General features: G+C 58.6%; 52 protein-coding genes, 1 tRNA gene and 1 pseudogene (1 of these 54 cut by a window edge). 40 read left to right on the top strand and 14 right to left on the bottom strand.

Going from position 1 to position 57,671, the window contains the following annotated elements; all coding sequences use genetic code 11:
* From ptsP to BCS37_RS00975, 11 genes are all read left to right on the top strand, one after another.
* On the top strand, positions 1–1,106 hold the 3' portion of the coding sequence (gene ptsP, locus BCS37_RS01025; protein ID WP_069179736.1) for a phosphoenolpyruvate--protein phosphotransferase. Its footprint begins 628 nt before the window's first position; 1,106 of the gene's 1,734 nt are visible here — the last part of the coding sequence; its start codon lies off the left edge, out of view; it ends in the stop codon at positions 1,104–1,106.
* Between the two features lie 119 nt (positions 1,107–1,225).
* The gene (locus BCS37_RS01020; RefSeq protein WP_069179735.1) at positions 1,226–1,432 is read left to right on the top strand and encodes a ferredoxin; all 207 of its coding nucleotides are present in this window, start codon (positions 1,226–1,228) and stop codon (positions 1,430–1,432) included.
* Between the two features lie 76 nt (positions 1,433–1,508).
* Positions 1,509–2,582, top strand: coding sequence for an aldose epimerase family protein (locus BCS37_RS01015; protein ID WP_069179734.1), 1,074 nt, complete (start codon positions 1,509–1,511; stop codon positions 2,580–2,582).
* Positions 2,583–2,732: 150 nt separating this feature from the next.
* The gene (gene sucC / locus BCS37_RS01010; protein ID WP_069179733.1) at positions 2,733–3,923 is read left to right on the top strand and encodes an ADP-forming succinate--CoA ligase subunit beta; all 1,191 of its coding nucleotides are present in this window, start codon (positions 2,733–2,735) and stop codon (positions 3,921–3,923) included.
* Between the two features lie 19 nt (positions 3,924–3,942).
* The gene (gene sucD / locus BCS37_RS01005) at positions 3,943–4,848 is read left to right on the top strand and encodes a succinate--CoA ligase subunit alpha (RefSeq protein WP_069179732.1); all 906 of its coding nucleotides are present in this window, start codon (positions 3,943–3,945) and stop codon (positions 4,846–4,848) included.
* Positions 4,849–5,039: 191 nt separating this feature from the next.
* The gene (locus tag BCS37_RS01000; protein WP_069179731.1) at positions 5,040–6,368 is read left to right on the top strand and encodes a TPM domain-containing protein; all 1,329 of its coding nucleotides are present in this window, start codon (positions 5,040–5,042) and stop codon (positions 6,366–6,368) included.
* 37 nt (positions 6,369–6,405) lie between these two features.
* A complete protein-coding gene (locus BCS37_RS00995) occupies positions 6,406–6,975 on the top strand; it encodes a LemA family protein (protein WP_069179730.1) in 570 nt (189 codons plus the stop codon).
* 50 nt (positions 6,976–7,025) lie between these two features.
* Entirely contained in the window at positions 7,026–7,901 is an 876-nt protein-coding gene (locus tag BCS37_RS00990; protein WP_069179729.1) for a hypothetical protein, read from the top strand.
* Between the two features lie 25 nt (positions 7,902–7,926).
* Positions 7,927–8,799, top strand: coding sequence for a hypothetical protein (locus BCS37_RS00985; protein ID WP_069179728.1), 873 nt, complete (start codon positions 7,927–7,929; stop codon positions 8,797–8,799).
* A gap of 24 nt (positions 8,800–8,823) precedes the next feature.
* Positions 8,824–9,693 (top strand): hypothetical protein, encoded by an 870-nt coding sequence (locus tag BCS37_RS00980; RefSeq protein ID WP_069179727.1) that lies wholly within the window; start codon positions 8,824–8,826, stop codon positions 9,691–9,693.
* A 24-nt stretch (positions 9,694–9,717) separates the two neighbouring features.
* Positions 9,718–10,584, top strand: a complete 867-nt coding sequence (locus tag BCS37_RS00975; protein ID WP_069179726.1) for a hypothetical protein — start codon at positions 9,718–9,720, stop codon at positions 10,582–10,584.
* A gap of 152 nt (positions 10,585–10,736) precedes the next feature.
* Here the strand turns inward: BCS37_RS00975 and BCS37_RS00970 are convergent, their stop codons facing one another.
* Both BCS37_RS00970 and BCS37_RS00965 read right to left on the bottom strand, forming a co-directional pair.
* A complete protein-coding gene (locus BCS37_RS00970) occupies positions 10,737–12,017 on the bottom strand; it encodes a sensor domain-containing diguanylate cyclase (RefSeq protein WP_237142723.1) in 1,281 nt (426 codons plus the stop codon).
* A gap of 126 nt (positions 12,018–12,143) precedes the next feature.
* Entirely contained in the window at positions 12,144–12,953 is an 810-nt protein-coding gene (locus BCS37_RS00965) for a DUF6630 family protein (protein WP_069179724.1), read from the bottom strand.
* A 207-nt stretch (positions 12,954–13,160) separates the two neighbouring features.
* Between BCS37_RS00965 and BCS37_RS00960 the strand changes: the two genes are divergently transcribed.
* The gene (locus BCS37_RS00960; protein WP_069179723.1) at positions 13,161–14,048 is read left to right on the top strand and encodes a fructose bisphosphate aldolase; all 888 of its coding nucleotides are present in this window, start codon (positions 13,161–13,163) and stop codon (positions 14,046–14,048) included.
* Between the two features lie 116 nt (positions 14,049–14,164).
* Here the strand turns inward: BCS37_RS00960 and BCS37_RS00955 are convergent, their stop codons facing one another.
* Together BCS37_RS00955 and BCS37_RS00950 are read right to left on the bottom strand one after the other, a co-directional pair.
* Positions 14,165–15,046 carry a restriction endonuclease gene (locus tag BCS37_RS00955; protein ID WP_069179722.1) on the bottom strand — a complete coding sequence of 294 codons (882 nt, stop codon included), beginning with the start codon at positions 15,044–15,046 and terminating at the stop codon, positions 14,165–14,167.
* A 95-nt stretch (positions 15,047–15,141) separates the two neighbouring features.
* The gene (locus BCS37_RS00950) at positions 15,142–15,981 is read right to left on the bottom strand and encodes a type I restriction endonuclease subunit R, EcoR124 family (RefSeq protein ID WP_237142722.1); all 840 of its coding nucleotides are present in this window, start codon (positions 15,979–15,981) and stop codon (positions 15,142–15,144) included.
* Here BCS37_RS00950 and BCS37_RS00945 point away from each other — a divergent pair.
* Positions 15,960–16,265 carry a Fic family protein gene (locus tag BCS37_RS00945; protein WP_237142721.1) on the top strand — a complete coding sequence of 102 codons (306 nt, stop codon included), beginning with the start codon at positions 15,960–15,962 and terminating at the stop codon, positions 16,263–16,265. The genes BCS37_RS00950 and BCS37_RS00945 overlap by 22 nt on opposite strands.
* Here the strand turns inward: BCS37_RS00945 and BCS37_RS12180 are convergent.
* The 4 genes and pseudogenes from BCS37_RS12180 to BCS37_RS00925 all read right to left on the bottom strand — a co-directional run.
* Positions 16,254–16,401: pseudogene (locus tag BCS37_RS12180) on the bottom strand (secretion protein HlyD); the annotation flags it as partial. The gene BCS37_RS00945 and the pseudogene BCS37_RS12180 overlap by 12 nt on opposite strands.
* Positions 16,402–16,482: 81 nt before the next feature.
* On the bottom strand, positions 16,483–17,019 hold the full coding sequence (locus BCS37_RS00940) for an O-acetyl-ADP-ribose deacetylase (RefSeq protein ID WP_069179720.1): 537 nt from the start codon (positions 17,017–17,019) through the stop codon (positions 16,483–16,485).
* 330 nt (positions 17,020–17,349) lie between these two features.
* The gene (locus BCS37_RS00930; RefSeq protein ID WP_069179718.1) at positions 17,350–18,888 is read right to left on the bottom strand and encodes an ABC transporter substrate-binding protein; all 1,539 of its coding nucleotides are present in this window, start codon (positions 18,886–18,888) and stop codon (positions 17,350–17,352) included.
* A gap of 195 nt (positions 18,889–19,083) precedes the next feature.
* The gene (locus BCS37_RS00925) at positions 19,084–19,452 is read right to left on the bottom strand and encodes a hypothetical protein (protein WP_237142720.1); all 369 of its coding nucleotides are present in this window, start codon (positions 19,450–19,452) and stop codon (positions 19,084–19,086) included.
* Between the two features lie 274 nt (positions 19,453–19,726).
* Here BCS37_RS00925 and BCS37_RS00920 point away from each other — a divergent pair, with 274 nt between their 5' ends.
* The 10 genes from BCS37_RS00920 (at position 19,727) to BCS37_RS00875 (ending at position 32,166) form a co-directional block, all read left to right on the top strand.
* A complete protein-coding gene (locus BCS37_RS00920) occupies positions 19,727–21,022 on the top strand; it encodes a hypothetical protein (protein ID WP_069179717.1) in 1,296 nt (431 codons plus the stop codon).
* 203 nt (positions 21,023–21,225) lie between these two features.
* Positions 21,226–22,242: a hypothetical protein gene (locus BCS37_RS00915; protein WP_069179716.1), complete on the top strand. Its 1,017-nt coding sequence runs from the start codon at positions 21,226–21,228 to the stop codon at positions 22,240–22,242.
* A gap of 252 nt (positions 22,243–22,494) precedes the next feature.
* Positions 22,495–23,532 carry a hypothetical protein gene (locus tag BCS37_RS00910; protein ID WP_069179715.1) on the top strand — a complete coding sequence of 346 codons (1,038 nt, stop codon included), beginning with the start codon at positions 22,495–22,497 and terminating at the stop codon, positions 23,530–23,532.
* 12 nt (positions 23,533–23,544) lie between these two features.
* Positions 23,545–24,591: a hypothetical protein gene (locus BCS37_RS00905; RefSeq protein ID WP_069179714.1), complete on the top strand. Its 1,047-nt coding sequence runs from the start codon at positions 23,545–23,547 to the stop codon at positions 24,589–24,591.
* A gap of 387 nt (positions 24,592–24,978) precedes the next feature.
* Complete coding sequence (locus BCS37_RS00900) at positions 24,979–27,408, top strand: hypothetical protein (RefSeq protein ID WP_069179713.1); 2,430 nt, start codon at positions 24,979–24,981, stop codon at positions 27,406–27,408.
* Positions 27,396–28,787, top strand: a complete 1,392-nt coding sequence (locus BCS37_RS00895) for a sensor histidine kinase (RefSeq protein ID WP_069179712.1) — start codon at positions 27,396–27,398, stop codon at positions 28,785–28,787. The genes BCS37_RS00900 and BCS37_RS00895 overlap by 13 nt, the downstream gene beginning before the upstream one ends.
* The gene (locus BCS37_RS00890; protein ID WP_069179711.1) at positions 28,784–29,404 is read left to right on the top strand and encodes a response regulator transcription factor; all 621 of its coding nucleotides are present in this window, start codon (positions 28,784–28,786) and stop codon (positions 29,402–29,404) included. The genes BCS37_RS00895 and BCS37_RS00890 overlap by 4 nt, the downstream gene beginning before the upstream one ends.
* A gap of 257 nt (positions 29,405–29,661) precedes the next feature.
* Positions 29,662–30,699 (top strand): hypothetical protein, encoded by a 1,038-nt coding sequence (locus BCS37_RS00885; RefSeq protein ID WP_069179710.1) that lies wholly within the window; start codon positions 29,662–29,664, stop codon positions 30,697–30,699.
* Between the two features lie 26 nt (positions 30,700–30,725).
* Positions 30,726–31,277 (top strand): hypothetical protein, encoded by a 552-nt coding sequence (locus BCS37_RS00880; RefSeq protein ID WP_069179709.1) that lies wholly within the window; start codon positions 30,726–30,728, stop codon positions 31,275–31,277.
* Between the two features lie 31 nt (positions 31,278–31,308).
* Complete coding sequence (locus BCS37_RS00875; RefSeq protein WP_069181511.1) at positions 31,309–32,166, top strand: RsiV family protein; 858 nt, start codon at positions 31,309–31,311, stop codon at positions 32,164–32,166.
* A gap of 64 nt (positions 32,167–32,230) precedes the next feature.
* On the opposite strand, the gene BCS37_RS00870 is transcribed toward BCS37_RS00875, so the two are convergent.
* The 3 genes from BCS37_RS00870 to BCS37_RS00860 form a co-directional block, all read right to left on the bottom strand.
* Entirely contained in the window at positions 32,231–32,548 is a 318-nt protein-coding gene (locus tag BCS37_RS00870) for a type II toxin-antitoxin system RelE/ParE family toxin (protein WP_069179708.1), read from the bottom strand.
* Positions 32,532–32,846, bottom strand: coding sequence for a type II toxin-antitoxin system RelB/DinJ family antitoxin (locus BCS37_RS00865; RefSeq protein WP_069179707.1), 315 nt, complete (start codon positions 32,844–32,846; stop codon positions 32,532–32,534). Before BCS37_RS00865 ends, BCS37_RS00870 begins: the two co-directional genes overlap by 17 nt.
* Positions 32,847–32,912: 66 nt before the next feature.
* Positions 32,913–34,103 (bottom strand): hypothetical protein, encoded by a 1,191-nt coding sequence (locus tag BCS37_RS00860; RefSeq protein ID WP_083205748.1) that lies wholly within the window; start codon positions 34,101–34,103, stop codon positions 32,913–32,915.
* A gap of 213 nt (positions 34,104–34,316) precedes the next feature.
* Here BCS37_RS00860 and BCS37_RS00855 point away from each other — a divergent pair, with 213 nt between their 5' ends.
* The 12 genes from BCS37_RS00855 to BCS37_RS00800 all read left to right on the top strand — a co-directional run bounded on the left by BCS37_RS00855 (position 34,317) and on the right by BCS37_RS00800 (position 48,474).
* Positions 34,317–36,770 (top strand): hypothetical protein, encoded by a 2,454-nt coding sequence (locus BCS37_RS00855; RefSeq protein WP_069179706.1) that lies wholly within the window; start codon positions 34,317–34,319, stop codon positions 36,768–36,770.
* Positions 36,758–38,146, top strand: coding sequence for a sensor histidine kinase (locus BCS37_RS00850; RefSeq protein WP_069179705.1), 1,389 nt, complete (start codon positions 36,758–36,760; stop codon positions 38,144–38,146). The genes BCS37_RS00855 and BCS37_RS00850 overlap by 13 nt, the downstream gene beginning before the upstream one ends.
* Positions 38,143–38,763, top strand: a complete 621-nt coding sequence (locus tag BCS37_RS00845; protein WP_069179704.1) for a response regulator transcription factor — start codon at positions 38,143–38,145, stop codon at positions 38,761–38,763. Before BCS37_RS00850 ends, BCS37_RS00845 begins: the two co-directional genes overlap by 4 nt.
* A 169-nt stretch (positions 38,764–38,932) precedes the next feature.
* Complete coding sequence (locus tag BCS37_RS00840; RefSeq protein ID WP_069179703.1) at positions 38,933–40,360, top strand: SPFH domain-containing protein; 1,428 nt, start codon at positions 38,933–38,935, stop codon at positions 40,358–40,360.
* A gap of 66 nt (positions 40,361–40,426) precedes the next feature.
* Positions 40,427–41,545, top strand: coding sequence for a hypothetical protein (locus BCS37_RS00835; RefSeq protein WP_069179702.1), 1,119 nt, complete (start codon positions 40,427–40,429; stop codon positions 41,543–41,545).
* Between the two features lie 12 nt (positions 41,546–41,557).
* Complete coding sequence (locus BCS37_RS00830; RefSeq protein WP_069179701.1) at positions 41,558–42,391, top strand: TPM domain-containing protein; 834 nt, start codon at positions 41,558–41,560, stop codon at positions 42,389–42,391.
* 11 nt (positions 42,392–42,402) lie between these two features.
* The gene (locus BCS37_RS00825; RefSeq protein ID WP_069179700.1) at positions 42,403–43,515 is read left to right on the top strand and encodes a zinc finger domain-containing protein; all 1,113 of its coding nucleotides are present in this window, start codon (positions 42,403–42,405) and stop codon (positions 43,513–43,515) included.
* Between the two features lie 13 nt (positions 43,516–43,528).
* Positions 43,529–44,845, top strand: a complete 1,317-nt coding sequence (locus BCS37_RS00820) for a TPM domain-containing protein (protein ID WP_069179699.1) — start codon at positions 43,529–43,531, stop codon at positions 44,843–44,845.
* Positions 44,846–44,853: 8 nt separating this feature from the next.
* Positions 44,854–45,966 (top strand): hypothetical protein, encoded by a 1,113-nt coding sequence (locus BCS37_RS00815; protein WP_069181509.1) that lies wholly within the window; start codon positions 44,854–44,856, stop codon positions 45,964–45,966.
* A gap of 12 nt (positions 45,967–45,978) precedes the next feature.
* The gene (locus BCS37_RS00810; protein WP_069179698.1) at positions 45,979–46,800 is read left to right on the top strand and encodes a TPM domain-containing protein; all 822 of its coding nucleotides are present in this window, start codon (positions 45,979–45,981) and stop codon (positions 46,798–46,800) included.
* 13 nt (positions 46,801–46,813) lie between these two features.
* Positions 46,814–47,386 (top strand): hypothetical protein, encoded by a 573-nt coding sequence (locus tag BCS37_RS00805; protein WP_069179697.1) that lies wholly within the window; start codon positions 46,814–46,816, stop codon positions 47,384–47,386.
* A gap of 599 nt (positions 47,387–47,985) precedes the next feature.
* Positions 47,986–48,474 carry a methylated-DNA--[protein]-cysteine S-methyltransferase gene (locus BCS37_RS00800; RefSeq protein WP_069179696.1) on the top strand — a complete coding sequence of 163 codons (489 nt, stop codon included), beginning with the start codon at positions 47,986–47,988 and terminating at the stop codon, positions 48,472–48,474.
* Between the two features lie 52 nt (positions 48,475–48,526).
* Here the strand turns inward: BCS37_RS00800 and BCS37_RS00795 are convergent, their stop codons facing one another.
* Both BCS37_RS00795 and BCS37_RS00790 read right to left on the bottom strand, forming a co-directional pair.
* Positions 48,527–50,002 (bottom strand): DUF2828 family protein, encoded by a 1,476-nt coding sequence (locus BCS37_RS00795; protein WP_237142719.1) that lies wholly within the window; start codon positions 50,000–50,002, stop codon positions 48,527–48,529.
* Positions 50,003–50,305: 303 nt separating this feature from the next.
* A complete protein-coding gene (locus tag BCS37_RS00790) occupies positions 50,306–50,869 on the bottom strand; it encodes an acyl-CoA thioesterase (protein WP_069179694.1) in 564 nt (187 codons plus the stop codon).
* Between the two features lie 160 nt (positions 50,870–51,029).
* Between BCS37_RS00790 and BCS37_RS00785 the strand changes: the two genes are divergently transcribed.
* From BCS37_RS00785 to BCS37_RS00765, 5 genes are all read left to right on the top strand, one after another.
* Entirely contained in the window at positions 51,030–52,787 is a 1,758-nt protein-coding gene (locus BCS37_RS00785; protein ID WP_069179693.1) for a 1-deoxy-D-xylulose-5-phosphate synthase, read from the top strand.
* A 3-nt stretch (positions 52,788–52,790) separates the two neighbouring features.
* A complete protein-coding gene (locus tag BCS37_RS00780; RefSeq protein WP_069179692.1) occupies positions 52,791–53,342 on the top strand; it encodes an NAD(P)H-dependent oxidoreductase in 552 nt (183 codons plus the stop codon).
* A 148-nt stretch (positions 53,343–53,490) separates the two neighbouring features.
* Positions 53,491–55,248: a 1-deoxy-D-xylulose-5-phosphate synthase gene (locus BCS37_RS00775; RefSeq protein ID WP_069179691.1), complete on the top strand. Its 1,758-nt coding sequence runs from the start codon at positions 53,491–53,493 to the stop codon at positions 55,246–55,248.
* A gap of 54 nt (positions 55,249–55,302) precedes the next feature.
* Positions 55,303–55,378, top strand: a tRNA-Ala gene (locus tag BCS37_RS00770).
* A 61-nt stretch (positions 55,379–55,439) separates the two neighbouring features.
* Positions 55,440–55,928, top strand: coding sequence for a pyridoxamine 5'-phosphate oxidase family protein (locus tag BCS37_RS00765; protein WP_069179690.1), 489 nt, complete (start codon positions 55,440–55,442; stop codon positions 55,926–55,928).
* A gap of 157 nt (positions 55,929–56,085) precedes the next feature.
* On the opposite strand, the gene BCS37_RS00760 is transcribed toward BCS37_RS00765, so the two are convergent.
* Entirely contained in the window at positions 56,086–57,513 is a 1,428-nt protein-coding gene (locus BCS37_RS00760) for an aldehyde dehydrogenase family protein (protein WP_069179689.1), read from the bottom strand.
* Positions 57,514–57,671: the final 158 nt, after the last annotated feature.

The following is a 57,671-nucleotide window of genomic DNA, read 5'->3' as shown; positions in this document are numbered from 1 at the left end:
TCATTCAGGACGGCGACGAGATCATCCTCGACGGCAGCCGCGGCGACATCATCATCCGTCCGACCGAGGCAGAGCGCTCGCTCTATCAGGGCAAGATCGAGGAGCAAAAGAAGCTCGCGGCACACTATGCCGCACTCAAAGATCTCCCGGCGGTGACGAAGGACGGCGTGCGCATCGAGCTCACGGCGAACATCGGCACGCACATGGATGTGGACAACGCACTCACCTACGGCGCGGAGGGTGTGGGGCTCTTCCGCTCCGAGTTTGTTTTCATGGGCTCGACCACAATCCCGACCGAAGATGAGCAGTTCAAGGCATACCGCGCTGCCGTCGAGAAATGCGGTGGTCACATCTGCGTGATCCGCACGATGGACATCGGCGGAGACAAGCCCCTGCCCTACCTCAACATCGACCCTGAGGAGAATCCGTTCCTCGGCTACCGAGCTCTGCGCATCAGTCTCGATCGGCACGACCTCTTCCTCCCGCAGATCAAGGCGATCCTGCGCGCGGGGCTCTATGGCAAGGCAGCCATGATGGTGCCGATGGTCATCAGTGTCAGCGAGATCCAGCGCGTCTTAAAGCTTGTCGAACAGGCAAAGGTCGAGCTCACCCACGAGGGGAAGGAGTACTCCGACGACGTACAGATCGGCATCATGGTCGAGACCCCTGCGGCGGCAGTCGTCTCACCGCTGCTCGCACAGTACGTCGACTTCTTCAGCATCGGCACAAACGACCTCATCCAGTACACGCTCGCAGTCGACCGCGGCAACGCGCAGATCGCACATCTCTACAATCCGTTCAACCCCGCCGTTCTCCGGCTCATCCAGCGCACGATCCAGAGCGCACGCGAGCACGGCATCTGGACGGGCATGTGCGGTGAGATGGCAAGCGACCCGTACGCCGCCGTCATCCTGCTCGGCATGGGCATCACGGAGCTCTCGATGAGTGCACCGTCCATCCCGCGCGTCAAGGAGATGATCCGCTCCGTCACATCGACGCAGGCGAAGGAGCTCCTCGCCGATGTCATGAAGATGGAGCACGGTGTCGAGATCCGTGCCTACCTGCACAAGATGCTCGAAGGCTCGGACGCGAGCGTTGGACTCTGATTGTTGCAAAAGGCACAGACAAGCACGCCGTGTTGCGGCATACTATAGGCGTGTGTTATATTTGAAAGCTTCCTGCTGTGCTCCGGTGCGGCAGGAATTTTTCGTTTCAGGAGGATGTTATGACCCTGTCCATTGACAGCACGGCGTGCGTCTCCTGCGGCATGTGCGCGGAGCGCCTGCCCGCCGTCTTTCGCATCGACCGCACCGCACGCTCCGCCGCGATCGTTCGGCAGCCGCACGCAGAGGAACAGGACGACGCGCTCGAGGCGGCGGAGGACTGCCCCGCAGGGGCGATTATCTCATCTTTTTTCGTGGCAAATTTGTAATTTTATGCTAGAATAAGAGAAACATTTTCGATTGTTGTTTCTGGGAGCGGCGCAGCCGCTGTGGAGGGAATCTGCAATGACGGAATTAAAGATGGCACCATTTGGCACGATGCCGGGCGGCGATCGGATCGAGCTCTACACACTGACCAACGCACGCGGGACGCGGGCAGCGATCACTACCTACGGTGCACGCCTCGTGTCGTTCGAACGCCTCGTCGACGGAAAGCCGCTCGACATCGTACTCGGCTACGACTGCGGTGAGGACTACGTTGCCGACCGCGCCTGCATGGGGGCGATCGTCGGGCGGCACGCAAACCGCATTGCGGGCGGACGCGTCACAATCGCGGGACATCCCTATCAGCTCGAGCTGAATACGGGGTCAAAGAAACAGAACCACATCCACGGCGGCTCGAAGGGACTGCACTATCACCTCTGGACGGCGGAGATCGCGGGCGGCGGTGCTGCGTTTACCACTGTCAGCCCCGACGGCGAGGGCGGCTACCCCGGCAACTTCAAGGTACGGGTCACCTATCGCCTCACGGATGACGATGCCCTCATCATCTCCTATCGCGCCGTCAGCGACGCGGACACCATCTGCAACCTCACGAACCACACGTACTTCAACCTCGAGGGAGCCACTGCAGACACCGTACTTGACCACACGGCAGAAATCTATGCCGATGCGTTCACATGGGCGGACGCCGAGTCCCTGCCTGACGGCCGCATCCTCCCTGTCGTCGGCACACCGATGGACTTCACGGAGCCGCACCGCATCGGTGAGCGCATCGATGCAGACTACGATCAGCTGCGGATGGCAGGCGGATACGACCACAATTGGGTGCTGCGCGGTGACTTTGCTCCGGAGCCCTACTCCCATCTCAAAAAAGCAGCACGCATCACATCAAAGAAGTCGGGGCTTGCCCTCTCCTGCTACACAACACAGATCGGCATGCAGTTCTACACGGGCAACTTCCTCGGAAAAACCCCCGTCGTCGGCAAGGGCGGCAAGGAGTTCGCACGGCGCAGCGGCTTCTGCCTCGAGACGCAGTTCTTTCCGAACGCACCCGCGAATCCGCATTTTCCGCAGCCCCTTCTCAAAATGGATGAGGTGTGGGAAGCAGAGACCGTATACCATCTTGAAGATTTGTAAGACTACATGCCATCCATAGAAACGAATTATGGCAATCCAATTTTTTCAATTACTCATTTATCCAAAATCGCTAGACATTTCTATAAAATGGGCGTAAGATAGTATCTATAAGTAAGCTCTGCTCACAAAAATTAAGGGAGGATTGACTAAATGAATATTCATGAGTACCAGTCCAAGCAAGTTCTGCGCGAGTTCGGAGTCAACGTGCCGAACGGACTGCCGGCGTTCACCGTCGACGAGGCAGTCGCGAACGCAGAGAAGCTGGGCTCCCCCGTTATCGTTGTCAAGGCTCAGATCCACGCGGGCGGCCGCGGCAAGGCGGGCGGCGTCAAGATTGCAAAGAATGTGGATGAAGTCCGTACCTACGCGCAGGAACTCCTCGGCAAGGTGCTCGTCACCCACCAGACCGGTCCCGAGGGCAAGAAGGTCGGCCGCCTCCTGATCGAGGAAGGCTCGAAGATCAAGAAGGAGTTCTACCTCTCGTTCGTCGTCGATCGCCAGACGGCAAGCATTGTCATGATGGGCTCCGAGGAGGGCGGTGTCGAGATCGAGAAGGTCGCCGCCGAGACCCCCGAGAAGATCATCAAGGAATACATCGACCCCGTGATTGGACTTGCTCCGTTCCAGGCAACGCGCATGGCGTATGCGATCAACATCCCGGGTCCCGCTGTCCGCAAAGCGGCTGCACTCATGCAGGGCCTCTATGCCGCATTCATCGGCAAGGACTGCTCTCAGGTTGAGATCAACCCGCTCGTCGTCACCGAGGACGACGATGTCATCGCGCTCGATGCGAAGCTGAACTTCGACGACAGCGCGCTCTTCCGCCATCCCGACATCGTGGAGCTCCGCGATGAGACCGAGGAGGATCCGAAGGAGCGCGAGGCTGCTGCGGCAGGGCTCAACTACGTCAACCTCGGCGGCGATGTCGCGTGCATGGTCAACGGCGCAGGCCTTGCGATGGCGACCGTCGACATCATCAAGCACTACGGCGGCGAGCCTGCGAATTTCCTCGATGTCGGCGGCGACTCCGAGCCGGAGAAGATCGCCAAGGCGTTCAGCATCATGCTCGAGGGCGGTCAGGCGAAGGGCATCTTCGTCAACATCTTCGGCGGCATCAACCGCTGCGACAACATCGCCAACGGCATCATCGAGGCGGCAAAGATCATCTCCAAGGACGGCAAATCCCTCCCTGTTCCCGTCGTCGTTCGCCTTGAGGGCACGAAGGTCGAAGAGGGCCGCGAGATCCTCAAGAACACGCCGATCGGCAACGTCTTCCCCGCAGCCACGATGGAGGGCGGCGCAGAGCAGATCGTGAAACTCGTCGCACAGGCGAAGGCTTAATCGAAAGGGAGGTCATACAATGTCAGTAATGATTGATAAGGACACCAAAGTCATCGTCCAGGGCATCACCGGCAAGGCTGCGATGTTCCACACGAAGCAAATGCTCGACTACGGCACAAAGATCGTCGGCGGCGTCACCCCCGGCAAGGCAGGGCAGACCGTCGAGGGCGTGCCCGTATTCAACACCGTTGCAGACGCGGTCAAGGCAACGGGTGCAACCGCCTCCGTCGTCTATGTCCCCGCACGCTTTGCAGCGGACTCCATCCTTGAGGCAGTCGATGCGGAGCTCGACCTCGTCGTCTGCATCACCGAGCACATCCCCGTGCTCGACATGGTGAAGGTACGCCGCTACATGCAGGGCAAGAAGACCCGCCTCGTCGGGCCGAACTGCCCCGGGCTCCTCACCTCGCAGCAGTCCAAGCTCGGCATCACGCCCGGCACGGTCAGCAAGCCCGGCCACGTCGGACTCATCTCGCGCTCCGGCACCCTCACCTATGAGGCGGCATTCCAGCTCACGAACGCGGGCATCGGTCAGACGACCACCGTCGGCATCGGCGGCGACCCCGTCAAGGGCACGGACTTCATCGATGCGCTCCAGCTCTTCAAAGACGACCCCGACACCTACGCTGTCCTCATCATCGGTGAGATCGGCGGCACGGCAGAGGAGGATGCCGCGAAGTGGATTCAGGAGAATATGAAGGATAAGCCTGTGTCTGCGTTCATCGCCGGTCGTCAGGCACCTCCGGGCAAGCGCATGGGTCATGCAGGCGCGATCATCTCCGGCGGCAAGGGCACGGCAGCGGACAAGGTTGCAGCCCTCAACGCGGCGGGCATCCCCGTCGCCGACACCGTCGCCCACATCGGCGAGACGATGGTCAAGCTCCTCAAGGAGAAGGGTCTCTACGACAAGTGCCACACCTGCTGAGGTGAATTTCATAACGCATCAGACGCTCCCGCATATGCGAGAGCGTTTTTTTGTGTGCAAAAGAGAATTTCGGTACTTTTTCTATAAGAAGGACGTTTGAACCTGTCATATATGACAGTTACAAAAATTCAAAGAATATGTTAGAGTAAGATTGATACACAACGGATTCTGTTTGAAAGGATGTGGAAGGTATGAACGGCAGCAGATGTGTACGCGCACTCTTTGCGTCCCTTCTTGCACTCACGCTCCTGCTTCTCGGCGGCAGTCCTGCGGCGGATGCCGCCGGAAGCCGGCTGCTCGGTACGACGACTGTCACGGCAAGCGATCTGCTCGCAAGACCTGCGCAGCGGGCGTACGTCGTCGACACGGCGGGCATGGTCTCGGCGGAGGACGCTGCACAGATTTCAAAAATCGGAGCGGAGCTGCACGGCAAAACAAAGGCGGAGATCGTCGTCGTCACCGTACCGACGCTCGGCGGCACGGACATCGAGTCGTACGCGAACGAACTCTTTCGCAGCTGGGGCATCGGCGATGCACGGATGAATAACGGCGTACTCCTGCTCATCGCAAAGGACGACCGCGCGTTCCGCATTGAGGTCGGCTATGGTCTCGAGGGTGCCATCACGGACGGCTACGCGGGCAGCGTCCTCGACGCGATGAAGGGGGAGTTCCGCAAGGAGAACTACTCCCCCGCGATCCTCACCGCGTATGTCACGCTCGTGCAAAAGGCGAGTGCGGAGTACGGCGTTGAGCTCGAAAGCCTCGGCGCGGCACTCGGTATCCCTGCGAAGCCCACGCATCTCGGCAGTGTGGCAGACTTTGGCGAAATGCTGATGCCGGAGGACGCGGCAGCGATTGAGCGGATGGGCGGCGACCTCACGAATGCGACCGACACGCAGATGATTGTCGTCACCATGCCGACGCTCAAAGGCGTGGATGCACGGCGGTTTGCACAGCAGCTCTTTGCCGACTGGCAGCTGAAGGACGCGGCACACGGGAACACGGCGCTGCTCTTTATCGCAAAGGAAGAGCGCGAGGTGTTCTTCCTATTCGGTCCTGCCCTGACCGAGATGGAACAGGAGCATGACACGACCTACGCCCTCAATCGTATCCGTTCCGAGTTTCCCTTTGACAAGGACGATATTTCCGAAGAGATCCGAAAGGGCTATGCCACCGTCGCCGCAGGGCTGTGCGAGAAGGCTCATGTCGCCGTGCCGGACTCCATCGACGAGGGTGGCAGTGAGCCCTTCTACGTCTACATCTTCGGCTTTCTCGTCTTCATCCCGCTTCTCCTGCTCCTCCTCTGGATTGTTGGGCAGGTATTCGGGCTTGCCTTCTTCTCGCTGGCTGCTCTGCTGAACCTCCTCAGCTCCGGAAAATACGGCAACATGGGCGGTGGATCGGGCGGCGGCAGATATGATGAGGATGACCGCCCAACTTATCGCGGCGGCGGCAGCTCAGGCGGCGGCGGATACGGCGGCGGCTCCTCGGGCGGCGGCGGCGCGTCGGGGAATTGGTAGAGACACACAGGAAGCTGCACGAAAGGAAGTTTTCACCATGAACAACAAGGGCTTTATCTCCGTTGGGATCGTTCTCATCGTCGTCATCCTCATCGGCATCTTCGGCTTTTTCTCCCTCTACAACGGGCTGAAGGAGGCGGAGATCCGCGTCGATGCCTCCTACGGACAGGTCGAGAACCAGATGCAGCGGCGCAGCGACCTCATCCCGAACCTCGTGAACACGGTCAAGGGCTATGACGTACACGAAAAGAGCATCATCGAGGAGGTTGTAAACGCGCGTGCCAAACTTGCAGGTGCACAAGGCGTGGAGCAGATGGACGCGGCAAACGCAGAGCTGACGGGCGCACTCGGCCGCCTCTTTGCCATCGCCGAAGCATATCCCGATCTCAAGGCGAATACGCAGTACCTTGAACTCATGCGCGAGCTGTCGGGCTCCGAGAACCGCATCGCCGTCGCACGGCGCGACTACAACGAGGCGGTGCGTGAGTACAACGTACGCATCTCGACCTTCCCGGGAATGTTCCTCGCAGGCTTCATGGGCATGACGCAAAAGCCCCAGTTTAAGGCAAAGGAAGGCGCGGACGCCGTACCCGAGGTGAAGTTCTAACCGAAAAGTACGGGACGATGGTCCGTAAACAGAGATAAAGGAGGCATACAATGAAGATTTCGCTCAAGAAAACAATCGCTGCGGCACTTGTCCTGCTCACGCTTACGGCGGCATCCGTGTCTGCCAAATCCTCCACCGCACGTCACATCACATCGCCTGCGGCAGCAAAGAAGCAGCTGAATACCATCGCCAAGGCAGAGCCGCTCTGGAAGGACGAGTTTGTCGCACGATGGGACGCAGGGCAGACACCGCAGCCCCATCTGCTGAACTATGACCCCACCCAGACCCGCTTTGCCGTCACCGACCTCGACGGCAACGGGCGGATGGAACTGCTCTTCCGACACGCCGCCATGTTGCCTGTTGCGGAGGGCATCACCCCCGAGCCACTCCGCAACATCCCAACGGCAATCGCCATGGCGGTCTACGAGGTTGGAACAGACGGCCGCCTTGCGCGCCTCCCCGAGGCGGAAAACGGCTACGGCGCACCCGATCTCATGGATCTGTATGCGCTCCATCATGTGAACGCCGACGGCACACGTCCGTACAATATCTGCACGCGAACCATCACAGAGGACGAGCACGGTCACTATCACGGTACCGTCGCCTATCAGCAGATTGCCCTCGCAGACGGTGTCGTCACGTGCAAACTGCTCGCAGAGGAAAACAGCTATTACAACGTCTATGACATCGACCGCATCGAGGAGGTTCCCCTCTATGTCAGCATCTACGACGGTGACCCCTCCCATATTGAGATGAACCCTGCGGATTTTGCACTGACAGGGTTTTATCAGGACTTCTATTGGATCTACACGCCCCCCAGTGCCGTACACTGGATGAGCGGCGATGAGCTGAACCGCGATCCGCAGGAAGCCCTTGCCGCCTCGTGGGCAGGCTTTGTCTACGGCGTCATTGACGGGAAGGGATAACAGCCTGCACAAAAGGAGGTGCGCGATGGAACATATCTCGCTCGAAAAGACCATACTTGCGGCACTTGCCGCGCTCATGCTCACGACGGCATCCGCGTCTGCCGCATCCTCCACCGCACAGCACATCATATCGCCTGCGGCAGCAAAGGATCAGCTGAATACCATCGCCAAGGCGGAAAAACTCTGGAAGGATGAGTTCGTCACACATTGGAATCCGGGTGAAACGGCGGAGCCCGAACCGATTGTCTTCGATCCCTCCCGCACGTATTTCGCCGTCACCGATCTCGACGGCAATGGGCGGCTGGAACTGCTCTTCCGTCACGCCGCCGTGCTGAGAGTGCATGAAGGCATCACCCCGTATCCCTTCCGCAACATCCCAACCGCGCTCGCCATGGCGGTCTACGAGATCGGCACGGACGGCCGCCTCACGCGCCTCCCCATGATGGAAAACGGCGGCGCACCCAATCTGACAGGGCTGGCTCTCCATGGGATCGACAGCAACAATACGCGTTGGTACAACGTCGACACGAGCATCCTCATAGAGGACGAGCATCATCTCTACAACTATACCGTCTTCTATCAGCGGGTCGCCCTTGTAAACGGTGTGGTGCGATATGATCTGCTCGCGGAGGAAAAAGGCTATTACAACGTCTATGACATCGACCGCGTCGAGGCAGTTCCCTCCTACGCAAACATTTACGACGGCGACCCCGCCCATCTTAACATGCGTCATGACGATTTCGTGAAGAGCGCATTTTATCAGGACTTTAGTCGTATCTACATACCGGCCAATGTCATATACTGGATGGGCGGCGATGAGCTGAAACGCAATCCGCGCGAAGCCCTTGCCGCCTCGTGGGCAGGCTTTGTCTACGGCGCCATCGACGGAAAGGGGTAGCCATTCATTAAAAGGAGGCACACAATGACAATCTCGCTCAAAAAAGCGCTCGGCGCTGCACTTGCCACCCTCGCACTCATTATGCCCGCCCCCGCTCCCGCCGCAGCCGCGCCAAGCCCCGAGGCACAGCTGCAGATGATCGCGGAGGCAGAGCCGCTGTGGAAGGATGAGTTCGTCGCGCGCTGGGATAAGGGTCAGGCACCGTTTCCCTATCTCAGACGCTTCAACCCCCGCCTGACGCACATCGCCGTCACCGACCTCGATGCCAACGGTCGCCTTGAACTGCTCGTGCGCCATGCGATGACACTGATGGATATATCCGGTCCCCATGCGGCGGGTGTTGTGGATATCCCGATTGATATCAGCCTGTCCGCCTACGAGATCTCTGCGGACGGACGGCTCGAACGCCTCCGCGCAGAGAACGGCTACGATTGGCCCGATCTGATGAACCTCCAGCCCCTCAGTGAGATTGACGAGCACGGCACGCGCTGGCATCATGTCCGTACCGTAACCGTCTCCCGGAGCGATTACTTCACGGACAATGACCCTTCTTACTCCTATACAGCGTCCTATCAGCGCGTCGCCCTCTACCATGGAACGCTGCGCTGTCAGCTGCTCGCCGCGGAAAAAGGCAGCTATCGGGACGTGGACAGCCCCTCCACCTGCAGGAAAATCCACGTCTCCGCCAGTGTCTTTGACGGCGATCCCGCCCATACGAATATGAGTGGACGGGAATTTCAGCAGACCGATCTGTATCAGACCTTTGGCGATGCACTCCTGCCGCCAAGCTCCATCCGCTGGGTGAGCGGCGACGAGCTCAATCGCGATCCGCAGGAAGCCCTTGCCGCCTCGTGGGCAGGCTTTGCCTACGGCGTCATCGACGGGAAGGGATAACCATTCATAAAAAGGAGGCACACAATGACAATCTCGCTCAAAAAATCGCTCGGCGCAGCGCTTGCCGCACTCTCGTTGGCGGCATCCACCGCTGCCGCACCCGCAGCAATTGACACGGAAGCGCAGCTCAATGTCATGGCGGCATCGGGTGTGATACAGCAGGAGATCAACGACCAGTATCACACATGGGACAGCATCCTAAAGAGCGGCATGGCGGAGCGCAGTCACTATACCTTCTACGCCGCCGTCACCGACCTCGACCGCAACGGACGGCTCGAACTCCTCATCAGCCGGCACTTCCTGAACAAAGATCCGCTCTGCTATGCGGGGGACGGCATCTCAGAGGAGCAGAAAAAGGGCCTCCAATATCTCTGTGAGAACTATCCGAGTGAGGTCTACGGCGCGGCGTATGAGATCAGCGAGGACGGGACAACGCTCGAGCCGTACGCGATCAATAATGCGAACACGCAGTTCCCCGACCTCACACGCCTCTACATCCGAGGGAAAAAGACGGATGGACACTATATCTACATAGTCGATACGCAGCGGATGCCGCGCAGCGAAAGCCGAACGAGCGCAACGGATCGCTGCGGCATCGTATACGATGCCCAGATTCTCTGGGCCGATGTCGACCTCGGCGTCGGAACGAACGCCCATGCAGAGGGGACTGTGAGTGTCCACGGCGAGCAAGTCGAGCCGTTCTACACCTCCATGAAACTCCTCTATCTGAACAAGGACGTCGACCCCTACGGCGAAGAAGCCGAGAAGTTCCGGCGCGAACGGCTCGATAGAGGCGGCCGCCGCGTCAACTTCGTCTCGTGGGAGGAACTCGACAAGGACACGCGCGCCGCCCTCGCCTCCTCGTGGTACGGCTGGTCGTACGAAGACTAACCGCGACATACAAAAGCAGCGATCTGCATGCTCTTGCAAATCGCTGCTTTATTCTGTATTGGCATTATTTGCAGCTGTCCTATAAATGATGGACGAAGTGCTGTCGAATGCTTGACATCGTCCCGTCCAAAACGTGCAACAGCCCCTATTCCCTACCGTATCACTTCATGCTCGTCGCGGTGACTGATCACATAGCGGCCGCGTCCCGCCTCTTTCGCCTCATAGAGTGCCTCATCCGCTTTCTGCAGCAGCAGGTCAAACGAGCCATGCCCGACTTTCCCCTCGGCAATGCCTGCACTGACCGACAGGACTCCGAAGCGTTTATCCTCTTTGAACGCCTCAAAGAAATCATCAATAAAATCCTGCATACGCCCAGGGATATCCTCGCTTACCACACCATCCGTGAATACGATGAGAAATTCATCGCCGCCGATACGAACATTCAGCGTATCGGGGAAATGTTTTTTGATTAACTCGGAGGTTCGTACGAGCGCCTCATCCCCTGCCAAGTGGCCGTATGTATCGTTCACCGACTTGAAATGATCTAAGTCGAGGTAAGCGACAACCATTTCATTCGTCTCCAGCTTAGACAAAAATTCATCCAGCTGGCGGCGGTTCGCAAGTCCTGTAAGCTGGTCGTGCAGCGCCATGTAAACGATATTCTGCTGATATTCGTATTCCTTCGTTACATCACGGGCAATGCCGACCGTGCCGATGATCGTATCACCGTCGAAAATCGGCGTTTTGTAGGTCTTGAGCTTACTCAGACGGCCGTCCGCCTTCATGACCTCTTCATCAAACAGACAGGTGGCCCGAGCGGCGAGGACTTCATCCTCGGTCTCAACGCAGACATAGTCGCTCGCCTCGTAGACTTCCTTCGGAATGTCCCAGATATAGTAATGATCCCGACCTCTGACATCCGCCTTTTCCTTCGCGACCGCCGTACAAAAAGCGTCATTGACATCAAGGTGAATGCCCTTCAGGTCCTTGAACCAGACCATATCGGGGAGCGTGTTGATCGTTGTCTGCAGCCAATTTTCCCACAGCCATGCGCGCTTGCGCTCGGCGATCCGCGTCAGGAGATTGGCGAAATGAAACCGTGCAAGCTTCAGCCCGCCATTCAGCCAGATATCATCGACCGCATCGTAGTCCTCGCTCACCAGCTGATCTGAGTCGTCGGCGCACAGAATCAGCAGGCTGTCATGCGTCGGCATACGTTTGCGAACCATGCTTGGCGACAGGAAACTTGCTTGATCCATGACAACGAGCAGCTGCTCCTCATCTGCCAGTTCCCGAACCAGATCCTCTTCCTTGCAAATCGTGTAAAAGCTATGACTGAAATGCTCCTTGGGGGCGATCCCTTTCCAGAGCGCAGCCTTATCTTCGGCAATGCCGATAAAGGCAATCTTCAGCTGCACATGATACAAGGCCATCTCTCCCTTATAAGTAAACGATAAAAAACACTTTTCATTTTTATATAATAAGGTATTTATAAGAAAAAGAAAAGTAGTTTAGTAACTTTTTCTACACGGCCTTTGCTGTGCGCCACCTTAAGCGTCTCACATCTCCTCCGCCCGTGCAATTCGGTGCAGGAGGACGCGTGCATATTCTGACGCACGCGCAAAGTCCGCCCGCGTCAAAACAAGCAGGACATAGTCCTCGTTGTTCATATCCATCGCAGCAAGGACATGATCGTGCCAATGCGCATTCACATCCTTGCTCCAGACAGAAATCCCGTCCGTCTCACCGAGCATATCCCCGTCAACAGCAAGTCCCGTGCCTGCTGTCAGCGACTGCACGGCAGCAACAAAATCCTCCCGCTCGCTCTTCCAGTCGAGCGCCGCTGCCCTGCCGCTGCGCTCGAGTTTTTTGCAAAGGCCCTCCCATGCAGCGTCGATGCCTGTGGAACCTTTCGCCTGTAACTTTTTTCGCAGCTGCTTCGTATATGCGGCATCCACACGCAGAATGTTTGCAAGCGCAGTGACTGCGTCCGCAATCGCTTTGGGATCGTCTTCGGTCGGTTCATATGCCTCGACATCGGGGAGCATTCCTTTTCGCACGAAGTCTTTCATGATCCGCGCCGCGGCGTCATAGGAAAGGTCCGTGCGGCGATGCTTCTTCCCGCCGATTTCCAGCGTGAGCACCACCTGATCGGCAGCCGCCCCGCTGATTGCCTTCATCGACGTGCAGCCCTCGACCTCCTGCGGCGGGCAGATCTCCACAAACATATTCGTACCGTCCCGCATGGACTTCAATTCGTTCTCGATCCCCACAATATGAAAGCCGTGACGGTTCATCGAACTGCACTTCAGGCACCAGTCCTCATAGGTGCTGAACATCTTTGCCTGAATCCAATGATATAAGCGCATCAGCGGAATCCTCCCCATATATACGATGCCGTTACCTTACGATATTTCAGCCGGTGGGTCAAGCACAAGGATACACGAACATCATTTATTTTTGATAAATCCTCTTATAATAATTGATTTCGCTTCTCAACTGCGTTATAATAAGGCCAGAATCCAACAGGGGAGTTTTCCCCGCTCTCATATGTTCACAACTAGGAGGTATGTCCAATGAATCAGCAGCAGCTCAAACGCATGACCGAGGACAAAGGCTTTATCGCCGCACTTGACCAGAGCGGCGGCTCCACGCCGAAGGCACTCAAGGCGTACGGCGTCGACGAGAGCGCCTATCACGGCGAGGAAGAAATGTTCACGCGCGTCCACGAGATGCGCACGCGCATCATCAAGAGCCCCTCGTTCGACAAGAGCCGCATTCTCGCGGCAATCCTCTTCGAGAACACGATGGACCGCAAGATCGACAGCCTCTTTTCCGCTGATTTCCTCTGGAATCAGAAGGGCATCGTCCCCATCCTCAAGGTCGACAAGGGGCTTGCCGACGAGAAGGACGGCGTTCAGCTCATGAAGCCGATCCCGGGGCTCGACGACCTGCTCGACCGCGCGAACGAGCGTCACATCTTCGGCACAAAGATGCGCTCCGTCATCAAACAGGCGAACCCCGACGGCATCCGCGCCGTCATTGACCAGCAGTTCGAGGTCGGCATGCAGATCGTCCGCAAGGGGCTCGTCCCCATCCTCGAACCCGAGGTTGACATCCACTGCCCCGACAAGGCAAAGGCAGAGGAGATCATGCTCGGCTGCATGAAGGAGCACCTCGCAAAGCTGCCCGCCGATGCCAAGATCATGTTCAAAGTCACCATCCCGACCGTCGACAACCTCTACGCGGAGATCATGAAGGACAGCCACGTCGTCCGCGTCGTCGCCCTCAGCGGCGGCTACACCATGGACGATGCGAACGAAAAACTCGCGCGCAACCACGGCCTCATCGCCAGCTTCTCCCGCGCCCTCGCGCAGGATCTGCGCTTCTCGCAGAGCGACGATGAATTCAACGCCGTCCTCAAGAAGGCAATCGACAGCATCTACCAGGCATCCATCACCTGATGGCAGCCTGACAGACCTGTCCTTTCCCCTATATTCTCACGAACAATCCCCCGTCGCAGATCTGCGGCGGGGGATTTGTTATTAAAAATATTCTTCATCATCACCCCAGAATGGCATCAGAGGCTCATAAAATATTCCTCGTCAATTTCATAACTATTGACTGGATGGAGACCTATGTTATACTCTGCTAATTTTTGTACCAGTTCTTCTCCATCGATCAGGTCTATTTGCTGTTTTCCGGGACTAACCGCCTCATCTCTCGCAGCCTTAGAAAAGGTGCCTGTTGTAATGAAGATACCTTTTTCAATATCCGTAGTCAATGATCCACGAAAGTCTCGAATATCTGCTGCTCCTACAATACCTTTATATCGCTTGCACTGAAATGCCACATTAAATGTGAGAATTCCATTGACTTTCAACTTTCCATTCCCATCAATGCCCCCATCCCCCGATTTCTTCGTCACTGTGACTTGAGAAAATCCACATTCTCGCAAGAGCCGTTGCGCTAATTTTTCAAATCCATAAGGGTTCATCTCCATGAGAATACCCGAAAGACGCCGTTCCCACGACTGACTTTCATCCGATACTTCCTCAACAGTCAGACCTTGATTATTTATGTTCTCATTGAGATTTTTTCTATTTTGATAATCCTGTTGATGAACAGCTCGGATAATTTCATTCTTATCAATTTCAACCTGCTTTTCTTGTTTCTGATATTGAGGGGTGATCGTCCATACGCCCCGAGCACTATTTTCGATCAAGCCGTATTTTTTCAAATAGGTTCGTGCCCATTTCGCACGATACGCCAGTTCCGTTTCATTCCCACTTTCCTTGTGAGGCTCGTCGATTACTTCATCTGGTAAATCTAGTTGCTTAATAATTTCTGCATCAATCTCGTTATTTGTACCCGATCCTCCCAACGCTACAAGAGCGTGCCATGTTGGTTCTATTAGCAATGAATAATCCGGACATTTCGTCTGCTTCTTCTTTCGTGCCATATGATCACCTTTCTACTTCTACGCACACGATTCATCTATATCACGCGTATAAGGTTTCTATATGTTGATCCACATACATGAGTTCCTTCTCATCTCTACTCCCCCACAAGCCCCATAAACTTCTCAAAGAATACCTTCAGCTTCTCAACGACGCTGCGCTTCTTCGCGGCCCGCCCACCACCGAAGCGACGCACGGGTGGGAGGATCGCGTCGATGGCGGTGCCGGTGGTCTTGAGCCGACCGTCGCGGAACGTGCTCGCGACGAATTGCTCCGTCTCGTCGGGTTTCAGGTTCTCCTCCGCCACAATGGAGGCAAGTGCCTTTTCCTTCTCCTCCGTGACGTATCTGCGCCAGTCCTCCATCACCCGAGTATCCGTATTGACGGTCGCAATGAACCCGTCGATCAGCTCCTTCTTGCTGCGCAGCTCGGGACTCGACCCAACGGCACGGTCGATTGCGCCGATGATGCTCGTGTCCGCACCGTTCGCAGCATGATACTTCTCCACGAGCATGAGAATGTAGTCGATGTTAATATCTACCTGCCGAATCAGTTCCAGCTCGAACACGACATCGTCGTTGATATTCTCCTTCTCCGCATTCCCCTGCCCCGTCAATATATGGTGTATATCGAGATAGGCACTCTGGTAGTCCTGCAGATCGCGCGGCGGCAGCAGCGGATCGTCCTCCGCGAAGTCGTCAAACGCCGTGAGGATATTCCTGAGACGCAGGATGTTGCCGAAGATCCGCACAAAATCCTTCTGTGCCGCCTCGCCCATAATCGGCTCACCGACGGTGAACTTCGCACGCAGCTCTGCAATCAGCTCCGCATATCCCTTGTGATGCTGCCCCTTTTCATCGTCATAGCCGTCATAGTAGTCGCGAAACTGTCGCACCAAGAGAAGTGCCTGCTCGGATGAGTGCACTTCTTTCTGCATACGAATCTCTTCATTCGGTCAGCATCCACGATATTATTCGCTTTCATCACGATTTTGAGTGCATCCATCCCTTCCAAGACGGGAACGGCAGAGTAGGACGATTGATTGCACTCAAGGAATGCCTGCGCCACGCCATTGTCCCGTTCATCATCGAGGACGCAAAAAAATCGTTTTATTACAGGGGGCTGTCCGAATGGGAGCGAGAAAAAGGCTATCTGACGGACAGCTGTCTTGACGGGCAGGATACCTTCAAAAAGATGATGGCTATGTTTAGGAAGCACTGATAAATTCAGCACCGCCATCTTGACGTATCTTTTTTGCCCGCACTGTGTCGACAAATCCTCCACATAGCCCTTGCTATGCGTCCGGTTTGTCTCCTTGTTCGGACGAAAAAATCTACGCCAACCTGACGGACTTCATTTTATCAGCGATTCCTTTGACATCCCCGTGGAGTGATCATATTCATTCGTATTCCCTCATCTCATTTCTCACCGCATATTTTTACCGGAGTGCCCTCTGTATGTTCTGATAGACCGCATCATCCTGTGCGCTGAAGCTCACGATGGTCACGCGCATGCCCGCATCGGGGTGCGCGTCAAACCACTCCCAAATTGTCATGAGTGCGATCTCTGCCGCCGCCTCCTTCGGATAGCCGTAGACACCGGTCGAGATGGCAGGGAACGCGATGGTATGCAGCCCGTATGCCCGTGCGAGATCAAGGGAGTTCCAATAGCAGGAACGCAGGAGCTGTGCATCGGATGCACTGCCGCTGTAGACGGGACCGACCGTATGAATCACATAGCGCGCGGGCAGACGATATCCCTTCGTGATCTTTGCCGCGCCCGTTTCGCAGCCGCCAAGCGTACGGCACTCCGCGAGGAGCTCCCTGCCCGCCGCCCGATGAATCGCTCCGTCAACGCCACCGCCGCCGAGGAGGCTCCGATTCGCCGCGTTCACGATGGCATCTGCGGCAAGCGTTGTGATGTCACCCACGAAATAGACAATCTCATTCTTCGATGCGTTCGGCTTCAACATCATCACTCCTATTTGTTTGACATAAAGAAATCACCGATAAATTCAGCACTGCCACCTTGATGCATCTTTTTCCCCCTGTCCTCGTCGACAAACCGGACGCATAGCCCTTGCTATGCGTCCGGTTTGTCTCCTTGCTCGGACGAAAAATCTACGCCAATCTGAGGGTCTGTTTTATCAGTGATTCCTTTACTCCGCTCCGAGACATAGACCTTTTGCTCCAGCTGCAGCTTCTCCATGATTTTCTGCCGGCGTTCTACGCCCAACATGGCAACAGCTCTATTATAAAACTTCTCCCTATGATTCTCTTCCTTAAACATCGCACAGGAGTACGTTCTACTCCACCGTCCACTCGTTGACGTTCCAGAAGAAGCCGACGCCGCTGTAGCCGAGCATGCGGTTCGGGGTGATGCCGTGCACGTGTGCGTTCGTCACGTAGATGAAGTCGATGTAGCAGATGTAGATATAGGGAAGGTCTTTCGTCACTTCTTCCTGAAAGAGACCATAGAGGCGCATCCGCTCGGCGGTGTCGGTTGCGCGGCGGGCGGCAAGCAAGTATTCGTCCACGCGAGGGTTCGAGTAGTGGCCGTCATTCCCCCTCCCATTGGTCGAGAACACCTTATAGGTATGCGCATCCGGATCGATCTCGTTGCCCACGCCGCTGAGGTATGCCATCTGCCCGTCCCAGTCGACCTTTGCGGGGGTCTCCACGGTGCAGTGAATCCCGACCGCGCGCAGCTGCGCTGCCACTACGTTGGCGATATCGATGCGGCTGTACTTGTCATTCTTCACGGTGAGAACAAATCCGACCTCCTCTCCGCCGCGTGTGTAGTAGCCATCGGAGCCCTTCCTGCAGCCCGCCGCCTCGAGAATCTCCTGTGCCTTCGCAGGATTATAGTCATAGTGCTCTACGTTCGGATTGTTGAAAGAACTGCGCTGCAGGGGGCTGTATGCAGGAATCCCATGCCCGAGCAATGCGTCATTTATGACTGCCGCACGATCGACGGCGTAGGCGATGGCAGGCAGCAGGTCGCGGTTGCGCTGCCAGTAGGGATGGGCGCAGTTAATCAGAATCGAGCCGTAGTTCGCGGTCTTCATCGCGTAGCAGCGGTAGCCGTCCCTCCCCTCAAAGGGTGCCGCAGCCCGTGGTGAAAGCCGCGCCAGATCCGCCGACCCGTCGGCAAGCGCCTTTGCCTCGGCGGCATCGTCCGCCACGATCTTGACGACGAAGCGGTCGATCTTCGGTGCGCCGCGATAGTAGTCCTCATTCTTTACGAGAACGATCTCCTTGCCAGCCGCCCAGCTCTCCATACGGAAGGGACCCGTTCCGACGGGGCTGCGGAAAAAGCCCGTCGTTGTGAGATCCTGTCCCGCAAGGAGATGGGCCGGCAGGATCGGCTGCATCATGTAGTCGAGGAATGCCGCATTCGGTGCGGACAAACGTATGCGCACCGTCCGGTCGTCAACCTCCGTGATCTCGCGCACCTCCTCGAAGTTCGGTGCATGGAGGGAGTCGACGAGCGGATTCTTAATCGCCTCGATGGTGAACTTCACATCCGCCGACCGCAGCGGTTTCCCATCATGCCAGTGCACGCCCTCGCGCAGGTGAAATACGTAGGTATAGGTCTCGGGATCGTACTCCACCGACTCGGCGAGTGCGGGGACGATAGCATCGTTCTCGTCGCGGCGCATCAGCCCGTCGAACAGCAGCTGCCCGATCTCGGCGTGCTCATCCACCAGCACATTGATCTCCTCGTAGTCCTTTGTGGCATAGACGAGCTGCGCCCCGTGCGCCTCATCGGCGCGTTCCCCGCTGCAGCCGCCCGCAAGTGCAAGCAGTGCAAACGCCAGGCACAAAAGCAGCAGCTTCTTCATCTCATCCCCCCCTTTATCAAAGCAAAATTATGATTGGTAGAGCTTCGTTATTCCCTTATTGTATTCCTGCTTATTGTCGTGCATTTTTCAAAAATTTTCGCCCCATGCTGCGCCGAATCAAGAAGGGGCTGTACGTCGAAACTTTTCAGCTTCGACGTACAGCCCCACATTACGCTCAAATACTTACTGCTTTACTCACATCTTCTCCCACGCGGTAAACTCGTAGGCACGCGCTCCTCCACCGATGTCCACACCCTGATGGTAGTAGTCGTAGTAGCCATACTCCTCGAGGTAGTCCCGCACGGCATTGTTGCCCGTATAGACTGTGTACCTGCCGCTCGGCAGCGCACTCTTGAACTCGCTGACCGCAGAGGACGGCGAGCTCGGCTCGTACATCTTGATCGAACTGCCGTCCTTGACGAAGATCGCGAACTTGCCCGCCTTCACATGGTTTTGGAAGTCGCTCTGGCTGATCGTTCCGCTCCACATAGCGAATGTCATAGAGGACATTGCCAGCATCAGTGTAAAGACCAGTGCCATCACCTTTGCCGCCCGTTTCATCATACATCATCTCCTTTTTACATCAACACAGACTGCTCGGAAAATGAAACTGCGCAGTTCATTTTTCTTATTATATCCGAGAATGATAGGGAACCGTACTGTTATAAATAACAGGTCGAGCAAAAAAATTTCAAAAATCTTCCAAGAACCTGTTATTTATGACAGGTCACAAGTGATTCTCTTTATGCTAAGATGAAATCAATCGAATTCTCACATTTTTCATCCATATGTGAAAGGATGCATACCAAATTCCTATCATCAAAAGGCAGGTGATCTCATGCCGGAAGAGATTCGGGCGATACAGTGCCGCAGCTGCGGCGGGGCGATGTACTCCGACCAAAAGGCGGCGGCGTATGTCTGTGCCTTCTGCGGCACGTCGGTTCCGTGGACAGACGAGCAGGTCTTTTGGACGTCGCCGATCACGTTCCGTCACAAGCCCGTGCAGATCGTTGACGGGGCGATGAAGCTGGGGCACGTAGAGGTGATGACGGGGGTCGATCCGCACGATGAGCGGGTTCTCAGTCAAAAATACCGTCAAAACAGTGTCGCGGACAAGCTGGCGCTCTGGGACGATACGACGGTGGATGCGTTTGCAGGCGTTACGCAGCTGACGTTTGTCTGTCCCTTCTGCGGCGGGGAGTTCACGGGCGAGTCAACGCAGCACTTCTTTACGTGCAGCTACTGCAGCAACACGTTCGAGGACGAGGAGCTCGTGCGCCCCGGCGGCTATCGGCGGGAGTTCATCATGGGGGTCGGCGCGGAGAACGTGCCGGAGAAGGCGATCCCGTTCTCTGTCACGATGACGCAGGCGCAGAATGCTGCGCGCGTGCTCGCACAGCAGTTCCCGCAGGAGTTTGCAAATCAGGACATCGAGCGGCGCATCCGCACCGAGATGACGGCGGTCTACATCCCGTTCTCGCTCGCCGATCTCAGCGTCAAGATGGTGGTCCACAGCAATCGCGGCAATTTCGAGGCGTACGAGGAGATCGTAAACTGGGCGTGCCCCAACACGACGCTCTATGACATCCACCTGCTCGACCGGCTCGACCCGTGGGATTTCGGTGCAGTCACGCCGTTCGATCCCGCCTTTGCCGAGGGTCGCTTCCGCATCGCGGCGGTGGCAAACAACGCTTCCCGCGCGGATGTGATCGACAATCTCCTCGCGGAGCGGCTCGTCACGGATCTGAAGGACAGCTTCGCACTGACGAAGGCGGAGATCATGCTCTGGGGACGGGATTTCCGCAAGCACAAGAGTGCGACGTTCCTCCTGCCCGTCTACTATCTGGATCGGCGCGCGGAGGATGGCGAAAAGGCGCGGCAGATGCGCATCGCGGTGAACGGGCAGACGGGTAAGGCCGCCGCACTCTTCTATCAGTATGGCAAGGAGGAGCGCTACGTCACGCGCGCGCCCGCGCATCCGCGGCCGATGTCGACGGAGCACACCGTCCGCACGCCGCCCGCTGCGGTCAAACGCGTCGGTTCACCGTTTCTGCACCGCGCCCTGCCGCTCGATCAGGTGCTGCAGAAATCGTTCGGACAAAAGCTGCGCGGACTGTTCGGATTCGGCTCTTGATACACTAAGATCCGCGCGGCATGTGCGGATGATACCGTCATAAATGATAGGTTGGAAAACACTTTTCAAATTTTTTGAAAACCTGTCACAAATGACAGGTCACAAGTCATCATTTCTATGTTAAGATAGAATCAACCAAATTATCGTACTTTTCACATCATGATGAAGGAGGAGTTTACATAAAGAAATGGAAATCGTTCATCATGGCGGCAGCCGTCGCCATCTTTACGGGCGCCGTCTTCACGGGCTGCGGCAGCGGTGACGGCGGCGTCATATGCACCGGCAACGAAGTGTCGGCGGACAACGGCCCTGCTGCACCGAAGGAGGCCGTCGCCTGGCTCAAGTTCGCCGACAGAGAGGTTCCCCTCTACGAATACACGGGCGCGGTCATCCCTGCGCTCGAGGGAAAGAATACCAATCTCGCCGTGACGAAGGATGCCATCTACGGCATTCGCAGCGACGCCGAGGAGAAAAACTACCGCCTCCAAAAGCTGACGCTAAAGGACGGTGCGATTGCCTCAGTGGAGGATCTCGGCATCGTTCTCAACGAGCCGATCTCCTCGGACGGCAAGAACATCTACTATCTGACCCGGGAGGATGAGCTTGCCTGTTACAACGGCAAGGCAGCGACGCTGACCCCCACGCCGGGCATCGGCGTCGTCCGTGCCATATACGGAGGCAAGAACGCCTACACGAGCGGGAGTTTCGTGTCGGATGCCGACGTTATGTTCGGCGCAACATCCAAGGATGGCATAAAGGATGCAAAAACGGTTCTCTCCAAGGACGTATTTGACAAGCTCGCCCGTGCGAAAGACGCGACGCACGAGGCAAACGCATTCCTGATCGGGGCGGATGCGGACGGCTTCTACGTCTCCTCCCTTGCAACGTACGGCAGCACGGACAAGGAGTGGACCAAACCGCTCCACACATACGCCCCGGACGGCAAAATACTCCACACGTTCGAGTGCAACGAGAATATCCCGAGCAGTGCGCAAAAGCGCACGACGTGGGAACGCTCCGTCGTCGTGACAAAGGACTATGTCGTGTTCTACAGCGACGGCTATCTGCGCGCATTCAACAAAAAGACCGGTGCGTACGTCGGCGACATTGAGCTGGGACGCGACAGCAGGAAACTCTCCCCCACAGGGGTCACGACAGATGACGAGAATCATATCTACTTCATCGACGACAATTCGCATATCTACCGCATTGATCTCTAAGAATATGCGCACAGCATCCCTGCGTTCCCGACCGCTCATAAACATGCCGGCATTTTTCCGTGCCGAGAAGGAATCATTGCGCGAAGTAAATGCGCAAAATGGAAAACTTTTCAAAAATTTCAAGAATCAATCATTTGTTGCTATACATTTTAGTTTGTTTTATGCTAAAATAAATTAAAGTGATTTAGGGGCACTGATAAGCATCTGCATTTTATCAGTGATTCCTTAGAAGCATCAAAGGAGGAATCCGAAATGAAGAAGTGGAAATCTCTGCTCGCGGCGGCTGCGACCGCCGCCTTCCTCGGCTCTGTCCTCGCCGGCTGCGGCAGTGACGGCACAGGCAGCGGCATCGGCATTGGCGGCGGCGGAAAAGACACCGCACTCTCCGCGCCGAAGGAAGCCATCGGACAGGTCAAATTCAACGGTAAGGACGTACCGGTCTACGAGTACAAGGGCGAGGGTCTCCCCGACATGGTGCACACAACGACCAATCTCACCGTGACGAAGGATGCCATCTATGCGGGCAAATTCGACGCCTCGGGCGATAAGAAGCAGCATCTGGTGAAGCTGAGCGTGAAGGACGGCGCCATCACCTCCGTCGAGGATCTCGGCATCCTCACGGCGCAGCCGATCACAACGGACGGGACAAATGTCTACTACCAGCTCGGCGAGCAGATCTGCGCCTATGACGGCGCGGCCGTGACGAAGAGCAAGCGCGGCGAGACGGACATCATGCGCGCAGTGCGCGGCACATCGAACATCTACACGAGCGGCGATCCCTTGAAGTCGCAGGACATCGAGATGGGCACGATCTCCAAGGAGGGGATCAAAGACCTGAAGTCCGTCCTCCCGAAGGCGGAGTTTGCAGCCCTCAACGAGAACAAGAAGGAAAATGAGGAGAATCAGGCATTCCTCCTCTGGGCGGATGCAGACGGCTTCTACATCTCCACCATCGCCACCAACGGCGGCCCGCCGAACAAGCGGACGTACCCCCTCCATATGTACGGCCCGGACGGCAAGAAGATCCGCACCTTCACCATCAACGACGGCCTTCCGGACAAGAAAAAGACCGACTCGAACGCGCGTCAGGTCATCCCAACGAAGGACTATATCGTCTTCTACAACGGCAAATTTCTGCGCGTCTTTAACAAGAAGGACGGCGCATTCATCGACGAGGTCGAGCTGAGTTTCGATGGCAAGATCCACCCGCCCAAGCAGATCACGACAGACGGCGAGAACCGCGTCTACATCCTCGACCAAGATTCGCGCATCTTCCGCATTGATCTGTAGGAGGAGCCCGACATGAAACAATGGAAAACGCTCTGCGCGGCGGCAGCCGTCCTCACGTGCGCCGTCATGGCAGGCTGCGGCGGCGGTGACACCGCAAAAGGCGGCTCTCCTGCCCCCGTCGATCTCAGTCTTTCATTGCCGAAAGAGCCCGTCACCCAGGTAAAATTCGGCGACAAGACGCTCCCGCTCTACGAATACGAGAACGCCGACTACGACCTCGACTATTTCGACTTCAACAAGAGCGATCCCGTCGTGACGAAGGATGGCATCTATGGCATCATCTACGACCACGACGACAAGAAGACGCATCTCTGCCAGCTCCCCGTCACAGACGGCGCAATCACGGACATCGTGGATCTCGGCGTCGTGCTGAACCGGCCGATCACCTCGGACGGAACGAACGTCTATTACATCCCGAAGGAGGGCGAGCTCGCCGTCTATGACGGCAAGACCACAACCACGATCCCCCTGCAGGGCAAGGAGACGTGGCGCGCCGTCTTCGGCGGGAAGGACGCCTATGCGGGCGAAGAGCAGGTCAACGAAAAGGGCGTCACCCACGGCACGATCGCCAAAGATGGACTGAAGGATGCCAAGACCATCCCCGTCCCCGCACGCCCGAAGCCCGAGGGCTACTCCATGGTGCGCGGCGCAGAGCTGCTCTATGCGGACGCAGACGGATTCTACACCGACGAGGCATACGGGAATTCGCTGCAGAACGACGAGCAGCACCCGTGGGTCATCCCCGTCTACCAATACAGCCCCGACGGCAAGGAACTCCGCCGCTTCGAGCTGAATGAGAACATCCCGCAGGGCACAAAGCGGTACGCTGCGCATGCACGCTGCGCCGTCGCAACGAAGGACTACATCGTCTTCCGCGCAGCGGACGATCCCATCCTGCGCGTCTTCAGCAAGAAGGACGGCGCGTATGTCAGCGACATTGAGATCACGGACGGCGAGCGCACACTGCGGCCCAAGGGCATCTTCACCGACAATATGAACCACGTCTACTTCCACACGCAGGACGGCGGAACACAGCGCATCTTCCGCATTGATCTGTAAGAACAATGCAAAGAGGCCGGCCATCTGCCGCATCGCCCCCTGACACACGCTCATCCCATCGGAAAAAGCAGGTCTGTGAAGCAAAACGCTTCGCAGACCTGCTTGTATTTTTTTGCCGCTGTTCCGAAAACGCATCGCCGGCTCGGAAAGACTGCTGATTTGCTTCCTCAGGCGAGCAAGCTGTGCATACGCACTTTCCGGCGCATGCAGCAGCACCGAGAAATTTCACGCTGTCCCGGAACAAACAAGGTCACAAGAAAGCATAAATAATTGCTCATAATTTATTCCGGTTTTTTAGATAATGGGACTTTTCGCGCAAGGAATTTCATGCAGATCAAACGAAATAGTATAAAATCAGTTGGAGTATAGGCAAGGGGGAGGGCGGCGATGAGACGACGGCGGCAGAATATGTTCCTGTTCTCTCTCTGCTGCGCCGCATGCGCCCTCGTTCTCCTCGCATCCATGCGCACGGCGGATGCGCTGTCGCTCGTCTATGCGCACAACTTCGGCACGGCCTATGCCGACGCCCTGCGCCGCGCCTCTTCGGAGCCCCTCGATACGCAGGGCGTCTCGACGAATCTCTTGGAGATCTTTCAGGATCACCGCGTCGATGCCGCCGAACTCTATGATTTTCAAGCGGAGCAGTTTGTCCGCGGCTCGACAGAACAGCTCTATTGGTATCCGCACTTTTCCGCCGTGGTCGTCCTCGCCGTGGCGGAGGACTGCCCTGTCCCCGTGGAGGGTTGGAGCGATCTGCAGGAGAATGTCACCGTGGTTCTTCCCGATTCCTGCCCCGATCGGGAGATTTTCTTTTTGGCGCTGGCACGCGGACTGTCCGCAGACGCGAACCTCGACGAGGCGTTCGCTCTGCTCACGCAGCTGAAGGAAGAGGATCGGCTGCGCATCTGCAACAGCCGACGCGGCAATCAATACCGCCTGGCGGAGAAGGACGGCGGCGGGGATGTCTATGTGCTCTTTGCGCACGAAGCGGAGCAGCTCATTCAGTACGGCGCCCCGCTGCGCATCTGTATGCCGAAGGAAGGAACGCTCTCCTTTACCAAGGGACTGCTCGCGCGAAAGCCCATCTCCTTTGCCAATACCCTGCGGCGCGATCTGCGCGCAGCGGGCTATCCGATCGCGCCTCCGGCGGGGGCTGCGCAGATCCACGACGCCGATGCACTCTACCGGGAACTTACGGAGGCGAATGCGCGCTATCGGCAGATAATTTGGGGACATTCTGTGTTCACGCCGATCGAAACGCATGAGCGCCTGGTCATTCTCGTCACAATCCTTGTCGTCACGGTTCTCTGGGGTGCAAGCCTGCGCGCACGCGTCCTCCATCACGGTACGCGGCGCGCCGTCCTTCTGCTGATTGCGATGCTGCTCCTCTGGGAGCTGACCTGCATTGCAAAACTCCTTTCCATCTCGGTCGATATCTCCCTGCAGCACTTTCTGTCGTACCTCTACTATGTGTTCCGCGCGGGGCTCTCGGTTGCGCTCCTCTGGATCGCCTGGGCATCGGATGAGTATGTGTTCAACAAAAAAATGCCGCGCTGGCTGCGCGCGGTTCTCGGGCTGAACCTCCTGCTGGCCGCCCTGATTCTCTGCAACGATCTGCACTACCAGTTCTTCACATTCATCTGGAATGCCGCCACCATGACGCTGGAAGAGCATCTCGCGTGGGGCGCCTATGACTATTGGCTCCTCTGGTTCTGCGAGATCCTCGCGGCGCTCCTTCTCCTCCTTGAAAAGGCAAAGCGGCAGCGCGTGCTGCGCCCTGCGATGGCGCTTCCCTTCCTGTTCTTTTCCCTCTTCGTCGTCTACTCCGTCGACCTCCACTACGATCCTCGCTTTGCATGGCTGGAACTCACAGTGGTAACGGCGCTCTTCTTCCTGCTCCTCCTCGAGCTCTGTCTGCGCACGGGACTCATGCCGTCCAACCGCTTTCACGAGGCGTTTTTCTCGCATTCGCACCTGCGCATGCAGCTCGTCGATACGGAGGGGCATACGGTCTTTTCCGCCGCCGCAGCAGAACAGGGCGCGTCAAACGACATCCGCACATCGCGCATGAACATTCACGGCGGCGCCATCATCTGGCACGAGGATCTCAGTCTCCTGCACGAACGTCAGCGTCAGCTCGCACTCCTGCAGGACGCGCAGGAGCGCTCCCATACCCTCCTGCGCAGAGAGCGCCGCATCCGGGGGCAGCATCTCGCGCTCACGCTCAAAAAGCAGCTCTCCGAGGAGCTCGAGGCCATCCTCGACAGCAAGCGCCCGCTCCTGCGCAGCTTTCGCGAGCAGCTGATGGCGAGCACGGATAAGGCGGAGCTCACATGTCTCATCCGCCGGCTCAACCTGCTCTCCTCCTACCTCAAGAAGCGCTGCGTGCTCTTTCTCAAAGGGCAGGAGGACGGACAGATCCGTGCGGACGAGCTGTCGATGGCGGTCTCGGAGACCTGCGCCTATCTGCGCCCCCTTGGTCTGCACGTCGCCGTGGAGTGGCGGCTGACGCGCGCCATTGCGGCAGAGGCGGCGCTCGCCCTCTTCGACCTCTTTGCCGAGCTTCTCTCGCGCGCGGCAGAGGAGGGCGCGGCAGATGTACTCTGCCGTTTTGAAGAAAACGAAATGCCGGAGGCGATCTGCATGCTGACGTGCGCGGACTGGATCCGTCCGTGGATCAGCGAATGGCAGCGGCGGCACGATCTCCCGATCGAGATCAGCGATCTCGGCTACGCGCTTTCCGTCCGCGCGCAGGGCGTCAGCGCCGCTGTCCGCACACCGGTGCACGGGGAGGAGGCAGGGGCATGGAGAGTCTGACCTCATACGGCTACAGCGCGCACATCACCTTTATCTTCCTCTCCGCGCTCGTCCTCATCACCGAGAGTATCGCGCTCTTTTGGGGAGCGACGTTTCTCGGTCGGCAGCGTTTCGAGCGCGTCCTGCCGGAGGCTGCCGCGCTCGGCATACTGCTCTCCGTCACACTGGTCTTCGGCGGCAGCTGGAGCCTGTTCGTCAGCGGCCTGATGCCATACGGCTGGATGACGCTCGAACGCTGTGCCACAGGCGGCTTCGCCATCGTCATGGGATTCTGCTTGTGTCGGCGCAGGCCGTGGCTAGGTGTACCGCTCGCCGCAGCGGGTCTGCTCTCACTCCCGCTTTTTGACCGTCTCCTGCCGTGGAGCGCACTCTTCGTCCTCATCCTCCTCGCGGCGCGGCTCGTGATCCTTGCCTGTGCTGCATCTACGATGCTGGAAAGAGAGGTCACCATCGCCTCCATCCGCGAGGGACTCGATCTCCTGCCCGAGGGCATTCTCTTTGCACGCGAAAACGGCGCAGCCGTGCTCGTGAACATCCAGATGCTGGCCTTCATGGAGCGGCTGCTCGGTCAGCAGTTCCGCAGCGCCGCGATCTTCTGGCAGGCGCTGATCGACTTCGACCACCCAACCCTCGCAGAAAAAGAAGTGCGGGACGATGCCATCCTCTTTCGATTTTCGGGCGGAGACTCCTGGCTCGTGCAGCGCATACGGCTGATGAACGGACTCAGCGGCTGGCAGCTCACGGCCTCCTGCGTGACGGAACTCGACGCCGTGACGCGGGAACTCGAGGCGAAAAACGCACGCCTCTCCGCCATGATCAGCGCACAGAAAGATCTGCTCGACACGCTCGAGGAGACGGAGCGCCACCGCACCCTGCAGGAGATCACCTCGCGCGTGCACGACGTTCTCGGACAGCGCATCAGTATGCTGCAGCAGCTCCTTGCGAGTCCCGCGCCCAAGGATGCGCTTGATACCATCGTTCGCATCGACAGCCTGCTCGAAGCGGTTCCCCTCACGCAGGAAGCCCATCCCGCAACCCTGCTCGCCGATATGACCGACACCTACCGCAGCCTCGGCGTGCGGCTCACGCTTTCGGGTACTCTGCCGCGCAATATGCGGCGTGCACGTGCCTTTGCCGCCATCATCCGCGAGGCACTCAGCAACGCGGTCTGTCATGGGCGTGCGAACGAGATCGTCATCGCCCTCTCGGAGCGCCGCCTGCACATCCGCGACAACGGCATCGGCTGCACCGGGAAGCTGCGCCCCGGCGGCGGACTCACGGGCATGATGCGCCGCGTGAACGCACTCGGCGGGCGCCTGATCATCACACCGGCACCGCATTTTGAACTTGACGCACAGATAGGGGAGAAACAAGGATGATTAAAGTTCTTCTCGTAGACGATCAAAAAATACTCCTCGAGGGACTGGCGAAGATCCTCGCGCCTCTGCCCGACATCGAAGTCATCGGCACCTGTACGCTCTCAGAGCTTGCGGAGGAGGCATGTCTGCGGCTGCGTCCCAATCTCGTCCTCATGGACATCTGTATGGAGGGGCGCACGAGCGGCATACAGATCTGCGAACGCCTGAAGGCCACCTTCCCCTCCCTGCGCATTATTCTCATGACGGGGATGCAGGAGATCGCCTTCCTCGACTGGGCGAAGGAGGCGGGCGCGAACAGCTTCATCCACAAGGAATCCTCGGGCGAGGCATTCGCCTCCTGTATCCGCGCTACGATGGAAGGCGCACAAATCTATCCGGATATCTGCGGCACCCCCTCCTTTGGATGCACGGACGCCCAGCTGACGAGCCGCGAGCTCGAGATCCTGCAGCGCATCTGCCGCAACATGAGCTATGAGGAAATCGCCGAGGATCTCGGCATCAAGAAGCGCACGGTGAGCTTTCACATCAGCAATATGCTCGTCAAGACCGGCCACAAGAACGTCATCGGCCTTGCGGTGGAAGCAACGGAAAAGGGCTATACGAGCATCCACAGCTAAGAAATCACGGATCATTTCAGCACCATCGCCTTTGTGCATCTTATTGCCCGTTCATATCGGCACAATGAACCACACGGTACATTGTGCCACTTTTTTTGCCGGTCTCTCATTTATGACAGTACATTTACGCTGCGCTTCTTTTGCAAAGTTTTTTCAAAAACCTGTCATTTATGACAGGTCACAAGCTTTTATCTTTATGCTAAGATAAAAGCAATCAGATTCTCATAAGCGCAAACAAAGACAAAGGAGGAAGGATCATGAAGAAATGGAAATCCATCCTCGCGGCAGCAGCAGCGCTCGTCTGTGCGGGCGCCCTCTTTGCAGGCTGCGGCGACGGATCCGGCGGTGGAGTCATGGGCAGCAAAGGATCGGCGGACAACGGACCCGCCGCTCCGAAGGAAGCCGCCGCGAAGTTCAAACTCGGCGACAAGGACGTGCCGCTCTACGAGTACACAGGCGCAGAGCTGCCGAAGTTCATCTCCGGCACCACCCTCGCCGTGACGAAGGATGCGATCTACGGCATCGCCTATGGGGCGGACAAGAAGCCGCATCTGCAAAAATTCGCGCTGAAGGACGGCGCGATCACCGGCGTCGAGGATCTCGGCACAGCCGAGGACATGCCCGTCTCCTCGGACGGCACGAACATCTACTACATCCTCGACGGCAAGGGGACAGTCGGCTGCTATGACGGTACGACGGCGACGAGCTTCACCGTACCGAACAGCAGCGACGTCCGCCGCGTCTATGCCATCTACGGCGGCAAGGATGCCTACATCAGCAGATCGTTCGCCTCGAGCGATATCCTGTTCGGCGCAATCTCCAAGGAGGGCGTAAAGGACCCGAAAATCGCGCTTTCCGAGAAGGTCTATAAAGAGCTCGGAAAAGACTCGAAATCCCCGGACTATGAGACGAACGCCGCGCTCGTCGCTGCGGATGCGGACGGCTTCTACATCACGACGCTCGCCACGCACGGCGGCAAGGATAACTGGACGGAGCCGCTCCACATGCACGCACCCGACGGCAAGCTCGTCCGCACCTTCGAGGTGAATACGGACATCCCTGCGGATGCGCAGAAACGCAAGGTCGCTGAGCGCCAGTCGATTGCAACGAAGGACTACGTCGTCTTCTTCGCCAACGGCTTCCTGCGCGTCTTCAACAAGAAGGACGGCAAGTATGTCGGCGACATTGAGCTGCAGCTGAACGGCAAGAGCCTCTCGCCCGGCAACGTGACGACGGACGACGCGAACCGCCTCTACTTCACCGCCTTCGAGCACATCTACCGCATCGACCTGTAAAGAATACTATACGGAGGTGATCCCCCATGAGGATCCGATCATTCCTCTGCGCCGTCCTCGTTGCCCTCATCCTCCTCCCCGCATCCCTCTCTTCAGCAGAGATCACGGATGAGGACATGGCGCTCGGCGGCATCCGCATCGGCATGACACGCGCCGAGGTAGAGGAACTCTACGGCAGCGGCATGGCTATTGCAGACGGCGTGGAGGAACAAGACGGCATAATAACGGCATCCAACCAGGTTCGTGACTACGGCCATACACTCACCGTGAGCTATCGCCAAGCCGCCGATGATGATGCCCGCGTCACGAGCGTAATGCTCGGTGTCAACGATGTAAACGAGTACAACATGCGCCCGACCGAGGAGGCACAGCGCTTCGAGACCCCGCGCGGCATCCATCTGGACAGCACGGCGGAGGATCTTGAGGAGGCATACGGCTACATTCCGAAGCCGAAATGCAGCCACAACGCCCCGCCCGTCTGCGGCTACTTCTACGAGGGCGACACGGCAAAACTCGCCTTCTACATCTGCGCCGAGCACAGCCCCGGCATCCGCTCCATCTGGCTGCACGAGAAGTAAAGGAAGCACACCTATGAAGGGAGGAACAACCATGCATACCAAAACGTTTTTATCCGCTCTCCTGTCTGCCCTCCTTCTCTGTGCGCCTCTCTCGGCGGCAGAAGGTGTCCTGAATGACCGAACGGAGAAGCACACGCGGCCGCCGCAGTCCCTAGCGGACGTGCAGGACAGGGCGGCGCGGGACTGGTCACGCTCCGTAGAACCCCCTGTCTCGTGGCTCACTGTCGAGGATCATGTCCTGACGGTCTACGACACAAACGAGGTCAAAGCTTACCGCGCCGTCTATCCCGAGATTGCGCTCGTGGATGATGACAGCTCACCGCTGGCAAAGGTATTTAGAGAGTGGTCTGCGGAGCAGAGCATGAGCGCATGGCACAGCTCGATCCGTACCGCCAGCGAGGAAGCACGCAGGGACGGGTACGAGCTCCCCTTCTATTACAGCGACATCACGCCGATCTCGCGGTGGGGACGGGTGGATGAGCAGCTCGTCTCGTTCTTTATGGAGGGGTCATCCTATGCGGGCGGCGCACATCCCATCGCCCATGTCGATGCGTATACCTTTGATCGGAAAACGGGGCGGCAAATTGCACTCGATGAGATTGTCACGAACCGAACGCTCCTGATCGCCGCCATCGAGGCGGCATTCCAAACGCAGTATCCCGCAGCAGTGGAGCGGGATTTCCCGCACGGTGTCATGGAGGCGCTGCTCATGCAGCATCCGTCAGAGAAGGGGCTTTCGTCATTCTGCTGGTACATGGCAGCGGACGGGAGTCTCGTGATCTACTACCCGGACTCCGTGCTCGCCTCCTACGCAGCGGGTGCATTCACCCTCACGATTGCACGACAGGATGCACCGCGCCTCTTTACTGCGGCGTATCCGATGGAATAGTGGCTGAACACAGGAACAGGTGTGCAAAGCAAATACTGCATTGCACACCTGTTCCTGTGTTTTTCTATTCCATAAATGCACGATCAATATCTCGTCCGCCATAGATGACACGAAGGATGGCAACGGTTTCCTGCCCTGTGTCTGCCGTGTAGAACACCTCGAAATGATCCACCGGCATAATGCGGACTTGTGGGTATCCCGCAAAGTTTTTCGGATATGCGCGAAATCGCATCGGCAGTTCTGCGAGACTGCCGATCTGTTTCCCAAGCCGCGCAAGCTGTGCATATGCATTCTCCGGTGCCCGCAAAACATCCGAAATATATCGAAAGAGATTTCTAAGGTCTGCCGCCGCCTGAGATGAAACATCAACCCGATACTGCATGATGTCCCTCCATAATCTCCGCAAAAACTTCCTCCGCCGGACGGACTCTGCCCGCCGCAAGGTCTTCCAGCCCCTTTTCCAGTTCGCGTTCGAGTTCTGCCTCACTGAGATCGGCACGATGAAGCGGACGTGTCGCCTCCGATTCCTTCACGCTGAACGGCAGCCCGCGATGAATGAGGCACTGGCGCAGGAATACGTTGACGGCGGTGGAGAGATCGAGCCCGAGGTTCTGGAAGAGTGCCATCGACTGCGCCTTGACGTCGGCATCAATGCGGATCTGTGCGGATACGGTTGCCATAGGATCACCTCCCTCTTTTTGTTATATATCTATTATATCATTTTTGCAGTACAACGTAAACAAAAATCAAAAATACGCCGTGAGGCTCATCCCGAGCACTCTCTGCCGTGCACCGCTAAAGGTGCGTCCCATGAAAAGTGGCGTCGCGGGACGTGCGGGGCGCAGGTCGAAGCCCTCAACGGCAAGCGTGACGCCGCGCACGAGGACGATGTCGGCACGCGCCCCCCAGCCGCGGAATCCCGCACGTCCGAAGAAGGTCGGATCGCCGTCCATCGCGTGGTGAAGATAGGTCGCACGCGGCTGATGGTAGTAGGCAATCCATGCGCCGTAGTCGCCCGCCTTCTCCACATCGGGCGAGGGGCGCAGACGGAGCGTCGCCACATACCCGTGTCCCTCGTCGTCATAGCGGTCGAGATCGGTCTCTGCGCGCCCGTGCAGGTACTCGACCTCGAGGCTGCGGTATCGGTCAAACCGATAACCTGCGAAGAGTTCGAGGATGCGCTGACGATCGATCCCGTTGTGGAGGGCAAGCGGGTCTTTCATCGCCCGCGCCCGCGTGACGGCGGGCAGCTCCGTCTCCATATCGTAGTAGAACGCACCGCCCTTCCACTTCGTCCAGTTCCGCTCATAGCCGAGGATGACGCCGCGTTTCCGCTTGTCTCCTGTCGGCGCGACGGTGCGCCCGCAGAAGATGGAGGTCATCCCGACGCTCTTGTCGCCGTACCGCCAGCGTACCCCCTCGACGCGCTTGTCGAAGACGTTGCCCTCGATCGGGGTGAAGATGAATCTGCCCGCGCGGATCTTCGCGCCATGTCCGTTCTCGTGTTCGGCGTAGAGGCGCGAGAGGTAGAGATGCCGGTCATTCCGGTGTGCGCCCGCGATCGTGTCCTTGTCGTAGCGGATGTCCTCGAGCATCCCGCCGACACTCCATCCGCCGCCAAGGTGAACCGTCGGGGCAATGCGGAAGCGGCGCGTGGAGAGGAATACGTCACGTTTCTGGCGCACGGACGGCATCTCCATGTGCGCCTTGCCGTAGAGCCAGCGGTAGTCGCCCCAAACATCGAGACGCGGCACCTTTTGTGTGCGGTCGGCGGGTGCAGCGGCTGCACTATCCTGTGCGTCGGCCTCCTCCGCTGCGCGGCGATCTGCATCCTCCGCGTGCACGACAGGCGCTTCTGCGGCAGCAGGCATCGCCGCAGCGCAGGAGAGCGGCACACAGAGGAACGCGAGGGGCAGAACCTGATGAATGTGTCGCATGGGCATCCTCCATTCGAAACAGCATGACACATTTCGTCGCAAATTTATGCTATTCTAGCATGAAAACACGGATTTCACAACAAACCATAAAATTTTATTCATAATTTACATATATTTTTTACATGTTAGGACTTTTTTCACAAGGATTTTTGTTGATAACAGGCGAAATATATATGATTCAATACACAGGAATCGTGCAAGGGAGGTGGGGGAATGGGCAGACTGCAGCGTCTCCCTCTGCTCCTCGCCCTCCTGCCCGCACTGCTCTGCACACTCCTCCTGTATGCCGCCCATGCGGATGCACTCTCGCTCGCCTACGACCGCAACTACGGTGCGGCATATGTGACCATCCTGCAGAGCACCGCCGATGTGCCGATCGAGGCGCAGGGGTATGCGCGAAGGCAGCTTGAGCTGTTTCAGGATCGCCGCGTGGACGCGGCCGAGGTCTATGATTTTCAGGCAGAACAGTTCCTGCGCGGTGCGGCAGAGGAGCTTTACTGGTACCCGCATTACACAGCAACGGTGGTGCTCGCCGTACGCACGGATCCCCATGTTCCCGTGCACGGATGGGCGGATCTCAGGGAGGGCGTTACGATCGCCATGCCCGAGCAGTCGCCGGAGCGTGAGATCTTCTTTCTGGCACTGACGCAGGGGATCTCCGGCGACCGCGATACGGCGTTTGCACACCTCGCACAGATGAAGGCGGAGGGGCGGCTGCGCTTTTACGCGATGCACCGCGGAACGTGGGGCATTCTTGCCAATGCGGGTGCAAGCGATGTCTACGTCCTCTTTGCCCATGAGGCGGAACGCCTTATTCGGCGCGGCGCACGGCTGCGGATCGTCGTGCCCGCCGAGGGGACGATCACACTGACAAAGGGCGTGCTCTCACGTGCCCCCATCACATTCTCAGAGGCGCTCCCAAAGGAGCTGGATGCCGCAGGTTATCCGCCGCTCTCCCCGTCTGCCGCAGCTGTCCACGCAATGCCGCCTGATTTCCCGCACGTCCTCCGCACGGTGAACACGCGCTATCACGCACAGATCATGGAGCGGCCGGTGTTCATGCCTGCAGAGGCGCACGAGAGATTTATGGTTCTCGTGCTGATGCTGCCGCTCACGGTCATCTGGGGCGCGTACATTTACCGCCGTGTGCTCCATCACGGGGCGCGCCGCGCCGTTGTCCTCCTCGTCGCCATGCTGCTCCTCTGGGAGCTGACGCGTATGGCGAAGATCCTCACGTTCGTACACGACAGCACATTGGAGCACACGCTCTGGTACCTCTTCTACATGTTCCGTGCGGGGCTCTCGGTCGCACTCCTCTGGATCGCGTGGAGCGCGGACGAGGACCCGATCAACCGCAGGATGCCGCCGTGGCTGAAGGCGGTGTTCGGACTCAATCTCCTGCTCGCCGCACTCATCCTCTGCAACGACTTCCACCAGCAGTTCTTCGCGTTCACATGGGACAACATTCTGCAGGAGTGGCAGGTGGCTCTTGCATGGGGCGCATATGTCTACTGGACGCTCTGGTTCGGCGAGGTCCTCGCGGCGCTCCTTCTCCTCCTCGAAAAGGCAAAACAGCAGCAGGTGCTGCGCCCCATGATGATGCTCCCATTTGTCTTCTTCGTGCTCTTTATCGCGTACTCCATCGCCTATCAGTATGTGGCGTGGGTGCGGTGGCCGGAGCTGACGGCATTGACGACACTCTTCTTCCTCGCACTCCTTGAGATCTGTATGCACACGGGGCTCATGCCGTCGAACCGCCTGCACGAGGCATTCTTTACGCACGCACGGCTCGCGATGCGGCTTGTGAATGCGGAGGGGACTCCCGTCTTTTCCTCGGCGCTGCAGTGGGATGAATCCGGACGCGATACACGCACCTCGCGCATGGAGATCCACGGCGGTGCTCTCCTCTGGCAGGAGGATCTGCGGCTCCTGCATGAGCGGCAGCGGCAGCTCGCCCTCGCGTGCGATGCACTGGAGCGTTCCCATTCCCTCCTGCGTGCAGAGCACACGATCCGCAGAAAGCTGCTCACCCTGACGCTCCGGCGAAAGCTCTCCGAGGAACTGGAGGCAATCCTTGCCGCCAAACGTCCGCTTCTGCGCCGCTTTCGCGAGGAGCTGATGGAAACGCAGGACGAGGAGAAGATCGTGCGTCTCATCCGACGGCTCAATCTGCTCTCCTCCTATCTGAAGAAGCGCTGCGTACTCTTCCTCAAGGGGCAGGAGGACGGTACGGTCCGCACCGACGAGCTCGCGATGGCAGTCTCGGAGACCTGCACCTACCTGCGTCCCCTCGGACTGCGCGTCGGTGTGGAGTGGACGCAGACGGAGCTGCTGTACACGGAGACGGGGCTCGCACTCTTCGACGCGTTCGCGGAGTTCCTGACACGCGCGGCCGCTGCGGGGATGGAGCGCATCTTCTGCCGCTTCACGGACGACACGCTGACCTTCCTGCTGGAAGGCGCCGACTGGATCGCGCCGTGGGCTGCGGCATGGCAGGAGGAACATGGTACAGCCGTCACCACAGAGGATCGCGGCTATGCGCGCACGCTGACCATCCATCCCACCGCTGCGGCGGGGAAGAGAACCGGCGGCAAAGCCGCATACACTGCAGAGGATGCCCGCAGTACACAGGACGAGGGTCGGAGGGATGCGCCATGGAACGGCTGACCACGTACAGCTATGGGGAGATTCTCATCCTTGTACTGCTTGCGAGCCTTGTCCTCATCGCCCAGAGTGCCGCGCTCTGTTGGGCGCTCGCCCATCTCCCGCGCCGCCGGATCCGCTGCCTGCTGCCGGAGGCGGCGGCACTCTCCGTCGTTCTCCTCACAACGCTGCTGCTCGGCGGTGCATGGAAGCTCTTCTTTGCAGAGCTGCCGCCGATTGGCTGGCTCGCAGCGGAGCGGTGGACAGCGGGGCTCCTCTCCCTCGTCGTCGGGCTCACTGCCTGCGAACGCAGACTGCTTCCTGCGCTCCTGCTCGCATTTGCGGGTCTCTGCTCGCTGCCGATGATGGACGACTTCCTCCCGATGAGTGCCGCACTCGTCCTTCTGCTGCTCGGCGTACGGCTCGTACTGCTTGCTGCACGTGCACGTGCACGCAGGACACGGGAGGTGACGGTTTCCTCCATCCGTGCAGGACTCGACCTCCTGCCCGAGGGAATTCTCTTTGCCCGTGAGGATCACGCTGCGGTACTCGTCAACATCACCATGCTGCGCTTCATGGAGCGCCTCTTCGGGCGGCAGTATCGGAATGCAGCGGTGTTCTGGCAGGACCTCACGGCGTTTGACGCGCCCGCTGTCGCAGAGAAACGGCAGCGCGAGGGTACCGTGCTCCTGCGCTTTGCCGCAGGCGATGTGTGGCTCGTGCAGCGCGTGCAGCTGCTGGGTGCGCTCCCCGGCTGGCAGCTGACAGCCTCCTGCGTTACGGAGCTGGACGCCGTCACGCAGGAACTCAGAGAGAAGAATGAGGAGCTCAGCACTACGCTCAGCGCCCAGAAGGAGCTCCTTCAAAACCTCGAGCGTACGGAGCGCAGCCGAACGCTGCAGGAGATCACCTCACGCGTGCACGATATCCTCGGGCAGCGGATCAGTATGCTCCAGCAGCTGCTTGCAAGCTCTGCACCAAAGGATGCGCTCCGTACGATTGTCCGCATCGACAGCCTCTTGGAGTCCGTTCCGCTCGCGCAGGAGCCCCATCCCGCAACCCTGCTTGCCGATATGACGGACACCTACCGACGGCTCGGCATACGGCTCACGGTCACAGGCAGCCTGCCGCACAATCTGCGGCGCGCACGTGCCTTTGCCGCCATTACGCGCGAGGCGCTCAGCAACGCGGTCTGCCACGGGCGTGCGAATGCGGTCACGATCACGCTCGGCGAGCGGCGGCTGCACATCCGTGACAACGGCATCGGCTGCACAGAGCTGCATCCAGGCGGCGGACTGTCGGGGATGATGCACCGTGTGAACGAGCTTGGCGGACGGCTCATCATTACCCATACACCACATTTTGAAATTGATGCACGGATAGGGGAGAACACAGGATGATCAAAATTCTGCTCGTGGACGATCAAAAAATTCTGCTCGAAGGACTGGAGCAGATCTTCACCCCCCTCGACGACATGGAGGTGGTCGGCAGCCTCCTCCTCTCAGAGCTCGTGGAGGAGGCGTGCGCACGCCTTGCACCCGATCTCGTCCTCATGGACATCTGCATGGAGGGGCGCACGAGCGGCATACAGATCTGCGCGCGTCTCAAAGCACGGTTCCCAGAGCTGCGCGTGGTCCTCATGACAGGCATGCAGGAGATCGCCTTTCTCGCGCGGGCAAAGACAGCGGGCGCGGACAGCTTCATCTACAAGGAGGCCTCGGGCGAGGAGTTCGCTGCCTGCATCCGCGCGACGATGGAGGGCGCGCACATCTATCCCGACGTGTGTGCCGACTCCACCTTCGGCGGTACTAAGGCACCGCTGACGAACCGCGAGCTCGACATCCTCCGCTGCATCTGCCGCAATATGTCCTACGACGAAATCGCCGCTGCGCTCGGAATCACCAAGCGAACGGTCAACTTCCACGTCGGCAACATGCTCGTCAAGACGGGCTACAAGAGCATCGTCGGGCTCGCCGTCGAGGCAACGGAGAAGGGCTATACGGACAGTGCCCAATAGAGGTGCCGCACGAAGGTGTTTCAGGCTTCGTGCGGCACCTTTCTTGTTGCTTTTTTCAAAATTTTTCGTCCGACCTGTTATTTATGACAGTACGCTTTTTCTCATGATATGTTACAATAGAGAAGAACTTTCAGAACACTCTTGTTTATTCTGCAGAGGAGGAATAATTATGGGTCTCATCCAAGCAGCAGTCGGCTCTGTGGGCGGCGTTCTTGCCGATCAGTGGAAAGAATACTTCTACTGCGACAGCCTCGACAAGGACTCCCTCGTCGCAAAGGGACAGAAGCGCGTCAGCGGCCGCAGCTCGAACACGAGCGCAACGGACAACATCATCTCGAACGGCTCCGTCATCGCCGTCAACGAAGGACAGTGCATGATCATTGTCGAGCAGGGTAAGGTCGTCGAGATCTGTGCCGAGCCTGGCGCATTCACGTACGACAGCTCCACCGAGCCGACGGTCTTTGGCGGTGATCTCGCGAACGACCTCGTGTCCGTGTTCAAGAATATCGGAAAGCGTTTCACGTTCGGCGGCGACGCACCGAAGGATCAGCGCATCTACTATTTCAATACGAAAGAAATCATGGGCAACAAGTACGGGACGGCGCAGTCCATCCAGTTTGAGACCATGATCGGCCAGTACATGCTGAACGTCAACATCCGCTGCTTCGGCGAGTACAGCTACCGCATCACGAATCCGATCCTCTTCTACACGAACGTCTGCGGCAACGTCGAGGGCGTGTATGAGCGCAGCGAGATCGACTCACAGCTCAAGAGCGAACTGCTGACCGCGCTGCAGCCGACGTTCGGGCGGATCGCAGCGAAGGGCATCCGCTATACGCAGCTCATCAACTACACGAAGGACATCCGGAACGAGCTGTCCGAGGAACTGTCCGACGAGTGGGGCAAACGGCGCGGCATTGAGATCGTCTCCTTCGGTGTGTCGAGCGTCAAGGCGGACGAAGAGGACGAGAAGCGCATCAAGGAGATCCAGGACAGCGCCATCATGAGCGATCCGAATCTGCGCGCCGGTCGTCTCGCGGGCGCGACGGCCGATGCCATGCGCACCGCCGCCGGAAACGAGGCGGGCATGGGCGGCGCGTTCGGCTTCATGGGCATGGGCATGGCAGGCAACGCAGGTGCCAGTGCGATGGGCGCATTCGGGCCGCAGGGCGGAGCCGCCCCGCAGGGCAACCCGCTCGCAGGAGGCCTCGCTGTGGGCGGCATGGCAGCGGGCGGCGCGGCAGCCGGTTGGGCGTGCCCCTGCGGACATACGGACAACACGGGCAAGTTCTGCGCTGAGTGCGGCAAACCGCAGCCCGCCCCCGTGAATACATGGAACTGCCCCTGCGGGCATACGGGCAATACAGGGAAATTCTGCGCCGAGTGCGGTAAACCGCAGCCCTCTGCCGAAGGGTGGAGCTGCTCCTGCGGCACGATCAATCAGGGTAAATTCTGCGCAAACTGCGGCAAACCGAAACCTGCGGGCGCGCCTCTCTACATCTGCGACAAATGCGGCTGGAAGCCCGACGACCCCGCGCATCCGCCGAAGTTCTGCCCGCAGTGCGGCGATGTCTTTGACGAGAACGATAAACAGTGATTACGCAGCCAAGCGTTCGCGCAGGACGCACACCACCGTGTTATCATCATAAAAGAGGTGACTGATATGGCAGACACAAGCGTAAGCTACAAATGCCCCAACTGTGGCGCCCCCCTCTCCTTTCTCCCGGGGCACGACCACGTAACCTGCGAGTACTGCAACACCGAGTTCGACGTTGCAACCGTCGAAAATCTCTTTCAAAAAGCGCAGGAAAAGGCGGCCCTCGCCGCCGAGGCAAAGGAGTCAAAGTGGAAAACCGACGGTGCAGGCAGCGAATGGGATGCCGCCGAAGCAGAAGCCATGAAGATCCAGACCTGCTCCTCCTGCGGCGCGGAGCTCGTCTCCGACGGCAACACGATGGCGACTGAGTGCGCCTACTGCGGCAGTCCGAACATGATCCCCAGCCAGTTCGGAGGAATGCTGCGTCCCGACTACGTCATTCCGTTCAAAAAGACGAAGCAGGACGCCATCGCCGCCCTCAAAGAGTTTTACAGCGAGGGCCTCAGGAAATACATCCTCCCGACCGCATTTACCTCCGAGAACCGCATCAAGGAAATCCAGTCCATGTACGTCCCCTTCTGGCTGTTCGACTCAAAGGTACGCGCGAGCGCGACCTTCCGCGCGGAGAACGACAGCGTGCACGAGACCTCGGACGAGATCATCACCGAGACCAGTCACTACAGCTGCGAGCGCAGCGGTTCCATGGCGTTTGAGCGCATCCCCGTCGACGGCAGCGAGCGCATGGACGACAGCTACATGGAGAGCATCGAGCCGTTCGACTACAGCGAGCTCGTCCCCTTCTCCGCCGCCTACTTCACGGGGCACATCGCGGACAAATACGACGTGGATGCCGAGGCGAGTGTCCCGCGTGCCGACAAACGCGTCAATGAGAGCGCGATCGGCGTTCTTGAGAGCACCGTCAAGGGCTACGATCGCTGCTCCCTCGACGGCGAGGCAAGCGTCATCAAGGAGGACGGCACCGTCAGCTACGCGATGGCACCCGTCTGGATTCTCACGACGAAATATCACGAGAAGCCCTACACCTTTATGATGAACGGACAGACCGGCAAGGTCGTCGGCTCCGTCCCCATCGACCGTGCGAAGGTGCTCCTCTGCTCCATCATCCCTGCACTCGTGAGCATTCCCGTCTTCTACTACCTCGCGAAGTTCGTTCTGTCGGATTAAGGAGGCGCAGCGATGTTTACGAAAAATAAGAAAAGCCTCAGTGCACTCCTTGCCCTCCTCCTTCTCCTCTGCACTGCGTCCGTCGCCCTCGCCGTGCCGAAGCAGGCACCGCCGCCGAAGGCGCAGACACAGGAGCAGGGCATCGGCGCGGATCGCGTCATCGACGAGGCGGAGATTCTCACGGACAGTGAGGAAAAGGAACTTGATGCGAAAATTGCCACAATCGAGCAGTCGCATAAGGTACGCATCCTGATCGGCACGATGAAGAGTACGGACGGCACGCCGCTCGGCAAGATCGCGAACAACGTGGTCGACCAGATCCCTGCCGACAACGGCACCATCGTCCTCCTCCTCTCGATGAAGGAGCGCGACTGGTACATCTCCACCGACAACAAGATGCGCGCGCGCATCACCGACGGCAAGGGCGTCGAGTACCTCTCAGGCGAATTTCTCCCCGATCTGAAGGAGGGCAAGTACGCCGCCGCATTCACCACATTTGCGGCAACCACGGACGAGATGCTGACCTACTACGAGAAGGAAGGCGAGCCGTACGATCCCGCCAATGCCTTTAACCTCATGGCACTCGGCATCGCTCTCGCGTGTGCGCTCATCCTCGGCGGCACCATCTACTATGTGCTGTACGAGTATGAGAGCAACGTCAGGTCCGCCGCCGAGGCGGATGCCTACCTGAACCACGACAGCTTCCGGCTCACGCAGGACGAGGACAACTTCCTCTATACCACCGTCACACGTCGGACCAAGGAAAAGAAGGAATCCTCCTCTGGCTCCAATGTCAGCACCTCCAGCAGCGACTCGAGCCACGGCGGCGGCGGCGGAAAGTTTTAGGATGCAACCCTATGGCAGATACAAGCGTCAGCTACAAATGTCCCAAATGCGGTGCCCCGCTCACCTTCCTCCCGGGGCACAATCATGTGACCTGCGCGTTTTGCGATGCCAAGATCAGCATTGCCGAGATGGATGCCCTCTATGCACAGAAAGAGGCGCAGACGGCAGAGAAGGCGGAGGAAAAAGAAGCGCAGTGGAACACCGAGAACGCAGGCAGCGCATGGGACGGAGCCGAAACGGCGAACATGATGATCCAGACCTGCTCCTCCTGCGGTGCGGAGCTCGTCTCCGACGGCAACACCATGGCGACCCAGTGCGCCTACTGCGGCAGCCCGAACATGATCCCGCGCCGCTTCGACGGCATGCTGCGCCCCGACTATGTCATTCCATTCAAGAAGACGAAGGAAGACGCCGTCGCTGCGCTCAAGGAGTTCTACAAGGGGAAAAAACTGCTCCCGAAGGCGTTCCGCGACGAGAACCGCATCAAGGAGATCCAGTCCATGTACGTCCCCTTCTGGCTCTTCGACGCGCAGGTAAGCGCCAGCATGGACTTCAGCGCGGAAACGAGGAGTCGGCGCGATACGGCGGACGAGATCATCATCGAGACCAGCCACTACCGCTGCGAGCGCAGCGGCGAGATGACGTTCCGCGGCATCCCCGTCGACGCGAGCAAACGCATGGACGACAAGTACATGGACAGCATCGAGCCGTTCGACTACAGCGACCTCCGCCCCTTCTCCGCTGCGTATTTCACGGGACACCTCGCCGACAAATTCGATGTCGATGTCAAGGAATCCCTGCCGCGCGCCGACACGCGCCTCACGGCGAGCGTCATCCACGCGCTGAGCAAAACCGTCAGCGGCTATACCTGCACCGCCCCGAGCGGCAGCTCGAAGATCCGAAAGCAGTCGGGCGATGTCTGCTACGCCATGATGCCCGTCTGGATCCTCACCACGAACTATCAGGGCAAGCCCTACACCTTCATGATGAACGGACAGACCGGCAAATTCGTCGGTGCGGATCTCCCCAAGGATACATTCAAGGAGTACGTCTACCCGCTCATCCCGTCCGCCCTCGTCTTCGCCGTCCTCTTCTGGCTCGGCTGGCTCATGTTTGATCTATAGGGGGGGCGGCATAATGATAAACGAAATGAAATATGGACGCAGCACACTCCTCGCCGTGCTCCTCCTCTGCCTCAGCATCTTTGTCCTCGCCGTCCCCAAAGCGGCAGATGCAGCGGGCATCGGAAACGCACGCGTCATCGACGAGATGAACCTCCTCTCCGATGCCGAGGTGCAAAAACTCGATGCGCAGCTCGCGGCAGTGGAACGGACACACCGCATCCGCATCCTCGCGGCAATCGTCGGTGATTGGAAAGACAAACCGCTGAAGCCGCTCGCGGAGAACATCATCAAGACCATCGCCCCCGGCGGTGAACGCGGCGCAGTCCTGCTCCTCCTTTCGCCCGAAAACAACACCTACTACGTCGCCACGGATACAAGGCTCGCCACGCGCATTACCGACGAGGGCATTGAGCACCTCACGGAGAAATTCCTGCCCGCCTTCGAGAGCAAGAAATACGCCGATATGTTCACGGCATTTGGTCAAGTCGCGGGCGAAATGCTCACCTACTACGAGAAGGAAGGCAAGCCCTTCACCACGGGCGGCGCACTCAGTGCCGTTGCACGTGCAGTCGCAGCTGGGGGGACACAGACAGGGGATGCGGGACTGGGTGCTTTGCGCGTGATCGACGAGTCCGACCTCATCACCGATGCCGAGGAGCAGGCACTCGACGCGAAGCTCGCCGCATATGAACAGGCGCACGGCATTCGCATCCTCATCGGCACGGTCAAAAACACACACAAACAGGTGCTTGGCAAGGTCGCCAATGCCGTTGTCGACCGCATCGCGGACGGCGGCGCAAACGGCACCATCGTCCTCCTCCTCGCACCGAAGGAGCGCGACTTCTACATCTCCACTGACAACAAGATGCGCGTGCGCATCACCGACGACAGAGGCATCGAACACCTCGCCGACAAGTTCGTCCCCTCCCTGAAGGAGAACAAATACGCCGAGGGATTCACCGCATTTGCCGCCGCCGTGGATGAGATGGTGACCTACTACGAGAAGGAAGGCAAACCATTCAATCCCGATGCCTTCCTGCTCACCATCGTCACCCTCGTCGGTGCGCTGATCCCTGCTGCCATCGTTTACTGGTTCATCCTTGCCAATCTCTCGGACAGCATGTTCAGTGTCCGAAGTGCCCACGAGGCAGACGACTACGTCGAGCGCGGCAGCTTCCGCCTCACACACCGAGAGGACGTCTTCCTCCGCACCACAGAGTCCCGTGAGACGAAGCACAAGGAGACATCCTCCTCCTCGTCCTCCTCGGGTTCCTATATCTCCACCTCCAGCCGCGACGAAAGCCACGGCGGCGGCGGCGGGAAGTACTAGAGATGCCTATGCCCGATACAAGCGTCAGCTGCAAATGCCCCAAATGCGGTGCGCCGCTCACCTTCCTCCCCGGACGGAGCCACGTCACCTGCGAATTCTGCGATGCCAAGATCAGCATCGCAGAGATGGATGCCCTCTTTGCGCAGAAGCAGGAAAAGGCAGTGGATGCGGCCGAGAAAAAAGAGGCGCAGTGGAACACCGAGAGAGAACGCAGCACATGGGATGATGCCGAAACGGCACACATGATGATCCAGACCTGCTCCTCCTGCGGTGCAGAGCTCGTCTCTGACGGCAACACCATGGCGACCGAGTGCGCCTACTGCGGCAGCCCGAACATGATCCCGCGCCGCTTCGACGGCATGCTGCGCCCCGACTTCGTCATTCCATTCAAGAAGACGAAGGAGGAGGCAATCGCCGCACTCACGGAGTTCTACAAGGGAAAGCGTCTGCTCCCGAAGGAATTCCGCGACGAAAACCGCGTCAAAGAAATCCAGTCCATGTACGTCCCCTTCTGGCTGTTCGACGCACATGTGAGCGTCGATGCAAATTTCAATGCGGAGCGCAGGAGCACCCGCGAAACAACGAATGAGACCGTCACCGAAACATCCCACTACCGCTGCGAGCGCAGCGGCGAGATGACATTCGACGGAATCCCCGTCGATGCCAGCAAGCGCATGGACGATTCCTTCATGGACAGCATCGAGCCGTTCGACTACAAGGAGCTCGTTCCCTTCTCCGCCGCATATTTCACAGGGCATCTCGCGGACAAGTACGATGTCGACGTGAAGGAATCCCTGCCGCGTGCGGACAGCCGTCTCGCCGCGAGTGCCTCCTGGGTGCTCTCCACCAGCGTCAAAGACTACAGCAACGTCACCCCCGAGGGCGCGCCGCTGATCCGCAAGGAAGAGGGGAATGTCCGCTATGCGATGCTGCCCGTCTGGATCCTCACCACGAATTACAAAGGCAAGCCCTACACCTTCATGATGAACGGACAGACCGGCAAAGTCGTCAGCTCCTCGCTGCCGCGGGACGAGTTCAAGGAACGCTATTACCCCCTCGTGCCCGCCGTCCTCGTCTTTCTCATCACCTGCTACATCGGCTGGCTGATCTTGGACTGGTAGGAGGTGCGGCACATGACAATCGAAAAAAAATCACGATACAGCCCCATTCTCGTCCTGCTCCTCCTCTGCCTCAGCCTTTTCATCCTCACCGTACCAAGGGCGGCGGATGCCTCTGACATCGGAAACGCACGCGTGATCGACGAGGCGGATCTCCTCACCGATGCCGAGGAGCAGGAACTCGATGCCAGGATCGCCGCGTTTGAGAAAGCACACGGCGTGCGCATCCTCGTCGGCAACATCAAGGACACGCACGGACAGGTGCTCGGCGAGATCGCCAATGCGGTCGTCGACCGCATCGCGGACGGCGGTGCAAACGGCACGATCGTCTTCCTCCTCACGCCGAAAGACCGCAACTTCTACATCTCCACCGACAACAAGATGCGCCAGCGCATCACCGATGAGTACGGCATCGAGCACCTCGCAGACAACTTCGTTCCCGAGCTCAAGGACAATGAATACGGCAAGGCATACACCGCATTTGCCGTCACCGTGGACGAGATGCTGACCTACTACGAAAGGAAGGGCAAACCCTACATCCCCCTCGATCCGTGGGCGATCGTCGGGATTCTCGGCACGGCTCTTCTCCTCGCAGCGGTCGTCCACCACGCCATCTCCTCTCACCTCGAGGAGGGAATGGAGACCACCGGGGATGCTGCCGGGGCAGATGACTACCTCTCATACAGCAGTGTCCATCTCACCTACAGCAAAGACATCTACATCCGCACCTCAGAATCCCGGCGGGCAAAATACGAGAAAAGAACCTCGTCCTCCGGTTCTCACATCACCACCTCCAGCAGTGACAGCGATCACGGCGGCGGCGGTGGAAAATACTAAAGGAGTGATTATCATGAAAACACGATTCCTCAGTCTTCTCTGCACCGCCCTGTTTGCCGCAGGCATCCTCCTCGGCGCAGCGACAGCATCGGCCCACGGCATGACCTATTGGGAAGCGACACTTGTCCTGGATGATACGGCTACGGGCGAGCAGAATCGACTGGAACCGCGCAAAGCTACACTCGCTGATGCCCGCAGGGCTATCGTCCGCGCAGGACTTGCCGACGACTACCAGAAGAAAGACTTCACAGGCGACGGGATGCGCTTCGTCACCTTTACCTTCAACGGTGCCGAACCCTTCGTCTTCCGCGCCGTCACAGGAGCGAAGGACACGCGCGACGCCGATGCGCTGACCGTGACGAGCTACGATGTCATGGGCAAGAGCGTCCGCACCCTCGGCGGTCTCTGCGTCGGAAAGAGCTACGAGGACATCGAAGAGATGTACGGCGAACCCTCCTCCTCCAAGACAAACGAGGACGGGCTCACCGCCTGCACATACGCATTTGATGACAAAGCCGCCGAACTCACCTTCGACATCGACGACGCTGGCATCATCCAGGCAATCCACTTCCGCACTGAGATCTGAGGAATCTCTGATAAAACGAAATTCTCCGGATTGGCCGCAGATTTTTTGTTCTGCCAAGGAAATAAACCGAATGCATAGTGGTGCTCTGTGGAGGATTTATTGACGATGGCAGATCGAAAAGATGCACCAAGACGACGGGACTGAATTTATCCAGTGCTTCCTTGGGTATTTGTACACACGAAAAGCCACCCAAATGCGGGTGGCTTTTTCATGCTTGATGGTCGCCGACCATTGAAAAAGCGCAGGCAAAACGCCCACGCCTTGCTGTGAAAGCACAAATTACCCGCGATGATTCAAATCTCTGCGTTCCATGTAAACGTGCTCTTGCCCGAACCGTTTGGTCCCGCAAAAACGATGATTTCAGGCTTCTTCTGCACGTTTTTCATCGTATCTCACCCGTATAGGCACGCGCTGCCCATCGCTCCTGATCTCATATTTGCCGACAAAAAGCAGGCAAAAAAGATACGCTAAGATGGTGCGGCCGAATTTATCAGTGCCTCCTTAACTATATCATATTTTGATTGAAACCACACGGGGGACTATCACAGCACAATGATTTCCTTTATAATAGAACTACATCAACTGACAGGAGAACGCCCATGATCTACACAGCACACTACGCCTCCCCGCTCGGCGGGATCACGCTCGCGAGTGACGGCATGGCACTCGCGGGGCTGTACTTCGACGGGGAGAGGGATTTCCCCGATCTTTCGACGGCACGCAAAAAAGACCTCCCCGTATTTGGAGAGGCCATGCGTTGGCTCGATTTGTATTTCGCCGGCAGGGAGCCGGACTTCAGCCCTGCGCTCAATCCTACAGGCACGGCGTTCCAACAGGCGGTGTGGGCGATCCTGCGGACGATCCCGTACGGCGAGACGACGACCTATGGCGCGATCGCACACCGCCTCGAAGAAGACACGGGGAAACGCATGTCTGCACAGGCGGTCGGCGGCGCAGTCGGACGCAACCCGATCTCCATCCTCATCCCCTGCCACCGCGTCATCGGAGCGGACGGCAGCCTCACGGGCTATGCGGGCGGACTGGACAAAAAGGAGTATTTGCTAGCGCTCGAAGGAGTAATCGAATAAGTTTCCCACACAAGAAAACGCAGCCCCGCGCGGAACTGCGTTTCTTTCGTCTCTATGCCTCAATCACCGCATACCGTTCACCGCACAGCACCTGCTTCATGTACTCGTACGGGGTAATGCGCCCATCGACGACCATAGAGAAGATGCTCGGACTGCAGCCAGAGACGAGCATGACGCCCTGCTCGTTCATCGTGACGGGCTGTTGACGGCTGCGGCTCTGGACGTTCCAAAACACGATGCGCGGCAGCGCATAGCCCGCCTCCGCGAACAGTTCCTTTGCCCGCTCAAAATTCGTCACGTCCGCGTCTACGGTACAGGCATCGAACTCCATGTCCGTGATGATGTAGAGCACGGAGGGCAGTTCCTCCTGCGGCACACGGTTCTTCACCGCTGCGCGCAGGAGGAGACGGAACACAGCTTCGAGGTTTGTGTTTGCCACCTCGTTAAAGCTTTTGCAGTAGTGCACACGCTCCACAATCGTCGCGCCCTTGATCTCGACAAGCCGCGGGTTCTGGGAAAATGTGATAAAGTGCCCATGAAACGCGCCCGTATTGCGCTCGGCGAAGTAGATGGCAAGCGAGAGCGCGACGCTGCTCGGCAGGGGGTTCCCGCCCCAGTACATCGAGCCGGAGCCGTCGAGCACGACGAGCGCATTCTCTCCATGCGTATAGTCGGACAGTGCACTCCATGTGACATCAAGGGTACGCGCCTCCTCTTTCGAGATTTGCGGTGTCACTGCTGCACTGAGCGGACGGATGATCTCATAGGGATAGAGCGTTCCCGTATGCAGATGCTCCTCACCATGCTCCACGCGTGACAGAAACGCCTTGTACCGCTCCACGTCGTTGCGCCAGAACGCCGCGCGGTACTTGAACATCGCCTTCGACGGCTGCTTTGCGTAGTCAAAGGTATAGTCCCTCGTGCGCAGGGCATTCTCGATGAGTGCAATGCGGCGGCGCAGACGGACAAGCATCCTGCGGTAGTCCGCCTCCCTCATCCCGAACAGGACCGCGAGCCGCCGCGCCTGTGCACGCGCCGCACGCGAGGAGGTATTGACGGACGGCAGCCACTTCGCGAGGAGGGAGACCGGCTTTTCCTCCCATGCGGCACGCAGGTCTTTTTCAAGCTGCGCGCGAATGAGGCGAACAGCGGCAGCCTCCAATGGCGTATCGAGGAGGACGAGCAGATCGTCCCAGCGACCGTATCCCGGAACGAATTTCAGATTCTTTTCGAGAGATGCGGGCGCAGCGAAGGCGAGATGGCGCAGCAGCAAGCGAAAGAGCCGCCGCTCGCCGAGTCCCCCGCGCACGTCACGCGCGTAGAAGAGTGTGCGCAGCGCATAAGTCGGATGCTCGGCAAAGGCGCGCGTGAAGCGCACGATGATCTCTGCCTCGCCTGCCTCCCGGAGCGCGCCTGCCGCCGCAAAGAAGTCAAGTGTGTCTGAACCGGAGCTTGCATACGTCGCGGCATCGTTCTCCGTCCGCGTATAGGTTCGGTTGCTCTCCTCTTTCAGCGCGTCCAGCATCATTCTCCCTCCTTCGCGCAAAATGCCCGACCCAGATGCACTGTGTCGGACAAATTCATTCACCGCGGCAAGCCGCGAACATATACGGACAAGATGCCGCGGACGGAAGCGACGCGCCGCCCCGTCCTGCGGGGTCGTCGAACCCCGCTGCTGTTTAAGAGACAGGTAAATTGCTGTTGGCATCTTTTGCAAGACACGATTGCACGCCGACGATCCCCATAGGGAATCCCTTCGTTGTTCCGCACATTGCTGTTCATGTCTTGCACTTATTGTAGCATAAACACCCCCTTATTTCAAGGAACGCTTCTACTTCTTCACTTCTTTTGCCGTATGTGCAGTGTGCGCCGCCTTTGTCTGCTGCGCAATGGCATCACAGACGCAGCCGCCCGTGGGCGTAACGGTACCGCGCTTGCGTGCCTTGTGCGCCTCGTAGCGGCGTTTGCCCTCCTCGAACGCGGCGCGTGCCTCCTCGGTATTGAGCGTGAGCGGCGGCACGGACTTCGGCCGTGCGTTGCGGTCCAGCGCGACCATGGTGAAGTACGCCGAGAGGCCGAGCTGCGGATCGCCGCCGTCGTCCAGATCCTCGACGATGACGTTGACGGCGACCTCCATCGAGCTGTGTCCGACATAGACAATGTCTGCCGTCACAACGACAAGGTCGCCGATGCGGATCGGCAGGTGGAACTCGAGCTCGTCCACGCGCGCTGTGACGACGTTCGAGCGCGCATAGCGCCGCGCCGCCGCGTACGCCGCTGAGTCCATCAGCTTCATAATCTCGCCGCCGTGCACGTTCCCGTTCGGGTTCGCCTGACTCGGCATCATGACCTCACTGATGACGATGCGGCTGTCCTTCATCTTGCATTCCTTCATTATATATCCCCCATCAAAATGTTTTTTATCGGAGCACCTACTCTACCACGCTTTGCTGAAAATAATCCGTTGCATTTGCTACGCTCCTTGACATTCACATATATTTCGGTGATATAATTCGCTTAGGGAAATGGAAAGCATACGGCAAAGGGGGATCTCTATGTATCTGGAAAAAATCACATCACCCGCCGATATCAAGGGGTACGGCGCAGCGGAGCGCAAGGCGCTCGCCGAGGAGATGCGCGGCGCACTCCTCAAACGCGCGAGCGTTCACGGCGGGCACTTCGGCCCGGACTTCGGCATCGTCGAGACGATCATCGCGCTGCATACGGTCTTTGACTCGCCCACGGACAAGATCGTCTACGATGTGTCGCACCAGTGCTACCCGCACAAGATGCTGACGGGGCGCGTGGAGGCATACATCGACGAGGACAAATACGGCGAGGTGTCGGGCTACACGAATCCAGAGGAGAGCCCGCACGACTTCTTCAACGTCGGGCACACGTCCACCTCGATCAGCCTTGCCTCGGGACTCGCCAAGGCACGCGACCTCGCGGGACGCAGGGAGAATATCATTGCGCTCATCGGCGACGGCTCCCTCTCGGGCGGTGAGGCGCTCGAGGGACTGAACGTCGTCGGCGAGATGGGCACGAACTTCATCATCGTGTTCAACGACAACGATCGATCGATTGCGGAGAACCACGGTGGGATGTATCGCGCGTTCAAAGAGCTGCGCGAGAGCGGCGGCAAGGAGGGCGACAACCTCTTCCGCGCGATGGGCCTCGACTACCGCTGCGTCGCAGACGGCAACGACTGCGAGGCACTGATCGCGGCATTCTCTGAGGTCAAGGATACGGCGAAGCCCGTTGTCGTCCACATCGTAACGCAGAAGGGCAAGGGTTACAAGTTCGCCGAGGAAGACCCAGAGACGTGGCACTATCGGTCCGCATTCGACATTGAGACGGGTGCGCTGAAGCATCCGTACACCGACCCGTATCAGGAGGCGACCAAGGACTTCCTCAAAGAGCAGGCAAAGACGAATCCGAACTTCGTCTTTCTCGCGGCCGGCACGATGGGCGGCATCGGACTCTCACCCAAGGATCGCGCGGAGCTCGGCAGTCACTATGTCGATGTGGGCATCGCCGAGGAGCACGCGGTCGCAATGGCATCTGGGCTCGCACGCGGCGGCGCACGCCCGATCTTCGGCACGTACAGCACATTCTTTCAGCGCGTCTACGATCAGATGGCGCAGGATGTCGCGATCAACAACAGCCCCGCTGTCTTCCTCTCCGTCGGCGCGTCGCTCTACTATATGAACGATGTGACGCACCTCGGCTTCTTCGACATCCCCATCTTTGCGAACATCCCGAACCTCGTCTTCCTCGCACCCGCGAGCCTCGACGAGTACAAGGAGGTACTGCGCTGGTCGGTCACGCAGACGGCGCATCCCGTTATGATCCGCATGCCGGTCGGCGGGTATGAGGAGAGCCCCTATGCCGTGCGCACAGACTACAGCGACCTCAACAAGTATCAGGTCGTACAGGAGGGCGCGGAGGTCGCACTGATCGGGGCCGGCAATTTTGCAGCTCTTGCAAGCGCTGCCGCCGTACAGCTCGAGGCGGAGGGCATTCACGCGACCGTCGTCAATCCGATCTTTCTCTCGGGTCTCGACACCATCCTCCTTGACCGTCTCAAGGAAAAGCACCGCCTCATCCTCACACTCGAGGACGGCATCCTCGACGGCGGCTTCGGGCAGAAGATCGCCGCGTACTACGGCATGAACGCACATATCCGGGTACGCTGCTGCGGGCTCTCAAAGGAGTTCCACGACCGCTACAGTGCATCCGAACTCGCACGGGAGTATCACCTCACTGCCGAACAGATCGCAGCGGATACGCTCTTTGCATTGAAAGGATAATCTATGAAAAACGTTCTCATCGTCTCAGGACATCCCGACCTCGCAAGCGACTCATTCGCGAACAAGATCATCCTCGCCGATCTGGCGAAGCAGCTGCCAAGCGCCGTCATCGACGACCTCAGTGCGCTCTATCCGGACTACCGCATCGACGTTCCGGCGGAGCAGGACAAACTCCGGAATGCGGACATCATCGTTCTGCAGTTCCCGATCTTCTGGTACAGCATGCCGGCACTGCTCGCAAAGTGGATGGAGGATGTCTTCGTGCGCGGCTTCTCGCACGGCTCGCAGGGCAAGGCACTCGTGGGCAAGAAACTCGTGCTGTCCTTTACCACGGGCGCACCTGAGAGCGCATATGACGCGGCATTCCCCGTGGATGCGCTGACGGGACGCTTTGTTCAGACGGCAGGGCTCACGGGCATGATCTACGAGGGCTATGTCTACACGGGCGGTGTCTCCTACGCCGACCGCACCGATCCCGCGCGCGCCGCCGATATGACAGCCGTGTCGCACGCGCATGCAAAACGCCTCGCGGAAAAGATTGCCTCCCTGATGTAGTTTCGCTGTTTCACAGACCTCGGAGCCACGCGCTCCGAGGTTTTTGTCTGCCTATGTGCGGAACGTTTTGAATTTTATCGGCGTTTTGTTAGAATTTATGTTATAATGAGACCCGAGTATTATCATATGTCAATGGAGGGCTTTCCCCTTGTATCTTGAAACGATCCACGAACCTGCGGACATGCGAGGCTACACGGCGGAGCAGCGCCGCGCCCTCGCCCGCGAGATGCGCGATGCGCTCATCCGGCGCACGAGCTGTATCGGCGGGCACATCGGTCCGAACCTCGGCATCATCGAGGCGACCATCGCACTCCACACGGTCTTTGATTCCCCGCGCGACAAGATCGTCTTCGATGTGTCCCACCAGTGCTACCCGCACAAAATGCTCACAGGACGCGCCCATGCGTACATAGACGAGGCGCAGTACAGCGATGTCTCCGGCTTTACAAATACAGACGAAAGCACACACGACATCTTCAACATCGGGCACACATCGACCGCGATCAGCCTCGCCTCCGGACTTGCGAAGGCACGCGATCTTGCGGGCGGCTCAGAAAATATCGTCGCCCTGATCGGCGACGGCTCCATGTCGGGCGGCGAGGCACTCGAGGGGCTGAATACCGTCGGCGAGCTTGGGACGAACTTTATCATCGTGTTCAACGACAACGACCAGTCCATCTCCGAGAACCACGGCGGGATGTACCGTAAATTCAGAGAGCTGCGCGAGACGGGCGGGACAGCCCCCGACAATCTCTTTCGCGCAATGGGTCTCTCCTACCGCTACGTCGCAGACGGCAATGACACGGAGGCACTGATCGCCGCGTTCTCCGAGGTCAAGGATACGACAAAGCCCGTTGTCGTTCATATCGTCACGCACAAGGGAAAGGGGCTCTCCTTCGCCGAGGACGATCCTGAGGGCTGGCACCGTCACGCCCCCTTTCATATCGAGAGCGGCATCGCCAAGAAGGCCACTGTACCCGATCCGTATGCTGCCGCAACGGTTGACTTTGTGCTCGAAACCGCGCGGAAGAATCCGAACTTCGTCTATCTCTCGGCGGGCATTGTCGGCGGCATCAACCTCTCGCCTGCCGACCGTACCGCGCTCGGCAGGCAGTACGTCGACGTAGGCATCGCCGAGGAACACGCCGTCGCGATGGCATCGGGACTGGCGCGCGGCGGTGCGCGGCCGATCTTCGGCACGTACAGCAGCTTCTTTCAGCGCACCTATGACCAGATGGCGCAGGATGTCTGTGTCAACCGCAGCCCCGCCGTCTTTCTCGCAACGGGCACGTCGCTCTACCGCTCGACCGACGTGACGCACCTCGGCTTCTACGATATCTCAATCTTCTCAAACATCCCGAATCTCGTCTACCTTGCGCCGACGAGCGTGGAGGAGCACATCGCCGTCCTGCGGTGGGCGGTGGAGCAAACCGAGCACCCTGTCATGATTCGCATGCCCTTCTCAGGCTGCACAGAAAACCCCTATCCCGTACGTACGGACTACGGCGATCTGAACAAGTCCATCGTTGTGCGCGAGGGGGCGGACGTCCTTCTCATCGGCGTCGGCAACTTCGCCGTACTCGCATCCGAGGCGGCAGACGAACTCGCACGCAAGGGAATCCGCGCGACCGTCGTGAACCCTCTCTACCTCTCGGGACTGGACACGGCGCTGCTCAACTCCCTCGCCAAGAACCACAGCCTCATCCTCACCCTCGAGGACGGGATTGTAGAGGGCGGTTTTGGTCAGAAGGTGTCGTCCTTCTATGGAGAGAAGGGAGGCGTACGCGTCATGAACTACGGGCTGCCGAAACAGTTCTTCAACCGTTACAAACCCGATGAGCTTGCACGCACGTATCACCTCACCGCGCCTCAGATCGCGGCAGATGTACTGCGGGAGATGCGGTGAAAAAACCGCTTGCATTTTTCTCATCGGCGCGTTATAATGTCCCATGTCAGTCACGGGGACGTAGCTCAGCTGGGAGAGCACCAGGTTCGCAATCTGGGGGTCGAGAGTTCAATCCTCTTCGTCTCCACCATCTTGATCTTTCGCGGAGGAATCCATTCGGATCTCCTCCGTTTTTGATATGGAGGTACATGATGTTCTACAAGATGCGCCGCAAGGCACAGGAACTTTCATTCGAGGAGACCGAGGCCGTGCTTCTGCGCGGAACGTCGGGCATCCTGGCGCTTGCAGGCGACAAGGCGTTCCCCTACGCCGTTCCCCTCAGCTACGTCTACGACGGCGAGCACATCTATTTCCACAGCGCGCTCACGGGGCATAAGATCGACGCGATCCGTCAAAACCCGAACGCCTCCTTCGCCGTCATCGATCAGGACGAGGTCATTCCCGAGAAATACACGAGTGCCTACCGCAGCGTCATCGTCTTTGGCAGCGTCCGCATCATCGAGGACGAGGAGGAGAAACTCGCCTCGATCCGAAAGCTTGCTGTCCGCTACGCGCCCAACAATACCGAGCAGCGCCACACAGACGAGATCGAACGCCAATGGGATCGCTTCTGTATGCTCGAGATGAGCATCGCACACATGACTGGCAAAGAGGGGCGCGTCCTCGCAGAGAAGCGATAAACGCGCATACATGTTTGTTCTGCCGGCGCTGTTCATTCTCGCCGCCATGAATGCAAAAGAATCCCCCGCCTGAGTTCAGGGACTCAGACGGGGGATTCTTTTCTCAGGGTTTCCCTGCGCTGCTGCGGTAATCACTTGATAAAATTTATCCGTTCCCTCAGCCCTTAACATTCAGCACGATCAGCTTCTCCTCGGTGAGCTCGCGGATGGCGTAGGCGGGCCCCTCGCGGCCGATGCCGCTGTCCTTGACGCCGCCATAGGGCATATTGTCCATGCGGAAGGTCGCGCCGTCGCCGATGATCACGCCGCCTACTTCCAGATTCTCGGCGCAGTAGTTCGCGACGGCGAGGGAGTGCGTGAAGACACCGGCCTGCAGTCCGTATCGCGTATCGTTGACCGCCGCGACTGCTTCCTCGATGGTATCATAGGGGATGATGCTGAATACGGGCGCAAAGGTCTCCGCCGAGACGACCTTCATCGCAGGCGTGACATCCGTGAGCACGGTCGGCTCGTAGAATGCACCCGTACGATTTCCGCCCGTGAGGACACGTGCGCCCTCATCCTCTGCCTCATCCACCCACTCCTCGATGCGCTCCGCCTCACGCTCGGAGATCATCGGTCCGATCTGCGTGTGCACATCCATGAGATCACCGCTTTGGAAATTCCGCGCTGCCTCCACTGCCGCCTGACAGAATTCCTCATAGATGCTGCGCGATACGTAGACACGCTGACAGGAGATGCAGACCTGCCCCGCATTCACAAACGCATGGCGCGCGCAGTGCTCGGCGACCCATGTGACATCATCCACATCCTCGTGCACGATATTCGCAGAGTTCGAGCCAAGCTCCAAGGAGATGCGGCGAAAGCCCACTGCCTCGTGGAGTGCCTTGCCGACGGGAACGCTGCCTGTAAACGAGAACATCCGAATGCGCTCATCCGCCGTGAGCAGACGCCCGATCTTGCTGCCCGCGCCGTAGACGAGGTTGAGACAGCCCGCAGGAAGTCCCGCCTCCTGAAAGACTTCGCACAGCAGGGACGCTGTGAGCGGCGTTGCAGAGGCGGGCTTGTAGACGACGGTATTGCCCGCCGCAAGCGCAGGACCGATCTTGTGCGCAGCGAGATTCACGGGGAAGTTGAACGGCGTGATCGCGCAGACAACACCGAGCGGACGGCGGATGGTGAACGCCATGTGCCCCGCGCAGCCCGGTGCACCCGCGAGTGGTACCGTATCTCCGCGCAGGCGCTTCGCCTCCTCTGCCGAGAGGATCAGCGTCTGGTAGGCGCGGTCAATCTCGCCGCGCGCATCGCGTATGGGTTTTCCCGCCTCGGCAGACAGTGCCGTTGCAAACTCCTCGCGCCGCTCGTGCATAAGGTTCGCCGCACGCATGATGATCTCGTAGCGCTCGTAGGGGCTGAGCTGCACTTCACGAAAGGCGCGCTCTGCCGCGTCCACCGCCGCGCGCACCTGCTTTTCATCTGCCGTCCAAATCTCGGCAATCATCTCGCCCGTCGCCTTGTTATGGACGGGCATCGTCTCCTCGCCCGCGACGCGCCTGCCGCCAATCAGCATATGAATCGACTGCATGGTATCGTCCTCCTTGCGTGTCTGTTTTTTCTCAATTATACGACGCACGCGCGAAACTCGCAAGTGAAATACAGGAAAGTGCCAAAAGGAGCAGACACGTTTGTCTGCTCCTTTTGGCACTTCCCCGGAAAAAAACGATGTGCTATAATAAATTCGGC

It is taken from the genome of Selenomonas sp. oral taxon 920, assembly GCF_001717585.1.
GTDB lineage: Bacteria > Bacillota > Negativicutes > Selenomonadales > Selenomonadaceae > Centipeda.
Note: the sequence above shows the minus strand (reverse complement) of the source record. Positions and strands in the feature narration are given on the sequence as shown.

Excerpts from the sequence above, each read along its gene's own strand:
- BCS37_RS01020 (WP_069179735.1), top strand. The coding sequence starts at position 1,226 with ATGACCCTGTCCATTGACAGCACGGCGTGCGTCTCCTGCGGCATGTGC.
- BCS37_RS01015 (WP_069179734.1), top strand. The coding sequence starts at position 1,509 with ATGACGGAATTAAAGATGGCACCATTTGGCACGATGCCGGGCGGCGAT.
- sucC (WP_069179733.1), top strand. The coding sequence starts at position 2,733 with ATGAATATTCATGAGTACCAGTCCAAGCAAGTTCTGCGCGAGTTCGGA.
- sucD (WP_069179732.1), top strand. The coding sequence starts at position 3,943 with ATGTCAGTAATGATTGATAAGGACACCAAAGTCATCGTCCAGGGCATC.
- BCS37_RS01000 (WP_069179731.1), top strand. The coding sequence starts at position 5,040 with ATGAACGGCAGCAGATGTGTACGCGCACTCTTTGCGTCCCTTCTTGCA.
- BCS37_RS00995 (WP_069179730.1), top strand. The coding sequence starts at position 6,406 with ATGAACAACAAGGGCTTTATCTCCGTTGGGATCGTTCTCATCGTCGTC.
- BCS37_RS00990 (WP_069179729.1), top strand. The coding sequence starts at position 7,026 with ATGAAGATTTCGCTCAAGAAAACAATCGCTGCGGCACTTGTCCTGCTC.
- BCS37_RS00985 (WP_069179728.1), top strand. The coding sequence starts at position 7,927 with ATGGAACATATCTCGCTCGAAAAGACCATACTTGCGGCACTTGCCGCG.
- BCS37_RS00980 (WP_069179727.1), top strand. The coding sequence starts at position 8,824 with ATGACAATCTCGCTCAAAAAAGCGCTCGGCGCTGCACTTGCCACCCTC.
- BCS37_RS00975 (WP_069179726.1), top strand. The coding sequence starts at position 9,718 with ATGACAATCTCGCTCAAAAAATCGCTCGGCGCAGCGCTTGCCGCACTC.
- BCS37_RS00970 (WP_237142723.1), bottom strand. The coding sequence starts at position 12,017 with ATGGCCTTGTATCATGTGCAGCTGAAGATTGCCTTTATCGGCATTGCC.
- BCS37_RS00965 (WP_069179724.1), bottom strand. The coding sequence starts at position 12,953 with ATGCGCTTATATCATTGGATTCAGGCAAAGATGTTCAGCACCTATGAG.
- BCS37_RS00960 (WP_069179723.1), top strand. The coding sequence starts at position 13,161 with ATGAATCAGCAGCAGCTCAAACGCATGACCGAGGACAAAGGCTTTATC.
- BCS37_RS00955 (WP_069179722.1), bottom strand. The coding sequence starts at position 15,046 with ATGGCACGAAAGAAGAAGCAGACGAAATGTCCGGATTATTCATTGCTA.
- BCS37_RS00945 (WP_237142721.1), top strand. The coding sequence starts at position 15,960 with ATGAGTGCACTTCTTTCTGCATACGAATCTCTTCATTCGGTCAGCATC.
- BCS37_RS00950 (WP_237142722.1), bottom strand. The coding sequence starts at position 15,981 with ATGCAGAAAGAAGTGCACTCATCCGAGCAGGCACTTCTCTTGGTGCGA.
- BCS37_RS00940 (WP_069179720.1), bottom strand. The coding sequence starts at position 17,019 with ATGATGTTGAAGCCGAACGCATCGAAGAATGAGATTGTCTATTTCGTG.
- BCS37_RS00930 (WP_069179718.1), bottom strand. The coding sequence starts at position 18,888 with ATGAAGAAGCTGCTGCTTTTGTGCCTGGCGTTTGCACTGCTTGCACTT.
- BCS37_RS00925 (WP_237142720.1), bottom strand. The coding sequence starts at position 19,452 with ATGATGAAACGGGCGGCAAAGGTGATGGCACTGGTCTTTACACTGATG.
- BCS37_RS00920 (WP_069179717.1), top strand. The coding sequence starts at position 19,727 with ATGCCGGAAGAGATTCGGGCGATACAGTGCCGCAGCTGCGGCGGGGCG.
- BCS37_RS00915 (WP_069179716.1), top strand. The coding sequence starts at position 21,226 with ATGGCGGCAGCCGTCGCCATCTTTACGGGCGCCGTCTTCACGGGCTGC.
- BCS37_RS00910 (WP_069179715.1), top strand. The coding sequence starts at position 22,495 with ATGAAGAAGTGGAAATCTCTGCTCGCGGCGGCTGCGACCGCCGCCTTC.
- BCS37_RS00905 (WP_069179714.1), top strand. The coding sequence starts at position 23,545 with ATGAAACAATGGAAAACGCTCTGCGCGGCGGCAGCCGTCCTCACGTGC.
- BCS37_RS00900 (WP_069179713.1), top strand. The coding sequence starts at position 24,979 with ATGAGACGACGGCGGCAGAATATGTTCCTGTTCTCTCTCTGCTGCGCC.
- BCS37_RS00895 (WP_069179712.1), top strand. The coding sequence starts at position 27,396 with ATGGAGAGTCTGACCTCATACGGCTACAGCGCGCACATCACCTTTATC.
- BCS37_RS00890 (WP_069179711.1), top strand. The coding sequence starts at position 28,784 with ATGATTAAAGTTCTTCTCGTAGACGATCAAAAAATACTCCTCGAGGGA.
- BCS37_RS00885 (WP_069179710.1), top strand. The coding sequence starts at position 29,662 with ATGAAGAAATGGAAATCCATCCTCGCGGCAGCAGCAGCGCTCGTCTGT.
- BCS37_RS00880 (WP_069179709.1), top strand. The coding sequence starts at position 30,726 with ATGAGGATCCGATCATTCCTCTGCGCCGTCCTCGTTGCCCTCATCCTC.
- BCS37_RS00875 (WP_069181511.1), top strand. The coding sequence starts at position 31,309 with ATGCATACCAAAACGTTTTTATCCGCTCTCCTGTCTGCCCTCCTTCTC.
- BCS37_RS00870 (WP_069179708.1), bottom strand. The coding sequence starts at position 32,548 with ATGCAGTATCGGGTTGATGTTTCATCTCAGGCGGCGGCAGACCTTAGA.
- BCS37_RS00865 (WP_069179707.1), bottom strand. The coding sequence starts at position 32,846 with ATGGCAACCGTATCCGCACAGATCCGCATTGATGCCGACGTCAAGGCG.
- BCS37_RS00860 (WP_083205748.1), bottom strand. The coding sequence starts at position 34,103 with ATGCGACACATTCATCAGGTTCTGCCCCTCGCGTTCCTCTGTGTGCCG.
- BCS37_RS00855 (WP_069179706.1), top strand. The coding sequence starts at position 34,317 with ATGGGCAGACTGCAGCGTCTCCCTCTGCTCCTCGCCCTCCTGCCCGCA.
- BCS37_RS00850 (WP_069179705.1), top strand. The coding sequence starts at position 36,758 with ATGGAACGGCTGACCACGTACAGCTATGGGGAGATTCTCATCCTTGTA.
- BCS37_RS00845 (WP_069179704.1), top strand. The coding sequence starts at position 38,143 with ATGATCAAAATTCTGCTCGTGGACGATCAAAAAATTCTGCTCGAAGGA.
- BCS37_RS00840 (WP_069179703.1), top strand. The coding sequence starts at position 38,933 with ATGGGTCTCATCCAAGCAGCAGTCGGCTCTGTGGGCGGCGTTCTTGCC.
- BCS37_RS00835 (WP_069179702.1), top strand. The coding sequence starts at position 40,427 with ATGGCAGACACAAGCGTAAGCTACAAATGCCCCAACTGTGGCGCCCCC.
- BCS37_RS00830 (WP_069179701.1), top strand. The coding sequence starts at position 41,558 with ATGTTTACGAAAAATAAGAAAAGCCTCAGTGCACTCCTTGCCCTCCTC.
- BCS37_RS00825 (WP_069179700.1), top strand. The coding sequence starts at position 42,403 with ATGGCAGATACAAGCGTCAGCTACAAATGTCCCAAATGCGGTGCCCCG.
- BCS37_RS00820 (WP_069179699.1), top strand. The coding sequence starts at position 43,529 with ATGATAAACGAAATGAAATATGGACGCAGCACACTCCTCGCCGTGCTC.
- BCS37_RS00815 (WP_069181509.1), top strand. The coding sequence starts at position 44,854 with ATGCCCGATACAAGCGTCAGCTGCAAATGCCCCAAATGCGGTGCGCCG.
- BCS37_RS00810 (WP_069179698.1), top strand. The coding sequence starts at position 45,979 with ATGACAATCGAAAAAAAATCACGATACAGCCCCATTCTCGTCCTGCTC.
- BCS37_RS00805 (WP_069179697.1), top strand. The coding sequence starts at position 46,814 with ATGAAAACACGATTCCTCAGTCTTCTCTGCACCGCCCTGTTTGCCGCA.
- BCS37_RS00800 (WP_069179696.1), top strand. The coding sequence starts at position 47,986 with ATGATCTACACAGCACACTACGCCTCCCCGCTCGGCGGGATCACGCTC.
- BCS37_RS00795 (WP_237142719.1), bottom strand. The coding sequence starts at position 50,002 with ATGATGCTGGACGCGCTGAAAGAGGAGAGCAACCGAACCTATACGCGG.
- BCS37_RS00790 (WP_069179694.1), bottom strand. The coding sequence starts at position 50,869 with ATGAAGGAATGCAAGATGAAGGACAGCCGCATCGTCATCAGTGAGGTC.
- BCS37_RS00785 (WP_069179693.1), top strand. The coding sequence starts at position 51,030 with ATGTATCTGGAAAAAATCACATCACCCGCCGATATCAAGGGGTACGGC.
- BCS37_RS00780 (WP_069179692.1), top strand. The coding sequence starts at position 52,791 with ATGAAAAACGTTCTCATCGTCTCAGGACATCCCGACCTCGCAAGCGAC.
- BCS37_RS00765 (WP_069179690.1), top strand. The coding sequence starts at position 55,440 with ATGTTCTACAAGATGCGCCGCAAGGCACAGGAACTTTCATTCGAGGAG.
- BCS37_RS00760 (WP_069179689.1), bottom strand. The coding sequence starts at position 57,513 with ATGCAGTCGATTCATATGCTGATTGGCGGCAGGCGCGTCGCGGGCGAG.